The organism is Virgibacillus indicus, assembly GCF_002266285.1.
Classification (GTDB): Bacteria; Bacillota; Bacilli; order Bacillales; family Amphibacillaceae; genus Virgibacillus_K; species Virgibacillus_K indicus.
Genome location: NZ_NPMS01000013.1, coordinates 1 through 55,065 on the forward strand (window position 1 = coordinate 1; position 55,065 = coordinate 55,065).

General features: G+C 37.3%; 51 protein-coding genes and 1 pseudogene. 45 read left to right on the top strand and 7 right to left on the bottom strand.

Going from position 1 to position 55,065, the window contains the following annotated elements:
• The 12 genes from CIL03_RS17925 to CIL03_RS17980 form a co-directional block, all read left to right on the top strand.
• Positions 1-426, top strand: a 426-nt coding sequence (locus CIL03_RS17925) for a PfkB family carbohydrate kinase (RefSeq protein WP_240508145.1), incomplete at its 5' end; no start/stop codon positions are given.
• Positions 427-1,101: 675 nt separating this feature from the next.
• Entirely contained in the window at positions 1,102-2,256 is a 1,155-nt protein-coding gene (locus CIL03_RS17930) for an ROK family transcriptional regulator (protein ID WP_094887254.1), read from the top strand.
• Between the two features lie 13 nt (positions 2,257-2,269).
• The gene (locus CIL03_RS17935) at positions 2,270-3,262 is read left to right on the top strand and encodes an asparaginase (protein ID WP_094887255.1); all 993 of its coding nucleotides are present in this window, start codon (positions 2,270-2,272) and stop codon (positions 3,260-3,262) included.
• A 31-nt stretch (positions 3,263-3,293) separates the two neighbouring features.
• Positions 3,294-4,871 (top strand): glutathione ABC transporter substrate-binding protein, encoded by a 1,578-nt coding sequence (locus tag CIL03_RS17940; RefSeq protein WP_240508147.1) that lies wholly within the window; start codon positions 3,294-3,296, stop codon positions 4,869-4,871.
• Between the two features lie 51 nt (positions 4,872-4,922).
• The gene (locus CIL03_RS17945) at positions 4,923-5,846 is read left to right on the top strand and encodes an ABC transporter permease (protein WP_094887257.1); all 924 of its coding nucleotides are present in this window, start codon (positions 4,923-4,925) and stop codon (positions 5,844-5,846) included.
• A 51-nt stretch (positions 5,847-5,897) separates the two neighbouring features.
• Complete coding sequence (locus tag CIL03_RS17950) at positions 5,898-6,773, top strand: ABC transporter permease (RefSeq protein WP_094887301.1); 876 nt, start codon at positions 5,898-5,900, stop codon at positions 6,771-6,773.
• Positions 6,774-6,788: 15 nt separating this feature from the next.
• The gene (locus CIL03_RS17955; RefSeq protein WP_094887258.1) at positions 6,789-7,796 is read left to right on the top strand and encodes an ABC transporter ATP-binding protein; all 1,008 of its coding nucleotides are present in this window, start codon (positions 6,789-6,791) and stop codon (positions 7,794-7,796) included.
• A complete protein-coding gene (locus CIL03_RS17960) occupies positions 7,768-8,736 on the top strand; it encodes an ABC transporter ATP-binding protein (protein WP_094887259.1) in 969 nt (322 codons plus the stop codon). The genes CIL03_RS17955 and CIL03_RS17960 overlap by 29 nt, the downstream gene beginning before the upstream one ends.
• A gap of 12 nt (positions 8,737-8,748) precedes the next feature.
• On the top strand, positions 8,749-10,101 hold the full coding sequence (locus CIL03_RS17965; RefSeq protein ID WP_094887260.1) for a M17 family metallopeptidase: 1,353 nt from the start codon (positions 8,749-8,751) through the stop codon (positions 10,099-10,101).
• Entirely contained in the window at positions 10,094-10,783 is a 690-nt protein-coding gene (locus CIL03_RS17970) for a copper homeostasis protein CutC (protein ID WP_094887261.1), read from the top strand. The genes CIL03_RS17965 and CIL03_RS17970 overlap by 8 nt, the downstream gene beginning before the upstream one ends.
• Positions 10,784-10,811: 28 nt before the next feature.
• Positions 10,812-11,678, top strand: a complete 867-nt coding sequence (locus tag CIL03_RS17975; protein WP_094887262.1) for an ROK family protein — start codon at positions 10,812-10,814, stop codon at positions 11,676-11,678.
• A 100-nt stretch (positions 11,679-11,778) separates the two neighbouring features.
• A complete protein-coding gene (locus CIL03_RS17980) occupies positions 11,779-12,711 on the top strand; it encodes an aldo/keto reductase (RefSeq protein ID WP_094887263.1) in 933 nt (310 codons plus the stop codon).
• Between the two features lie 106 nt (positions 12,712-12,817).
• On the opposite strand, the gene CIL03_RS17985 is transcribed toward CIL03_RS17980, so the two are convergent.
• Genes CIL03_RS17985 through CIL03_RS17995 form a run of 3 tightly spaced genes read right to left on the bottom strand, consistent with a single transcriptional unit; the run spans position 12,818 to position 15,721 of the window.
• Positions 12,818-13,186, bottom strand: coding sequence for a cupin domain-containing protein (locus CIL03_RS17985; protein ID WP_094887264.1), 369 nt, complete (start codon positions 13,184-13,186; stop codon positions 12,818-12,820).
• A gap of 22 nt (positions 13,187-13,208) precedes the next feature.
• The gene (lsrK, locus tag CIL03_RS17990) at positions 13,209-14,777 is read right to left on the bottom strand and encodes an autoinducer-2 kinase (protein ID WP_094887265.1); all 1,569 of its coding nucleotides are present in this window, start codon (positions 14,775-14,777) and stop codon (positions 13,209-13,211) included.
• A 14-nt stretch (positions 14,778-14,791) separates the two neighbouring features.
• Entirely contained in the window at positions 14,792-15,721 is a 930-nt protein-coding gene (locus CIL03_RS17995) for a sugar-binding transcriptional regulator (protein WP_094887266.1), read from the bottom strand.
• 393 nt (positions 15,722-16,114) lie between these two features.
• Between CIL03_RS17995 and CIL03_RS18000 the strand changes: the two genes are divergently transcribed.
• The 9 genes from CIL03_RS18000 (at position 16,115) to CIL03_RS18040 (ending at position 24,646) form a co-directional block, all read left to right on the top strand.
• Complete coding sequence (locus CIL03_RS18000; protein ID WP_094887267.1) at positions 16,115-17,626, top strand: sugar ABC transporter ATP-binding protein; 1,512 nt, start codon at positions 16,115-16,117, stop codon at positions 17,624-17,626.
• A complete protein-coding gene (locus tag CIL03_RS18005) occupies positions 17,613-18,629 on the top strand; it encodes an ABC transporter permease (protein WP_165768000.1) in 1,017 nt (338 codons plus the stop codon). Before CIL03_RS18000 ends, CIL03_RS18005 begins: the two co-directional genes overlap by 14 nt.
• On the top strand, positions 18,619-19,623 hold the full coding sequence (locus CIL03_RS18010) for an ABC transporter permease (RefSeq protein ID WP_094887269.1): 1,005 nt from the start codon (positions 18,619-18,621) through the stop codon (positions 19,621-19,623). Before CIL03_RS18005 ends, CIL03_RS18010 begins: the two co-directional genes overlap by 11 nt.
• Positions 19,623-20,711, top strand: coding sequence for an autoinducer 2 ABC transporter substrate-binding protein LsrB (gene lsrB / locus CIL03_RS18015; RefSeq protein WP_094887270.1), 1,089 nt, complete (start codon positions 19,623-19,625; stop codon positions 20,709-20,711). Before CIL03_RS18010 ends, lsrB begins: the two co-directional genes overlap by 1 nt.
• Before the next feature lie 54 nt (positions 20,712-20,765).
• Positions 20,766-21,659 carry a 3-hydroxy-5-phosphonooxypentane-2,4-dione thiolase gene (gene lsrF, locus CIL03_RS18020; protein WP_094887271.1) on the top strand — a complete coding sequence of 298 codons (894 nt, stop codon included), beginning with the start codon at positions 20,766-20,768 and terminating at the stop codon, positions 21,657-21,659.
• 87 nt (positions 21,660-21,746) lie between these two features.
• Positions 21,747-22,256: a type 1 glutamine amidotransferase domain-containing protein gene (locus CIL03_RS18025; protein WP_094887272.1), complete on the top strand. Its 510-nt coding sequence runs from the start codon at positions 21,747-21,749 to the stop codon at positions 22,254-22,256.
• A 46-nt stretch (positions 22,257-22,302) separates the two neighbouring features.
• On the top strand, positions 22,303-23,163 hold the full coding sequence (fba, locus tag CIL03_RS18030; RefSeq protein WP_094887273.1) for a class II fructose-1,6-bisphosphate aldolase: 861 nt from the start codon (positions 22,303-22,305) through the stop codon (positions 23,161-23,163).
• Between the two features lie 259 nt (positions 23,164-23,422).
• Complete coding sequence (locus CIL03_RS18035) at positions 23,423-24,349, top strand: NAD(P)-dependent oxidoreductase (RefSeq protein ID WP_094887302.1); 927 nt, start codon at positions 23,423-23,425, stop codon at positions 24,347-24,349.
• Positions 24,350-24,370: 21 nt separating this feature from the next.
• A complete protein-coding gene (locus CIL03_RS18040) occupies positions 24,371-24,646 on the top strand; it encodes an aspartate/glutamate racemase family protein (RefSeq protein ID WP_094887274.1) in 276 nt (91 codons plus the stop codon).
• Positions 24,647-24,874: 228 nt separating this feature from the next.
• On the opposite strand, the gene CIL03_RS18045 is transcribed toward CIL03_RS18040, so the two are convergent.
• A complete protein-coding gene (locus CIL03_RS18045; RefSeq protein ID WP_094887275.1) occupies positions 24,875-26,914 on the bottom strand; it encodes a methyl-accepting chemotaxis protein in 2,040 nt (679 codons plus the stop codon).
• 64 nt (positions 26,915-26,978) lie between these two features.
• A complete protein-coding gene (locus tag CIL03_RS18050; RefSeq protein ID WP_094887276.1) occupies positions 26,979-27,440 on the bottom strand; it encodes a chemotaxis protein CheX in 462 nt (153 codons plus the stop codon).
• 641 nt (positions 27,441-28,081) lie between these two features.
• On the opposite strand from CIL03_RS18050, the gene CIL03_RS18055 reads away from it, so the two are divergent.
• From CIL03_RS18055 to CIL03_RS18065, 3 genes are read left to right on the top strand one after another with little or no spacing between them, the layout of a single operon-like run.
• Positions 28,082-28,771 (top strand): FadR/GntR family transcriptional regulator, encoded by a 690-nt coding sequence (locus CIL03_RS18055; RefSeq protein WP_094887277.1) that lies wholly within the window; start codon positions 28,082-28,084, stop codon positions 28,769-28,771.
• Positions 28,772-28,787: 16 nt separating this feature from the next.
• The gene (locus tag CIL03_RS18060) at positions 28,788-30,188 is read left to right on the top strand and encodes an aminotransferase family protein (RefSeq protein ID WP_094887278.1); all 1,401 of its coding nucleotides are present in this window, start codon (positions 28,788-28,790) and stop codon (positions 30,186-30,188) included.
• Positions 30,189-30,235: 47 nt separating this feature from the next.
• Positions 30,236-31,663: an NAD-dependent succinate-semialdehyde dehydrogenase gene (locus tag CIL03_RS18065; protein WP_094887279.1), complete on the top strand. Its 1,428-nt coding sequence runs from the start codon at positions 30,236-30,238 to the stop codon at positions 31,661-31,663.
• A gap of 128 nt (positions 31,664-31,791) precedes the next feature.
• On the opposite strand, the gene CIL03_RS18070 is transcribed toward CIL03_RS18065, so the two are convergent.
• Entirely contained in the window at positions 31,792-32,523 is a 732-nt protein-coding gene (locus CIL03_RS18070; RefSeq protein WP_094887280.1) for a UTRA domain-containing protein, read from the bottom strand.
• Positions 32,524-32,779: 256 nt separating this feature from the next.
• Between CIL03_RS18070 and CIL03_RS18075 the strand changes: the two genes are divergently transcribed.
• From CIL03_RS18075 to CIL03_RS18165, 21 genes and pseudogenes are all read left to right on the top strand, one after another.
• Positions 32,780-33,757 (top strand): SIS domain-containing protein, encoded by a 978-nt coding sequence (locus tag CIL03_RS18075; protein WP_094887281.1) that lies wholly within the window; start codon positions 32,780-32,782, stop codon positions 33,755-33,757.
• A gap of 209 nt (positions 33,758-33,966) precedes the next feature.
• A complete protein-coding gene (locus CIL03_RS18080) occupies positions 33,967-34,920 on the top strand; it encodes a D-2-hydroxyacid dehydrogenase (RefSeq protein WP_094887282.1) in 954 nt (317 codons plus the stop codon).
• A 23-nt stretch (positions 34,921-34,943) separates the two neighbouring features.
• On the top strand, positions 34,944-35,759 hold the full coding sequence (locus CIL03_RS18085; RefSeq protein ID WP_094887283.1) for a PfkB family carbohydrate kinase: 816 nt from the start codon (positions 34,944-34,946) through the stop codon (positions 35,757-35,759).
• A gap of 104 nt (positions 35,760-35,863) precedes the next feature.
• A complete protein-coding gene (locus CIL03_RS18090; protein WP_094887284.1) occupies positions 35,864-37,135 on the top strand; it encodes an ABC transporter substrate-binding protein in 1,272 nt (423 codons plus the stop codon).
• A gap of 36 nt (positions 37,136-37,171) precedes the next feature.
• Positions 37,172-38,158, top strand: a complete 987-nt coding sequence (locus CIL03_RS18095) for an SIS domain-containing protein (RefSeq protein ID WP_094887285.1) — start codon at positions 37,172-37,174, stop codon at positions 38,156-38,158.
• A 608-nt stretch (positions 38,159-38,766) separates the two neighbouring features.
• Entirely contained in the window at positions 38,767-39,639 is an 873-nt protein-coding gene (locus CIL03_RS18100) for a carbohydrate ABC transporter permease (protein ID WP_094887286.1), read from the top strand.
• A gap of 2 nt (positions 39,640-39,641) precedes the next feature.
• Positions 39,642-40,502 (top strand): carbohydrate ABC transporter permease, encoded by an 861-nt coding sequence (locus CIL03_RS18105; RefSeq protein WP_094887287.1) that lies wholly within the window; start codon positions 39,642-39,644, stop codon positions 40,500-40,502.
• A gap of 56 nt (positions 40,503-40,558) precedes the next feature.
• A pseudogene (locus CIL03_RS20305) lies at positions 40,559-40,663 on the top strand (fructoselysine 6-kinase); the annotation flags it as partial.
• A 124-nt stretch (positions 40,664-40,787) separates the two neighbouring features.
• A complete protein-coding gene (locus CIL03_RS18110) occupies positions 40,788-41,006 on the top strand; it encodes a hypothetical protein (RefSeq protein WP_094887288.1) in 219 nt (72 codons plus the stop codon).
• Complete coding sequence (frlD, locus tag CIL03_RS18115) at positions 40,981-41,763, top strand: fructoselysine 6-kinase (protein WP_094887289.1); 783 nt, start codon at positions 40,981-40,983, stop codon at positions 41,761-41,763. The genes CIL03_RS18110 and frlD overlap by 26 nt, the downstream gene beginning before the upstream one ends.
• 539 nt (positions 41,764-42,302) lie before the next feature.
• Positions 42,303-42,842, top strand: a complete 540-nt coding sequence (locus tag CIL03_RS18120; RefSeq protein WP_094887290.1) for an REP-associated tyrosine transposase — start codon at positions 42,303-42,305, stop codon at positions 42,840-42,842.
• Between the two features lie 108 nt (positions 42,843-42,950).
• Positions 42,951-43,355: a hypothetical protein gene (locus CIL03_RS18125; protein ID WP_094887291.1), complete on the top strand. Its 405-nt coding sequence runs from the start codon at positions 42,951-42,953 to the stop codon at positions 43,353-43,355.
• Positions 43,356-43,412: 57 nt separating this feature from the next.
• On the top strand, positions 43,413-44,003 hold the full coding sequence (locus tag CIL03_RS18130; RefSeq protein ID WP_165768002.1) for a hypothetical protein: 591 nt from the start codon (positions 43,413-43,415) through the stop codon (positions 44,001-44,003).
• Between the two features lie 484 nt (positions 44,004-44,487).
• Positions 44,488-44,664 carry a hypothetical protein gene (locus tag CIL03_RS19945; RefSeq protein WP_165768003.1) on the top strand — a complete coding sequence of 59 codons (177 nt, stop codon included), beginning with the start codon at positions 44,488-44,490 and terminating at the stop codon, positions 44,662-44,664.
• Positions 44,665-46,096: 1,432 nt separating this feature from the next.
• Entirely contained in the window at positions 46,097-47,095 is a 999-nt protein-coding gene (locus CIL03_RS18135) for a TAXI family TRAP transporter solute-binding subunit (protein ID WP_094887293.1), read from the top strand.
• A gap of 41 nt (positions 47,096-47,136) precedes the next feature.
• Positions 47,137-49,119 carry a TRAP transporter permease gene (locus tag CIL03_RS18140; protein WP_094887294.1) on the top strand — a complete coding sequence of 661 codons (1,983 nt, stop codon included), beginning with the start codon at positions 47,137-47,139 and terminating at the stop codon, positions 49,117-49,119.
• A 140-nt stretch (positions 49,120-49,259) separates the two neighbouring features.
• The gene (locus tag CIL03_RS18145; protein WP_094887295.1) at positions 49,260-49,673 is read left to right on the top strand and encodes a PaaI family thioesterase; all 414 of its coding nucleotides are present in this window, start codon (positions 49,260-49,262) and stop codon (positions 49,671-49,673) included.
• 238 nt (positions 49,674-49,911) lie between these two features.
• Entirely contained in the window at positions 49,912-51,246 is a 1,335-nt protein-coding gene (locus CIL03_RS18150; protein ID WP_094887296.1) for a hypothetical protein, read from the top strand.
• Positions 51,247-51,312: 66 nt separating this feature from the next.
• A complete protein-coding gene (locus CIL03_RS18155; RefSeq protein WP_094887297.1) occupies positions 51,313-52,074 on the top strand; it encodes an IclR family transcriptional regulator in 762 nt (253 codons plus the stop codon).
• 115 nt (positions 52,075-52,189) lie between these two features.
• Positions 52,190-52,951 (top strand): beta-ketoacyl-ACP reductase, encoded by a 762-nt coding sequence (locus tag CIL03_RS18160; RefSeq protein ID WP_094887298.1) that lies wholly within the window; start codon positions 52,190-52,192, stop codon positions 52,949-52,951.
• Positions 52,945-53,178, top strand: a complete 234-nt coding sequence (locus CIL03_RS18165) for a hypothetical protein (protein ID WP_094887299.1) — start codon at positions 52,945-52,947, stop codon at positions 53,176-53,178. The genes CIL03_RS18160 and CIL03_RS18165 overlap by 7 nt, the downstream gene beginning before the upstream one ends.
• A 226-nt stretch (positions 53,179-53,404) precedes the next feature.
• On the opposite strand, the gene CIL03_RS18170 is transcribed toward CIL03_RS18165, so the two are convergent.
• Complete coding sequence (locus tag CIL03_RS18170) at positions 53,405-54,886, bottom strand: multicopper oxidase family protein (RefSeq protein WP_094887300.1); 1,482 nt, start codon at positions 54,884-54,886, stop codon at positions 53,405-53,407.
• Positions 54,887-55,065: the final 179 nt, after the last annotated feature.

Here is a 55,065-nt window from a genome sequence, read left to right on the forward strand (position 1 = left end):
GCTATTTCAGGACATTGCGAAGATTACTTCAAAGAATTTCAAAAAAGTGGACTAATTACCTCGTTTGACTTCTCTAATGAGGTTGAAAGCCCTTTGATAAATAAACTAGCCAGCTATGTGGATTATCCATTTCTTTCATATTCTGAAGATGATGCATTCATACGTGAATTACTAATTGAAATTAAAAATCGAGGTAGTAAAGTCCCTATAGCAACGCTAGGTGAAAATGGTAGTTTAGCATATGATGGCAGTAATTTTTATGAAATAAAAACCAAGGACGTCAATGTAAAAGATACGATGGGTGCTGGTGATTCTTTTATAGCAGGTTTTTTATATGGGATATTTAAAAAATATCCGACAGAAGAGTGCTTAAAGATTGCCACTGATAATGCTGCTAAAACAATTACTTATCATGGAGCTTGGTAAGGGGCCGCTTTTAGTTGGGTGCCTGTCACTTCCCGGTTTTTGACGAATAGAAATGTCGTTATTAATTATTTTTAAATGGTTACTAGTTTTGTTAAGCATGTTAGTGCAGGCAAAGCTAGTAATCTTTTATTTTTAAATAAATAACTTTAAATGGAATTTTAATCTTCAAATACCTATTTAAAATTGAAATATGTTCTAGGGAAAATGTGATTTTATTAGTCAATGTACTTATCAAAATGCGTTTTACACTTTTGATAACGTGATTTAAATACCTTATCTTAAAAGAAGGTAGGGTTTCGGTGTCTGTCCCTTTGGCCTTGCATCAGTGGTTGAAAATCCATAAGAGTAAAAGTTTAACAGTTTGCTTTTCCTTTAAAATTTTAAAAAGGGAACGGGCCATAACCAGACCTTGTTCCCTTTTTTATATAAAATTGTCAAAAAAATATGCAAGAAAGAGTGCAATGAAAAAATAGAATTTACTATGGTGAAGAAAAAACATAAAAAAAGTATTACTAATTGTGAAAAGAGTTTGACAAACAAATTACATTGATTTAATATACTTAATAACATCACTGGAGAAAATAATGAAAATATAATGTGCAAACTATTATAAATTAGTTGTTTTCTATCTTTTTACTACTTAATTAATACCATCATGTGAATAAGGTGGATGCTGTGAAAATAAAAAACCAAGACTTTTTAAAAAAAGAAAATTTAATATTAGTGCTTAAATTGATATCTGATTACGGACCCATATCCCGAGCGGAAATTTCCAAGCAAACGAAAATGAGTCCAACTTCTGCTTCACGTATTGTGGCATTGTTAAGCGAGAAAAATCTAATAGAAGAAGTAGCGATGAACCATCAGAATGTTGGTCGAAAAGCAAGCTATTTTGATTTAAATAAAAATGGAATCTACTTTATTGGAGTTGAGTTGGATAATTCCTATTTTAGAATAGGGCTGATGAACTTTAATGAAGAACTCATCTTTAAGAAAACGGTAGCGTTGCAAAAATCGTTTCCGGATATGGTTGTAAAACAACTTGCTAATGAAATATATAAACTTAAGAAAAGATTCGATTTAACAGATAATCAAATCTTAGGATTATGTGTAGGAATGCCGGGGATTATTGAACATAAGCAAGGGATTGTTGATTTTTCTGTTCAATTACAATGGAAAAATTACCCCTTAGCGGATCGCCTTTATGAACAACTCAAAATACCAATCAAGGTTGATAATGAACTGAAAATGAAAGCGTTATCCGAATATAAATTCTGTGATGACAGTGTAAAACATTTAATTATATTGGGATTCGGTAGTGGGGTTGGTTCTGCGTTAATTAGTAATGGTGAGATCAGCAGGGGAAAGTCGAATTTCGCAGGTGAAATAGGGCACACCATTGTAGATCCAAACGGTGCATATTGTCCTTGCGGGAATTTTGGATGTATGCAAACCTATATTGCTGAGCCTTTCTTGTTGAATGAAGCTTCGAAAATCAAGCAGGTTGATAGCTTGGAAGAATTGCTCCAAGAAGTGGAAGATGGAAAAGTCTGGGCCAAGAACCTTATTTCAAGAGCAATTCAATATGCTTCGATTGCAATCAACAATACAGTCTGTTCTTTTAACCCGGATCTTGTAATATTGTCAGGATCACTGATAGAAAATCACCCTTATATTCAAGAAGAACTGCTTAAAGAGTATTCAGCTACGATTTGGAGTCCAGCAGCTAATTCCTTTGATGTGGAAATAACGAAAACAAAGGACGAAGGGGTGGTTTTAGGAGCTGCCATCCAAATGAAGAATCACTTTATAAAAAATATCAATCTATAGAAGGTGAAAAATAATGACTACAATTATTGCAGAAGAGTACCGAGGTGGAAATCTGGAAAATAAGCATGAAGGTGCTATTTGTGTTTTGGATAAGAATAAAGAGGTCATTTATTCAAAAGGAGAGATTGAAAATACTCCTATTTTCTACCGGTCAGCCATGAAGCCTATTCAAGCAATACCTGCATTTGATATAAATATTGAAGAAAAGTATAGTCTCAGCAGTGATGAAATGGCTTTATTTTGTGCATCACAACGTGGGGAAAACTATCATCAGAGAAGCTTAAGTTCATTAATAAAGAAGTTAGGGTTGAAAGAGGAATCCCTTATATGCGGAGAAAGTTATCCATTAAATGAACAACCTAAAATTGAATATATCTGTAGAGGTAAAAAGAAACGAAAATTACTACATAATTGTTCTGGTAAACACCTTGGTTTTCTGGCTTATTCAAGAGAAGTGGGTCTAAATACGAAAGATTACGGGGAAGTCAATCACCCGCTTCAAGAACGTATCAAGGAAGAAGTTGAGCTATTAAGTGAATATCCAAAAGAAAAGATGGCCGTAGGTAAGGATGGCTGTGGTGTTCCTGTATTTGGTGTTCCGTTAAGAAACATGGCACTCTCCTATCTGAAGTTTGTAAATCCAGACTTGGTTTCAGATAAGAATAAAAGGGACACCTTAAACCAAATTTCTAATACAATGCAGGCTAACCCGGAAATAGTGGCATCACATGACTTCATATGCACTGTATTGTTAAAAGATAAAAATATTATTGCGAAAGGGGGTGCACAGGGGGTATATTGTTTGGCTTTAAAGGACGAGAAAATCAGTATTGCATTGAAAGTATTGAGTGGCACAGAATTGCTTTGGCCTTTACTTGTCGCTGAAATCCTAGAAGAAATCAATTATCGAAACAAAAGAACAATAGAAAACCTGTATCAATTACGATCTTCAAAAATACTTAGTGATGCGAGAGAAGTTGTTGGGGAAACAAAAATTATTCTATAGGAGGCTGGACATTTTGAAAAAATCTTTATGGATGTTAGTAATGCTGCTAATGACATTAGCTTTGGTATTGGCTGCATGTAATTCGAATGAAGGTAACGGAGAAACTGAAGAAAATAGTAATGAAGGAAATAATGTTGAATCAGACGCAGACGGTGAATCAAGTGATAGTATCACTGTGGCAATTGAACAGGACTTCATCTCGCTAGATCCACATGATGTTGGTGACACAGTATCAATTTTCGGCACTAGATCCATGTATGAGGGATTGGTAGGATTTGATAAGAACATGGAAATTCAACCTGTTCTTGCTGAGGATTATGAGGTGAATGAAAATTCTACAGAGTTTACTTTTAAATTACGTGAAAATGTGACGTTCCATGACGGAGAACCTTTCAATGCTGAAGCAGTCAAGGCCAACTTTGAAAGAATCATGAATGAAGAACTGAGATCGAATAGGAACCTTCAATACCTTGAAAATATTGAAATCCTCGGTGATTATGAAATTAAATTTACGTTATCACAACCTTTTAGTGCAATGCTGAATAAATTTGCGATGATTCTGATGGCAAGCCCTGAAGCATTTAGTAATAACCCTGATGATTTTGCATTAAACCCTGTTGGAACTGGTGCATTTAAATTCCAGGAGTGGAAACAAGGTGATTCCATGGTAGTTGCCAAGAATGAAGACTATTGGGGTGATCTGGGGACGAATGTACAGCAAGTGACTTTCCGACCAGTACCAGAGAATGGTTCACGTGTAGCAATGCTTCAGACTGGCGAAGCAGACTTCATCTATCCAGTTCCTCATAATAATGTCGAAGAGCTGGAAAGTGACGAGAACATTGTTATTGAAGAGACACCTTCAACAATTGCCAGATATGTATCTATCAACACGAAAAAGGAACCATTTGATGATGTAAAGGTTCGTCAAGCAATGAACCATGCAGTTGATCAGGAAGCTTTCCTTGCTGTTGTCAAAAGTGGATATGGAGAACCTTTAAGTTCAACAATGTCATCAAAGACGCAGCACTATGCTGAACAAGAACTATATGAAGCTAATATAGAAAAAGCAAAAGAATTAATGGCAGAAGCAGGGTATGAAGATGGTTTCTCTGCAGAAATCTGGGGTAATACAGCTTCAGAGACGAACACTGGTATGCAGTTTGTACAGCAGCAATTAGCGCAGATTGGAATAGATCTGGAAGTTCGTTCTATGGAAGAAGCAACATTATCTGATTCCATCTATACACCTGAAACAGCAGAAGAGACAGACTTACAGATGTGGTACGTAAGCTGGTCTCCTTCTTCAGGGGATGCAGATGGAGCAACTCGTTCATTGTTCCATAATGAATTCTCGCCTCCAGAAGGTGCAAACACAGCATATTATGATAATCAGCAAGTATCTGATTGGATTGATGAAGCAAACCAGACTGGAGATGTAGAAGAACAGAAAGAAATCTATGCTCAAATTCAGGAAACAGTCTATAGCGAAGCTCCATGGATTTTCCTAGGATCTGACACTATCCTATCAGGATATTCCTCATCACTTGAAGGGGTATATGTTTTACCTGATGGATCTGTAAGTATTCGAAATGCAAATCTGAAATAAACATTAGTGAGGCTGGAAACAGCCTCACCCTTTTATAGGTAGGTGCTAATTATGTTACAGTTTACAATTAAACGATTACTGTCATTATTACCTTTACTGCTAGTTGTTTCCTTTGTTGTTTTCATGTTTATTCATTTTATTCCAGGGGATCCAGCAAGGTTGATGGCTGGTCAGGATGCGAGTCTTGAAGAGATTGAAGATGCACGGAATGCACTAGGCTTAAATGATCCAATTCTTGTTCAATATACTACATATTTATCATCCTTATTACAATTGGAGCTAGGTGAATCATATCGGTCTGGCATTCCAGTTATCGATTTAATATCGGATAGAATTGGCCCGTCGTTGATTCTCACTTTTTTGAGTATATTATGGGCTTTGGTTATTGGAATATTGATTGGCATTATATCTGCTGTATTCAGGGATAAGCTGCCTGATCGTCTTGGGATGCTGACAGCAGTTTCTGGAATCTCTTTGCCAAATTTCTGGTTAGGGCTCGTATGTATTCAAATTTTCTCCGTTCAGTTAGGCTGGTTGCCTACAGGTGGAGTAAACGATGGTCTGAAAAGCTATATTTTGCCATCTTTTGCTTTAGGTGCTGGAATCATGGCAATGATTGCCAGATTCACTCGTTCATCTCTTGTTCAGACTTTGAAACAAGATTATATCAGAACAGGCCGTTCGAAAGGTCTAAGCAGCCAGAGTATTATCTATGGTCACGCTCTTAAAAACTCACTTATTCCTGTCATAACAGTAGCAGGTCTGCAGTTTGGATTTCTGCTCGGAGGCTCAGTGGTGGTGGAAACGGTATTCAGCTTTCCTGGTCTTGGCCAGCTATTAATAGATTCCATCAGCTATAGGGATTACCCTGTGGTCCAGGCGCTAATTTTATTTTTCTCAGTTCAATTTATATTAGTTAATTTATTTGTAGACATTTTATATAGCCTGTTTAATCCAAAAATTCGATATGACTGATTTAGTCAGTGCATGGAGGAGGTGCCCTAGATGGAAAATAAGTATGTTGAAATGGATCTGAATGAAGAAATTAATTCAGATAAAACTGAAAATCGCTTTTTGGAATTTTGGAAGTTATTTAGAAGGAAGAAGCCTGCTCTTTATTCCTTATATTTTATTCTTTTATTGCTTGTACTTGTTGTGGCAGGTCAGTACATCACACCATTTGACCACTCAGAGCCAAATTATAGCAATATTCTAAGTTCACCGTCCTGGCCACATGTATTTGGTACAGATGAATATGGAAGGGATGTATTATCAAGAGTCATTGCCGGTACTAAGATTGCTTTAACAGTAAGTATCTCGGCGGTGCTAATTGGGGCAATCGCCGGTACTATCCTGGGACTTGTTAGTGGTTTTTTTGGAAAATGGATAGATAAAGCAATTATGAGGTTCTGCGACATTTTGTTTGCATTTCCAGATTTAATTTTAGCGATTGGAATTGTAGCAATCCTGGGTCCTGGCCTTCAGAACGTAATTATTGCAATTGCATTTTTTAGTGTTCCCTCTTTCGCCAGAATTGTTAGAAGTTCAACACTTGAAGTAAAGGAATTGTTATTTGTCGAATCTGCCAAATCAATGGGGGCTAGTAAAAGAAGAATTGTCTTTAAACATATTTTTCCTGAAACAATCCCTGTGATTATTGTCTATTTCACAATGAATGTTGGAACAGCCATTCTCTCTGCCGCTAGCTTGAGTTTCCTTGGTTTGGGTGCAGAGTTATCTTCACCAGATTGGGGTGCGATGCTCAGTATGGGAAGAGACTATATCGGCACTTCTTTTCATATTGTTTTCTTCCCGGGACTGATGATATTCCTGACTGTCCTTGCCTTCAATATTCTTGGAGATGGATTAAGGGATGTGTTGGACCCTAAAACAAGAGATTAGAAAGAAGGTATCTGTATGGAACAACTATTAAAGGTTTCTAATTTACAAACAGGTTTTAAAAATGATAGAGAGATTCAGAAGGTACTCCATGGAATTGATCTGGAAGTCAATAAAGGAGAGATTGTCGGATTAGTAGGAGAATCTGGAAGTGGAAAGAGTGTAACATCTCTATCAATTATGCAACTCTTGCATGGTACCCCAGGTAAAGTGCTTGCAGGGGAAATCAATTATAAGGGTGTAGATCTTCTTTCCCTGAAAGAATCAGAAATGCGGAAATATCGCGGTAAAGAATTATCGATGATATTCCAGGAACCGATGACTTCTCTCAACCCAGTAGTCAAAATTGGAAAGCAGCTGACTGAAATCATTATGCTTCATTTAAAATATTCGAAAAAGAAAGCACAAGGGCATGCCATCTCTATGCTGGAGTCTGTAGGAATACCGCGTGCCAAGGATATCATGGAAAGCTATCCGCATGAACTATCAGGTGGAATGCTTCAGCGGGTCATGATCGCAATGCAAATTTCCTGTTATCCTTCTCTGCTAATTGCTGATGAGCCAACGACGGCACTGGATGTTACGATTCAAGCCCAAATCCTGAACCTGCTGAAGGAAATTCAGGAGACTTCGAATATGGGAGTACTATTCATTACCCACGATCTTGGAGTGGTGTCTGAAATTTGTGATCGAGTGATTGTCATGTATGCTGGCAGGATTGTGGAGGAACTTTCGGTAGACAGACTTTTTGAGGACGCATCTCATCCATACACGAAAGGATTGATTAAGTCCATTCCGATAATAGGTCAAAACAAGAAGAAACTATTCTCCATTCCAGGCACTGTTCCAAGCCCGCGTAATATGCCGAAAGGATGTAAGTTCGCTCCAAGGTGCGAGTTCGCTATGGATATATGCTGGCAAAAAGAGCCGGCTCTCCTTGATTCCAACTATGGAAAGTCAAGGTGTTGGCTGGAAGCGGAAGATAAGGAGGAAGCTTATGACTCAAAGTACTCTTATAGAAGTTAAAGGTTTAACAAAAAAATTCCCATTAGGGAAAAAATGGTTTAAACCCAATGGATATGTCCGTGCGGTGGATGGTCTGGACTTCACTATTAAAAAAGGAGAAACTTTCGGTCTGGTTGGTGAATCTGGATGTGGAAAGTCGACGACAGGAAGATTGATCAATGGATTGATTGAAGCCAATGAGGGGGAAATCCTTTTTGATGGTCAAAACCTGGTTGGATTGCCGGATTCGCAGTGGAATAGCTATCGAAAACGGATGCAGATGATTTTTCAGGACCCATTTGCCTCCCTGAGTCCAAGAATGAAAATAAAGGATATTGTGATAGAGCCATTAGATGTGCATTACCCTAAGATGCCTAAAAGTGAGAAGCTGGAAAAAGCTGAGAAACTCTTGGAGATATGTGGTATAAGTAAGTTTCACTGGAATAAATACCCTCATGAATTCAGTGGTGGACAGCGTCAACGTATAAGCATTGCACGCTCCCTGATTCTGAACCCGGAACTTATCATTGCCGATGAAGCGGTATCTGCACTGGATGTTTCCATTCAGTCGCAAGTCCTTAATCTGCTCGTTGACCTGCAGGTAGAATTTGACTTGACCTATTTATTTATTTCCCATGACCTAAGTGTTGTTGAACATATAAGCAATCGGATTGGTGTCATGTATCTAGGCGATTTAGTGGAAGTGGCAAGTAAGGAGCAATTGTTTAAAAACCCTAAACACCCATATACACAATCGCTGCTTTCCTCGATCCCTCAACCAGGTAAACAGGATAGAGAAAAGATTATCCTGAAAGGGGAAATACCAAGCGCATCAAATCCGCCAAAGGGATGTAAATTCCACACACGATGTCCATTCGCCATGGACATCTGCAGGAAAGAAATACCGGAAAATATCCATGTTGATGATGATCATGTTGTTGCTTGTCATCTATATAGCTAATAGGAGGATTCAATGAAAGCCAAAGTAATATTCTATAAGGATAAAAATAATCTGCCAGATAAACTTCAGAAACGATGTGCGTTAACGTTTGGTGAGATGTTTCATTGCTATGATGTATTCATGGACGAAATATACGTTTATTACTCACAATCCCAGGATATCGAGAATCAAGACTGGGTAGAGCTAGGGGAGGCATGTTATACATTCATTGAAAAAAAGGGTATAACAAACCTCGAATTAGATAAAAAAGACTGTGAACAAATAAATCTAGCGAGTTTTCTGGAGGGTTTCTATAAATCTGATTATAGATTTGATCGGTATCACTCAAATAAACATAGAGAATCTATCTCTGTAAAAATTCCAAAGGACTTCAGGGAGATTTCCTCTAAGGCAAAAACAATTGCAGGAGCTGTTCATATAACCCGCGACATCTGTAACGAACCGGCTAATGTATTATATCCAAGAACCTATGCCTCCTATTTAAAGAGTATATTTGAAGAAACAAATGTAGAAGTAAAAATAATAAACCGTGATGATCTGAAAGATGAAGGGTTTTATGCTGTTGAAACAGTTGGGAGCGGGAGTAAGTATGAACCTTATGTTGCTGTGCTCACGCTGAAAACCAATGACGAGGACCCTCTTGCACTTGTCGGCAAAGGAGTTACTTTTGATGCTGGTGGCATAAATGTAAAGACTGGATCTGCTATTGCGGAGATGAAAATGGATCTTGGTGGAGCAGCAGCTGTAACGGGAGCAATGAAACTACTGGCAGACATGGATATAGCATGTCATGTTATAGCAATTCTGCCACTCGTAGTAAATGTTGGGGGGGCGCATGCCTATCTTCCTTCTGATGTTATTAAATTTAGAAATGGTACAACTGTAGAGGTTGGTAATACAGATGCAGAAGGAAGATTGATCATCGCTGATGCGATTCTTTATGCCCAACGTATTGGAGTCAACCGAATTATAGATATAGCTACGTTGACTGGAAACGTAGGGCAGGCACTAGGGCTTAAGATGGCGGCTGTTTTCAGTAATCGTATGAATATATCAAATAAAGTATATGAGTATGGGCGAAAGAGCGGCGATGATGTATGGCCAATGCCATTGGAAAAAGACTATAAACGTTACTTGAAGAGTCAAGTAGCGGATATTTCCAATATGAGCAGCTCCAGTTTTGCGGGATCGATTACTGCAGCATTATTCATCGAGCATTTTGTGGAAGAAAAGACAAAATGGATTCACATTGATATGGCGAACACCTCTAAATTTTTCCCTGATGCTAATGCGGGAGCATCGGGATTCGGTACCAAAATCCTGTTTGAACTGGTAACAGCCAGAGAGGAACTTTGGAATGATTGAATGTATCGTAGAAAATGAAAAAGATGCAATTGCTGCTGAAAAACTTGGAGCATCGAGACTCGAGCTAGTATCGGCAATTCAATTAGGTGGGTTGACTCCGTCCTTTGGAACAATTAAAAGAACGGTGGAAGCTGTACAGATACCTGTTCAGATCATGGTCAGACCTCACAACTATGGTTTTATTTATAACACACATGATAAGGAAGCTATGAAGGAAGATATCGCTTTGTTATACGACATGGGTCATTACCGGATCGTGATAGGTGTGCTTGATCAGAATAAAAAAATAGAAACCAATTTTCTTGATGATATATTTAAGGAATTCCCTGATCTGGATGTCACATTTCATCGTGCATTTGATGAAGTGGAAGACCAAATCGAGGCATATCGAACTTTAGTATCTTATCGTAACAATATTAAGAGAGTGTTGACTTCCGGTGGTGCAAATAGCTGTATGGCAGGTATCGAATCCCTTCGCAAACTGGTTCAACTGCAGCGTAAATTAAATGGCCCAGGCATCTTGCCGGGCAGTGGTGTGAAACTAGAGAATATAAAAGAATTACATGAGGCAGTACAAGCTGATGAATATCATTTTGGAAGTGGTGTAAGGAAGTATCAATCTTATGAAGAAGGATTCGATAAAGAGGTTGTTGGGGTGATTAAGCATTTACTATCCGATTGATAATTATGTCCTGTTATGAGGTGAAAAAGTGAAGGTATTGGGAGTTGACCTGGGTGGTACAAAAATTAAGATTGGTGTTTTAGATGAAATAGGAAATATAGAAAAAATATACTTATACCCAACAAAGGAACCAATCTATGAAAGTCTTGAAAAGGCAATTGATGAAGTGGTGGCAATTCATTCGAATATTGCGGCGATAGGAATAGGGACTCCCGGATTTGTCGATAGAGAAAAAGGGAAGGTTATATTTTCCAGTGAAAACCTTCCAGGATGGAGTGGAACTGAAGTAAAGAAAAAGCTGGAAAGTAAATTTCATATTCCAGTAATCGTTGAAAACGATGCGAATGTTGCTGCATTGGCAGAAGTTAAATTTGGAGCGGCCAAGGGATATGATAATGCTCTGATGTTAACTCTTGGAACGGGCGTTGGTGGAGGAGTAATAGTAGATGGAAAGATATTATATGGACCCAATGGTGCGGTCGGTGAGTTTGGGCATATGATATTATATCCGGGAGGACATCTCTGTAATTGTGGAAGGAGAGGGTGCCAGGAACAATATGTCTCAGGTCGTTCGCTGGAAAGAAGAATGCGCGAAGCAAATGTTGATATGACCCCTTCAGCACTTATGCAGGCCAAGAAACATAATCAAATAGCTGGAGCGATTATTGATGATTTTACATATGATTTGGCTTTAAGCATAAGCTCCTTACAAGCGGCTTTTGATATGGATATTCTTATTCTTGGTGGAGGTGTCTCCCATTCTGCGGAATATTGGTTGGGAGACCTAAATAAGCACTTAAAGAATTTGTTGTTCCATCCATTAAAAGTCGAAGTAGCCAAATTAAAAAATGATGCTGGAATGATAGGTGCAGCACAATTAATGTTTATGGCATAGATGGGTTAGAGATGGAGAGGTGCCTGTCACTTCCCGGATTAATTACTGGAAATGTTTGCAATTTTAAAATAAAATGTAATAAAGAAAGGTGGAATTCGTCATGAATGAGAAAGTTGAATTAGGAAAAACAGGGCTTTATATCCATTCTATTGGACTAGGTGCAAATAAAATCGCTGAAGAAAATAAGGAAACCAATACTGAATACGGAGGAAAAGTTCTTTCCGCAGCAATAGAAAATGGATTAAATTTTATTGACACAGCTTATTATTATGGCGAGGGTGATTCAGAAGAAATTATTGGAAAAACATTGAAGGAAAACAAAAGCAGAGATGGTATTGTGATTGCTACGAAGGGAGCACATAAATTTACAAACGATGGTGTCGTTCTGGACAACTCGCCAGCGTTCCTTACGAATGCTGTGGATGAAAGCCTTAAACGCTTGCAGACCGATGTAATTGATTTATTTTACATCCATTTCCCCGATAAAAACACGCCGAAATATGAGGCTGTCGGTGCATTGCAGCGATTGAAAGAAGCAGGAAAGATTCGGTCAATTGGTGTTTCAAATTTCTCAAAGGATCAATTAAAAGAAGCGAATCAAAACGGGTATCTCGATGTAGTTCAAGCGAACTATAATTTGATTGACCGATCAGCAGAGAAAACAATTTTTCCATTCATGCTAGAGAATGATATCTCTTTTGTTCCTTATTATCCTTTGGCATCAGGACTTTTGACAGGAAAATATACAAAAGACACCGTCATTTCTGAGAAAAATAAAGTTCGCCCACAATTTCAGGATGACGTGTACAAGAAGCATGTTGAAAAAGTGGGAAAACTTCGAGGGATTGCCGAAAAACATGATGTGAATATTCATCATATCGTCTTAGCCTTTTATTTAACCCGGGCGCCAATCGATGCTGTTATTCCAGGTGCAAGGAACACCGGGCAAGTATTAAGTAATTTAGAAACTGCTGCTGTTCAATTGACACCAGAAGACATACAAATCATCGAGAACATATTTCCTTTAGATTGAGAGACTTTAACGGCTTGAGGACTTAACAGCTACATTTTAATGAAGCGGCTGAAAAGTCCCCTTAACTATTTTCATTTATTTTTTGTGGAAACTCTAATGAGTGAATTTACCCATTAAGTTGCTTTTTGTGAGGTTTATAGTCTACCTCGACTTTATCTTTTTCCTGAAATGGTGAGAGCATGAATGCTGCTTTGAAATCAGTATCTCCAGAATTAATCAGATAGTGGACTTTTTTCGGCTCCACATGGATGAAATCACCTTTTTTACAGTGGAAAATTTCATCATCGATATGGATTTCCAGTTCGCCTTCCAGCACGAAGAAGTTTTCTTCCATGATATTATGATAATGTGCATTGAAATCCTCTCCAGGTTTCAATACAACAACTCCAAAATTCATTCTCGGGCCTTTTTGTAAATACTTTGGTCCGCTGTCTCCAAATCGGTATTCTTTTTCATTTTCATTAATAACTGCCATTTTCAACACTCCTCATATTTTATTATAATCCAGGTGCAATCCACATGTGTTCAGTGATGCCATCATCTGCCAAACTTAGTTGGTTACTGTATACTTTTTCCCATTTTTTGTACAAGTCATCATAAACTGAACTGTTTTCTGCATTTGGATGATATGTTTTTTCAAACTTTACGACCTTTGAAATAGCGTCATCAAAGTTGTTATAAACTTTCGTTCCCACTCCTGCACAAATTGCTGCACCAAGTGCGGTTGATTCTCTGACTACTGGTACTTTCACTGTTTTGTTAAGTACATCAGAAAGAATTTGGCACCATAAATCGCTCTTTGATGCACCGCCTCCAAAGATAACAGAATCAGGGGAAGTACTAGTAATGCTGTTTACTGACTCAATGTTTCCTCTGGTGACAAAGGCTGCATTTTCCATGATGGCTCTGTAAAATGTTGCTTTGTTGAATTTATCTGAATCAAGCTTGAAATTAAGGAATCCCGGAGCTGCATGTTTCCAGGAAATATAATTCATCTTGTCGGAAAACGTGCTGAGCATGCCATAACTTCCAGCAGGTACGTCGCTTGCCCGTTTCTCCATCTGTGAATAAATACTTTCTCCGGTTTCGTTTTGGATATGTTTCTCTAGCTCGCAGAAAGTGTCTCTGAACCATCTCATTACAAGACCAGGGAAGAATGCGATAGCTTCATACTGCCAGGTGTCTGGGACCGCATGGCAATTTATCCTAACTTTGCATTCATTATCCATTTGCACATTTCTTGTCGTATATTCATATTGCCAGAAGCTGCCGCCCAGTACAGCTGCATCTCCCTCGTCGATGACACCCATGCCTATACAGCCTAATTGAGCATCTCCGCCGCCTGCAACGATTTGCGTCTGAGTATTTAGACCTGTAAGCATTGCCATTTTTTCTGTAACATTGCCGATGACAGTGCCACTTTCATGTATGATAGGGTATATATCAGTTCTGAGTCCTGCTTTATCGGCAATTTCGGGCTCCCAAACACGTTTCTTTATGTCAAAAATCCCTGAGGTGCAGCCATTTGATGGTTCCGCGGAAATAATACCTGTTAAGCGGTAGGTTATCCAGTCATTAAGCATGGTTACGTATTTAACTTTTTCGTAAGTATCAGGCATATTATTTTTCACCCAGAGAATTCTCGGGATAGCTCCTAATGAAAACGTCTGACCGGATAATTGGTAAATCTCAGCTTCCAGACTCTCGCTGATTTTATGGAGGTTGTTTACTTCCATGTCGGAACGCGAGTCTACATTTGCGCATGCCCATAATTCTTTGCCATTCTCATCGTATAAGACGATTGCCTCACGCATGCTTGTCGTAGAGATAGAAATAATTTCTTTTGGATTGACATTGCTTTTAGCGAGGGTTTCCTTGATTAACCGGGTTATGATTTTGAAGTTCGTATCTACATCAAAATCCATGGAACCCGGGTATCTTGGATCTTCTTTATGTATCCATTCTGATTGAGAAACATGCTGTTCATTGCCGTGGATATCAAACAATATTACTCTGACACTCCCAGTGCCTGCATCAATTGCCATTAAATATTTTTCCACTGTCATCTTCCTCTCCCAAATTATTCTTTTTTGATCAGGCTTCGGGCAACTTCCTCATCGGTAATCAAGACATCAATATACCCCCCTTTAAGTGCTCCAATGATAGCTTCTTTTTTATCATGCCCTCCAGCTACTGCTACAACATGATTCAGTGATTTCAGTAAATCTATCCCTGTACTTATCAGCTGTTCATGCAAGTGCAAATCCAGAATATTGCCATTAATATCATAAAATTGACTTAAAATATCTCCAACGGCGCCCCTCGATTTCAAAACTTCAACTTCTCCCATGCTTAAATGCCCTTCTTTCACAATCGTCGCGCGTTCATTTAAAGCTCCGACGCCAACTACAGTAATATTGGAGTGTGGGATAATTTCTAAGATGTTTTTAATAGGCTTTTCCTGCCTCAATTGTTCAGCAAGTTCTTTTGTTGAGACCATCAATGGTGAAGGAATAATGAAATGATTATAATTTGGATTCGTGTAATAATCAGAAGTCTTATCTATTGCTGTCGGCATAAAAAATTTCACTCCACCAGATAATGAAACGAATGTGACTTTGTACTTCGTGGAGATATTCAAGTGTCCAAGCGTCTTTGAAACAGATTCACCATATCCAACGTTGATTATTGTATCTTTGGTGATTCTGTCTTCAATGTACTGTGCTGCAGCAATCGTGAGGCTATCGGGAATATTCTGGTCTGATGCAGGGACGATGCAAATGTCATCTAAGTTGTATTCTTCTATTATTTTATTTTGCAGATCAAGTTGATCCATTTTGCTTAAGTCAACTTTGAATTGAATAATGTTATTGGTTTTAGCTTTTTCTAGATATTTAATGACTTTCATTCTGGAAAGATTCATAACTTCTGCAATCTCATTTTGTGTAAGTCCTTCTTGATAATATTTCCATGCAATCTTTACGATTAAGTTATCTTCATATGTTGTCATAATAATCACTCTCTGTTCTTGGATTTTTAGCTCTACTAAAATTGTAACAAAATATTATTGATAAAACAATTGTTTGGATATGAAATAAATATATCAGTAAACAGTTCGGCAGTCAATATTATGTTTTATTGATATTCCCAAAAAAACAAAAAAACAAAAAAAGCAATTAAATGCTTATTTATAGGTGTCATATGATAAATATAATTATACTTATTTTTTATATTATCTATATAGTTCACAAATAATTATTATTTTCGGATAAAACAAAAAATAATAAAGTTATGCTTGATAAATAAAATGTTTTAAATTATAATGAACATAATCATTTCAGGAAAACGGTTTCATTTTGATGGTGAATGAATAAATCTATATATATTTGTTAGGGGGGAAAAAATGAAAAGTGGAGAAAAACTGGTTGAACTTGAAAACATCCATAAAAGTTTTGACCAAAACAAAGTGTTGAAAGGTGTTTCTCTGGATCTAAATGAATATGAAGTAATTTCAATCATTGGCGGTAATGGTGCTGGAAAAAGCACCCTGATGAAAATACTGACTGGTGTCCATAAAGTGGATGATGGAACTATAAAGATAAATGGAGAAAAGATAAGAAGCTTCAATCCGTCTCAAGCTCATGAAAAAGGAATTTATTTAGTGCCGCAGGAGCCTTTGTTGTTCCCGAATATGACAGTTGAACAAAATATTTCGATTGGGTTCGATTCTGGCAAACTCAATATTAAGGAAGAAACAGAAAAAATAGTTGAAGATCTTGGGTGGCAACTGGATCTGAAGCGTTTGGCAGCTTCTCTGACTATAGCAGAACAGCAGCAGCTTGAAATCATTAAGGGGCTTCTCAGAAAAGCAAAAATATTAATCCTGGATGAGCCCACAAGTGCTTTGACATTTTCCGAAACTAAATCGCTGTTCAAAGTGATACACAAACTGAAAGCTGATGGTGTAGGTATATTTTACATAACACACCGGCTGGATGAGGTGTTTGAGATTTCCACACATGCAGTGATTCTAAGAGATGGAAAGGTGACCCTTAAAGGGGATATCAAAGATTTCACAAAAGATATACTGATCCAGGGTCTCCTTCCGGAAGACAGCGATAGTAATTATGAGGATAAGTTTGAAAAGGAAAACATAGATCGTTCCAAGGATACGCCGATTTTAAAAGTCGACAACATTAGTGGTGATGGTTTCAGGAATATCAATTTTAATGTTTATAAGGGAGAGGTAGTCGGACTTGCAGGCCTTGTTGGTGCAGGGAGGACAGAAATTGCTGAGGCGATCTATGGGATAACTGAAGTCCACAGTGGTGAAGTATATCTGAATGGTAAGAACATTACAAAGTTGGGAATTAATGAAACGGTCCGCAGCGGATTAGCATATATACCGGAAGACAGGTTTCTGCACGGCATTTTCCCGATAACCTCCGTTAGAAATAATATCACTGCACAGGTAATAAAACGAGAAGGGGCTTTTCTCAACAGCAAATTTGAAAAGGAAGTAACAAGCAAATATGTCGAACGATTAAGTATAAAGATCAGTGATCAGAATCAGGAAATTAAGTCACTGTCCGGGGGGAATCAGCAGAAAGCGGTCATTGCCAGAATTTTATCTACGAACCCGCAGCTGATCATCATGGATGAGCCTACAAGGGGAATTGACGCGACTGCAAGAAACGACATTTATTCAATTATCACTGAATTGAAGGAACAGGGTTTTTCGATTCTGCTCATATCTTCAGATCTTGAAGAACTGGAAAGGATCAGTGACCGAATTTACGCAATTTATCGCGGGAACTGCAATGCTTATCTCGGATTCAATGAAATCAACGCAGCTAATCTGATGAAGGCTGCTTTTGGAACATATGAAGGAAGTGAAGCATATGCAAAAGTTTAAAAATATAACTGAAAAACGGGAATTCAGGACTTTTGTATTTCTGGTCGCGATATTCGTCGTAGTAGGTCTAGTCAACTCGGAGTTCCTGTCATTGGGAAATATACATGACTCCCTGAAAAGTAGTTTGCTTTACATTGTACTTGCAGTTGGACTGACATTCGTTCTACTGACAGGAAATATCGATATTTCTGTAGGCGGTATATTGGGCTTGAGTGCAGCAGTCAGCGGAATGATTCTCCGGGATGGCGGAAGTATTCTATTAGCAATAGTTGTTGCTATTGGAATTGGCGGCTTGGTAGGATTAATCAATGGTTTAGGTGTAACAAAACTCAAAATCTCTTCCTTTATCATGACATTGGGGATGCTTGAAATAACTAGGGTGGTCCAGGTTATTTATACCGATGGACAATGGGTAGAAAATTTACCGGTAGCATTTAAACAGTTAGCACAAATAAATGTGCTGGGAATTAATCTTTTATCCATTTTGGTTGTTACCGGATTGATATTGGTCCACTTGTACCTAATTAAGAATAAAAAGGGAAGGTATTTTTCTGCAATTGGAGATAATCAGGAAGGTGCTATATTGCTGGGGATTCCTGTACAGCGTTACGTTACATATTCATTTGTTATTTCTGGTGTGTGTTCGGCTTTGGCTGGATTGATATTCGCCAGTCAAATCGGGTTTATTTCCACAACTGCAGGTCTTGGAATAGAAATGACCGTAATCGCTGCAGCAGTTCTTGGAGGAGTTTCCCTTAGCGGTGGGGTGGGATCAGTAATCGGTGCAGGAATTGGTGCAATTATCATGATTTCGATAAATTCCGCTTTAGTTTATATGAAGGTACCTGCTTTTTGGAATGATGCAATTTCCGGTACGTTATTAATTGTCATTGTTGTCACTGATGCACTGCTGGCCAGAAAAGCAAATAAACAGGCTAAAAAGGAAAGATTGAGAGCAAGAGTCCTTCATGAAGAGGAGGTATCTGTAGATTATGCTAAGTAAAATACCCAAATGGAATATGGCATTGCTGATCATTCTTTTGTCAGAAATTTTAATCTTTGGTCTGATCAATCCTAGATTCTGGAATATATCCATTTTGTTAAACAGTTTTAATGACTTTATTGGAATTGCGATCATCGGATTCTTTGTAACATTGGTGATGATTACTGGCGGTATCGATATATCCGGTGGTTCCATTATAGGTTTGACATCTGTGGTAGTTGGAATTTTGTCCCAGGTAGTCGGACTTAATATTTGGGTTGCGTTAGTACTGGCTATTTTAGCCGGGGGTTTATGCGGATTGCTTAATGGGGTCCTGATTGCATACGGACGTGTGCAAGCGATGGTCATTACACTTGGAGGAATGCTTTTATACAGTGGTATCGCCATTGTGCTCGTAGGTCTATCAGGCGTGAGTGCTTATGAAGGGATATCGGGCTTCTCGCAGGGTTTCAGCAATATCGCATATGGTACCGTTTTCGGTATACCTAATTCAGTTGTGTTGTTTGTTGTCATGTTTGTCATTGCATATATCCTTTTGCACCGAACCAAATATGGCAGATATATATTTTTAACAGGGATCAACCAGAATGCAGCAGAATATTCTGGGATCAACACCAAAAAGGTGATTGCCAGTACCTACGTTTTATCAGGTATAAGTGCTGGTGTTGCAGGTGTGATGCTGACTTCGTATTTAGGAAGTGCCAGAGCTGATTTTGGCGGAGAATATCTAATGCCTATTTTAACCGTGGTAGTTCTGGGAGGTACTTTGATAACTGGAGGTAAAGGAGGTGTTGTCGGTACTGCGCTGGCAAGTATAATAGTCGGTTTCATGCAAATAGGTTTGCAAATGGGAGGAGTTTCAACCCAGTATATCGGATTGGCGACAGGGTCGCTTCTTATCATATCTGTAGCAATACTGGGAATTTCTCCAGAGTTCAAGAACAATGTCAGGAAGTTAGTAAGTCCCAAAAAAATATCAGGGGGTAAAGTATAATGAAAAAATTCAAGTTGAGTTTGTTGGCATTTGGCATGATGCTACTGATAGCAGTATTAGCTGCCTGCAGTTCGGACGATGACGATGCATCTGCTAATGAGGAGTCAGTAAGTTCAGATTCGGATGCAAGTGATATCGAAGTAGTGTTCATTCCAAAAATGACTGGGAATGCCTTCTTTGAATCTGGAAATGATGGGGCGCAGGCGATGGCAGAAGAGATTGGTTTCAATGTTAAATATGATGGTGCTCCTGAAGGAACAGTTGCAAATCAGGTTCAAATCATTAATAGTGCAGTGAGCAGTGGTGCAGATGCAATTGCTATTTCTTCTGTATCATCTGATGGGTTGAACCAAGCGCTTCAAAAAGCTTTGGATGCTGGAGTAGAGGTCGTCACTTGGGACTCTGACGTCGATCCGGAATACAGATCGGTTTACGTCAACCAGGGTACTCCAGAAATTCTCGGAGCCATGCTTGTAGATATGGCAGCAGAACAAATGGATGATCCAGATGGAGAACAACAGGTTGCATGGTTCTACTCAAGTCCGACAGTTCCCGACCAGAACTCCTGGGTTGATTATGCTGAACAATACATTGCTGATAAATATCCTAACAGGGAAGTTGTAACAAAACAATTTGGTGAAGGTGATGAACAGAAATCACTGCAAATTGGCGAGTCTATTATTGAATCCTATCCTGATTTAGATGCTGTAATCGCACCAGATTCAACTGCACTGCCGGCAATGGCACAAGCAGCGGCGAACAAAGGACTTAGTGCTGAAGACCTGATCATCACTGGTTTTGCATCACCTAACTCAATGAGACAATTCATTGAAAATGGAACGATTGTAAACCACGGCCTTTGGGATGTAACAGATCAGGGTGCACTTGCGGTGTATATTGCCTATCATCTTGCCAGTGGAAATGAATTGAAAGTCGGCGATGCAATTGAAGTGCCTGGCATGGGTGAAGTAGAAGTGGAGCCAAACTCTGTCCAAGGTTATGATTATGAAGCAGAAGATTCAGGAATCATTGTATTGCCAGAAAGAATCGTATTCACAAAAGATAATACAAATGATTACGATTTTTAAAAGATAATCAAATAGATTATTAATAGCTTAAAAGATTGAGAGGAGAATTATTAAATGGCTGACGTAATAGGTAACAAAGATGCAAAAAACTTCGGAGAGAATGTAGCTTTTGCAAATAATGGGGATTTCCACGTGAAAGGTGCTGCTAATTTAGATTGGGGAATGAAAGACAGGTTATCGAGGATTTTTAATCCGAAAACTGGAAAAACAGTAATGCTGGCTTTTGACCATGGCTATTTCATGGGACCGACTTCCGGACTGGAAAGATTAGACCTGCTAATTCCTGAATTAGCAGAACATGCGGACTGTCTGATGGGTACGAGAGGGGCAATCAGGACAAGTGTGCCTGCAAATTACAATAAAGCAATTGCACTAAGGGCTTCTTCTGGCTCAAGTGTTCTCCAGGATGACTTAAGTCATGAATCAATGGTAGTTGATATTGATGATGCAATCAAAATGAATGCAAGTGCGATAGCGATTCAAACATTCATCGGTGCAGATGGACAAAAAGAAACGATTGAAGAATTGAATAAAGCAATCAATCTTGGTTCAAAATATTCTATTCCGACGATGGGTGTGGTAGCAGTCGGAAAGCAAATGGAGCGCACGAACAAATTTTTCCTTCTGGCAACAAGGATGCTGGCAGAATTCGGAGCTCAGATTGTTAAAACATATTACTGTGATGACTTTGAAAAAGTTGCAGCTGCCTGCCCGGTGCCATTAGTAGTAGCTGGAGGTAAAAAGATTCCTGAGCAAGATGCACTGACTTTGGCATATAACTCCATTCAGGGAGGAGCAGCAGGAGTGGATATGGGGAGAAATATTTTCCAGTCTAAGCACCCTAAAGAAATGATCCAGGCTGTCAACAAAGTAGTTCACGATGGTTTTACTGATAAAGAAGCTTACGAATATTTCCTTGACTTATCCCAGATTAAAGCAGAAGTTTGATTGATTTCAAATAGGGGTTAAGGAAAGTTTTCCTTAACCCGGTTTTTGTGTGATTTTGACAAAATCAATATAATAGGAGGCAGGACGATGGCAAAAGTAGCATTTCTGTTAGCTTCGGATTTTGAGGATTCGGAGATGAAAAATCCATATGAAGCAATTAAAGAAGCTGGCCATGAGGTTGTAATTATTGGAAACGAAAAAGGAATTACTTGTACCGGCAAGCAAAACACAGTTTCCTATGTGACTGAAATATCTAGTGAAGAAGCTGATGCTAAAGATTATGATGCTGTAATCATTCCTGGCGGCGGCGCCCCGGAAACACTGCGTATCAATCAGGCTACCGTAGATTTCGTGAAGGACCTGAATCAGGATTCTAAATTAGTCGGAAGCATCTGCCACGGGGCACAGGTCATGATCAGTGCAGATATTCTGAGAAATAAAGAAGCCACTTGTTTTATAGGAATCCGTGATGACGTCAAAAACAGTGGCGCGACATACCTGGATCAGGAAGTTGTTGTGAGCCAGAACATAATTACTTCAAGAACGCCTAAAGACGAACCAGCTTTTATTAGGGAAATTTTAGCTAAACTTGATTAGAATGATAATAGTTATTTTCTAAAGTATTAAGTTTGGAGGCAATAAAGTGGAATTAGTTTCTGTTAGGGATATGTTAAAAAAAGCCTTAGATGGAGGATATGCGATCGGGCATTTTGATGTTCACAATCTGGAGTGGATCCAAGCAGTGTTAGAGGCTGCAAAGGAAGAAAAATCCCCTGTTATCTTAGGTGTTACAGAAGAAGCAGTCAGATATTTAGGAGGTTATTCTGTAGCAGGTGCGATTGTAAAATCGTTAATGAAAGAGATGAATATAACTGTTCCAGTTGCACTTCATCTCGATCATGGTTCAAGTGTGGAAAGTTGTAAATCTGCTATTGATAATGGATTTACTTCGGTAATGATAGACGGTTCTCATTTTCCATTTCAACAAAATTTGAAAATGACAAAAGAAGTTGTTGATTATGCCCACCCTCAAGGCGTTACTGTAGAGGCGGAACTGGGAAGCATTGGCGGGCAAGAAGGTAATTTGAAATCTGAAGGCCCGGTCTATGCAGATTTAAATGAATGTATAGAATTAGTAAAACATACTAAGATTGATAGTTTGACACCAGCATTGGGGACTGCGCATGGACCATATAAAGGTGAACCTGTAATAGGTTTTGATGAAATGGAAGAGATAAGTAATGCTGTAAAAATACCTTTAGTTATGCATGGTGGTTCGGGCCTTCCTCCTGAACAAATCAAAAAGTCAATAGCATTAGGGACAGCAAAAATTAATGTGAATGCTGACAATCATCTTGCTTTTTCTAAGACTGTTCGCGAGGAATTAAACCAAAACACAGAACTATATGTCACAAGTGATTATTTAGCAAAAGGGCGTTCATCCGTTAAAAAAACTGTCATTGGAAAGTTAAGATTATTTGGCTCATCTGGAAAAGCGATTTAGAGGGGTGCCTGTCACTTCCCAGTTTTTGCCAAATGTTAATAGATAGATGAATACGATAATATTAAGGCCACTATCAATAAGGTAGTGGCACTTCTTTTGGCAATATGGCACTTAGAGGACTACCTGTCACTCCCCGAAATTTATGATTTAATTTATTCACCCTGAAAAACAATATGGTAAGATAATAAAATAGTGGGATTTTTTAAGGAAATCAGCGAGCTTAATTTATGCAATTTCTAACTAAAAAAAGAAAGGATTGATAAAAATAACAAAAGAAAAGAGTATTATCATAGGTTTTATTGGTACAGGTGTTATGGGGAAAGCGATGGCAAAAAATCTTATGCAAGATAATCACAATGTAAATGTCTACACAAGGACGAAAGAAAGGGCCATGGACTTAATTGATCTGGGAGCGATCTGGAAAAATTCTGTTCAGGAGCTTGTTATTGATTCAGATGTAATCATATCAATGGTAGGTTCACCCAAAGATGTAAAAAAAATTTATTTCAATGAAACTGGTATTTTGAAAAACGCAAAAAAGAATACATTACTGATAGATATGACAACATCTAAACCGTCCTTGGCAAAACGAATTTCTGAGACAGCATCTGCTAAAAATTTGCTTGCTCTCGATGCACCAGTTTCAGGGGGAGAAAATGCTGCTAAGCAAGCTACTCTTTCAATAATGGCAGGTGGTACCAAGTCAGCGTATGAGCGGGCAATTCCCCTTCTAAAAGCTATGGGGAAAAAAGTAGTTTATATGGGTTCGGCTGGGTCTGGCCAGTTTACAAAAATGTGCAATCAAATGGCTATGGCAAACAACGTGGTGGGGGTATGTGAAGCAATAATTCTTGCGAAAAAATCTGGAATGGATCCTAAATGTGTAATTGATACTATGTATGCAGGAACATCCAATAGCTGGGTAATGGAAAATTTAGCGTATAAAATGATTGAGGGTGATTTCAGGCCTGGATTCTATGTGAAACATCTCGTTAAGGATCTGACAATTGCTTTAGAATCTGCAAAGGAATTAAATGCATCAGCACCTGGACTTGAATTATGCTTAAGCCTGTTCAGAGAATTGGAGGGAATGGGTGAAGGGAGTAATGGAACACGTGTATTGGTGAAACTTTATGAAAACAAATCAGAGCAAATGCAATCGGTTTATAAAGGGATTTCAGATTAATAGATAAATTAAAATCAGGATATTTTTAAAAAGTATGATATAGAGGTTTTGACACCATCCATTACCCATCAAAATGAAATTGATTCTATTATTTTTGATGAGTTAGTTTTAGATGTTATTAAAGACAAAACAAAAGAAAGAATGATTAATATTATTAAAGATTATCAATGTGATGGAGTTATTCTTGGGTGTACTGAATTACCATTGTTGATTTCACATAACACTTCTCCTTTACCAGTCATAGACACTGCAGCACTTCATGCAGAAGCAGCACTAAATTTTTCTCTGCAAAATTAGGGTAGGTTAAAGTTGTGCGATAACCACTCAATGTCGCGCAGCATCATTGGAAAGTCGCGCGAGAACACGAGTTAAGTCGCGCGACTTGACTTGTCAATCGCACGAGTTTTGCAACAGCGAGTGACTTCACATGACAACCTCCCCCGCCAAAACCCACACTCGAGTTTCGACAGACGAGGATATATAAATGCTAATAAATCCATACAAATAAGATTTGCCATCCCAACATTACAACTTAAACCGTCCAACCAGTTCATTCAATTCTTCAGCCAACCTAGCTAGCTGCTCGGAACTTCCAGATACCTCTTCCATGGAGCCACTAACTTGCTGTGCAGATGCTGCTGTTTGTTCTACTCCTGCTGCGGCTTCCTCGGAAACAGAGGCTATTTCTTCAATCGACCCATTCATTTCCTGACTGCCTGCTGCAATTTCAGATAAGTTTTCAGAAACCATTTTAATATTTTGAACCATTTCTGTAATAGCTGTACTTATTTCATTAAAGGTTTTACCTGTGGTTTCGATTTGTGCTGTTCCTTGTTCAACTTGCTCGTAACCTTCTTTTAGAGACTCAGCTACTACGCCGGATTCAGTCTGTATATTTGTTACAAAACCAGTTATATCATTAACAGAATGAGCAACTTGTTCGGCAAGCTTTCTTACTTCGTCTGCTACCACCGCAAATCCTTTTCCATGCTCTCCGGCTCTGGCAGCTTCAATCGCAGCATTCAAAGCTAATAGATTTGTCTGTTCGGCAACATCTTTTATAACGGAGACAAGTTTTGTAATTTCCTGTGACTGGTTATCCAAGTGTTGCATTTTCTGCACTGCATCTTTAACAATATGATTTATCTTAATCATTTGATCAGTTGAGGATTGCATCATTTGACTGCCTTCACTGGTCATTTCGATCACTTTGTTCGAATTCACTTGAATATGTTCTCCATTTTCATTTGCTTCCTCGACTCTGACAGTGAACGTTCCCATAACGGAAGCAAGGTCGCTTGCACTATTTGCTTGAGTTTCAGATCCTGAAGCAAGTTCTCCCATTGTTGTCGCGATTTGTTCTGTTCCAGTTGTCACTTCGCCTGTTGCCTGTGTTAACTCCTCACTGTGACTTGAAACTGTTCCAGATACAGTATTAATTTGATTTAACAGCTCTCGCATATTTTTACTCATTTCATTTGTCGCAATACCGAGTTGTCCTATTTCATCCCCCGACTTCACTTCAATTGGCTTTTGGCTTAAATCACCACTCGCAATTTTTTTCATTCTTTCCATGACAACCTTGATTCTGGCAGTTATTCTTTTTGTAACTGCAAACGATACTATTATTGCTAGAACCAGTGCTACACCCAATGTGATGGCATTAGGAAGTATGATAGCTTGTGCTTTTTTCTGAAACTCTTCCACATAAACGGTACCGCCAAGAACCCATCCGGTAGTTGGATTTTCGGTGAAGGCCATTATTTTATCTTCACCTTCGAATTGATATTCAACAATTCCTTGTTCACCTGCTTTTTCTATTTCTTTATAAAACTCACTCTGAGACTGATCTTCTCCAATATACTGTTCTTCAGGATGTGTTATGTATTTGCCGGTATTATCCAATACTACTGCATAGCCAGAATCACCTATCTTTGTCTCGTTGACCATTTGGAGGAGTGTGCCAACAGATACATCCAGGGCAAACACTCCGATAAGATTATTGGCATCATAATAAGCACGAGCTGCAGTAACTACAGTCTCTCCAGTTCCTTCGTCCTGATAAGGTTCAGTCCAGATTGTTTTACCTTCTGCTTGTGCAGCTTCCTGATACCATTCTTGTTCGGTTGGATTATAACTGGCATCTAAATCACCAGCAGGATCTATCATCTCCTCTGTTTCTTCAATACCGGTATAAACAAAGGCTATGGTTTCATCAGACGCTTTCATTGCGGCCAGGTTTTTTAAAATCTCATCTTTATTTTCAGGATCATAATTTGAAAGAAGCTCGCTTGAAGTAAAGCGATCAATTGTATTATTTATATTTTTAAAGAAAACTTCAAACGTACCATTCATTCCCGCCATTTGGCTTTCCACGTTTTTAGTTAGTTCTCCAGTTGTAGTTTTCACACTGGATTGATAGCTTACAAAAGCCACAGCACCTACAGCTAAAATAAGCAGAATTAAAAAGGGAATTAAAATTTGACTTTGGATTGATTTTGTGAAAAATCCACTTTTGCTGCGAGCTTTTTTGGTTTTTCCATTTTTAGTTTTATTATTTTTCATCTCTTGCTATGTCTCCTTCTATTTGAAATTGATCCGTATCCATCCGATCTTTGCTCTCCAATGGTCAATTGAGCAATAAATAAATATCCATTCCACCAACATGATCGAATTCAGCAGTTAATTGAATTGCTTTTTCATAGCCTGATAATGTCGTATTCCCCTCCATAATAGTTGGAGCAGTAATATCTGTTTTAATGTCACTCTCTACGATGGCGGTGGCTATTCTGCCTGCAAGCATATTGCCTAACTCACCACTAAAGGATGACAGCATTTCCCCCTCTAATGGCATTCCAAACATTGATTCTCCAATCGAGCTAAAGACTGCTGGATTTCCAGCTAAAATTAATCTGCCCTTAATATCTCCCGTAACTCCGATCAATACGCCAAATTGAAGGTTTAGGGTTTTGCCTAATAATTGAGGCTTACTCATTTGATAATTTATTGGCACGATAGACTTTAAGGATGTATATGTTGCATTCAGTAAATCTGTGATCGTTCGGTTTCTTTCGGTGACAGTTGGTGTCATTTTGTATGTGCTCCTTTATAATTACAATCATTTTTATATTGTATTTAGTTAATATAGTGTTGCTTTTTATGAATCTAATTTTTTTAAAACAACTTTTGCAAGAGTAAATTGAGTTAAAAGAACTAGTTTTTATTAACTAAACTTTATATCGGGTATTTATATGGTTATTCAAGAAGACTTAGAGAAGAAGTAATATTAAGATTATTGAATGCGTATACAGCTGTTTTTGGTTTGAGGACTTTACATCCAGATGAATATTTTAAATTTAAAAATGGGGGGATATACGAAGTCAGATTTGTTATGGAGGAAGGTATTATATAGAAGGGAATAATGCATACATGAATCCAGCTTATTCTTTAGAATCGTTGTACATGTTCTCTTTTACTGAAAAGCATTATAACAAGCTACCACTGGACATGAACAGTGCAATGTTATTCATCACTCTTTTTTAGTTAAATCATTTAATACAGAATAAATAAAAAAATAAAAAATTATAGATTTTTCTAAACCTTCATGTTAATATTGGTAGTACCAGTCATACCAGTTTATATAAAATAATTTTTAACCAAACTAGGAATTTAATACGTTTAAAAAAAGTGGAATGCGATCAAAAAAATTTATTTCATTATAAGGAGGAACAAATGGATTTATTATATACCGAGATATTGACAGATTTAAGAGAAAAAATCACTAGCAATATTTTGAAAGAAGGTCAAAAACTACCTTCTGAACGAGAGCTTACCAGGCAATATGATGTTAGCAGGAATGTTGTACGAGAAGCTATCAGTGCCCTGCGTTTTGAAGGTCTAATTAATGTTTACACGGGAAAAGGAGCCTACGTTACAAAACCGAATCCAATAATGATAACGGATACATTAGAAAGAATAATGAAGTATTATAACACTACGATAGAAGAAATATTGGAGGTTAGAGAGGAATTAGAAAAGTCAATTATTAAAAAGGTTGTAAAAACAGCAACAACAGAAGATATTAAAAATTTAATAAGAATTTATCAAGAAATGGAAAAAAGTAAATTAAATCTTGGAAAATTTACAGAGTTGGATGTAGAATTCCATAAATATTTAGCTGAAAGTACAAAAAACTCAATTTTCAATTTGCTGTCTAATTCATTTATCGATATGACCCAGCACGTCTTGTTTATATTTACCAGAATGTTTCCTGATAGTGTTAAGACAGCTCAAAGTCAGCATCTTGATCTTATAAAGGCAATTGAAAATAGAAATGAGCAATTAGCAGAAGACTTAATCATTTCACATATGCAAGTTCTCCGAGATGAGATAAAGATTCTAAGAGAAAATAAATTAATATAGAAAGAGGGTATTACAAATGGAAGAAACATTAAGTTTAAAGACAGAACTGGCAGAACTAGACAAAAGGCATTTTATGCATCCCACTTCATCTATTCAAATGCAGCAGAAGAATGGCCCCGAGTTTATATTCACAAATGGAGAAGGAATTTATTTAAATGAAATCTCAGGACGAAAGTTTATTGATGGTATGTCCTCCCTTTGGAATGTCAATATTGGTCACGGGCGCCAGGAATTAGGACGTGTAGCAAGTGAGCAAATGTCTACTTTAGCATTTAGTTCAGCGTTCTCTACTTACTCGCATGAGCCAGCGATTCGCTTATCAAAAAAGTTATCTGATATGGCTCCTGGTGATTTAAATGTTAGCTTCTTTACCTCAGGGGGTTCTGAAGCAAACGATTCTGCAATAAAAATAGTTCGCCATTATTGGAAATTGTTAAATAAACCTGAACGAAAAAAAATAATGTCCCGCAAGCTTGCTTATCATGGTGTCTCAATGGGATCAACTAGTGCGACTGGTATTAAAGAATTTCATGAAATGACAACCTCTTTAGCTCCAGACTTTATATATGCTCCTGCACCAAAACCAGGTATGTCAGAGTCGGGTAATGAGACAGTAAACCTAATATGTATAAAAGAAACGCGAGAATTAATAGAAAGGGAGGGACCAGAAACGATTGCTGCTTTCATTGCAGAGCCTATTCAAGGTGCGGGAGGTATGATTATTCCACCCAAGGGTTACTTACAAGAAATGCGGAAAATATGTGATGAGTACGGTATTCTTTTTATTGCCGATGAAATAATAACAGGATTTGGAAGAACAGGGAAACTATTTGGAATAGAAAATTGGGATATCGTCCCAGATATGATGACGGTTGCCAAGGGGATTACAAGTGGCTACATGCCATTAGGTGCTGTGCTAATAAGTGACCGTATACATGGTGAACTTATAAAGTCTTCGAAAGGTACACTTTTTCATGGGTTTACCTATAGCGGGCATCCAACAGCCTGTGCTGTTGCACTGAAAAACCTGGAAATTATTGAAGAAGAAGGCCTTGTCGAAAACTCGAAGATAATGGGTAAAGAGTTTGCAAAAGAATTAAAGCAGTTGGAAGAAGAACATTGGACAGTTGCTGATGGGCGTAATTTAGGGTTATTAGCTGCATTCGAATTGTATGAGGATCCCCAAAACAGAAAAAGGTTTGATTCTTCATTGGCAGTATCGAAGAGGGTTCTTCAAAAATGTTTGGAACATGGACTGATTCTACGTTCAATCACATACGAAGGTTCAGATACCATTGCTATTGCACCTCCATTAATAATCACAAAAGAAGAGGTTGGAAAGATGTTTTCAATTATCTCGAATGCAGTTGGTGCAGTGGAAAAGGAACTTGAGAACGAAGGATTTTTAAAAAAGTAACAATTACTTTTTAAATTTTAAAAAACTCAAGTATAAGGGGAGATTTCATGTATATTAATGGAAGTTTTATTACAACAAATCAAAAGCTTTCTGTCACAAACCCTTTTTCTAATGAGAAAGTCTATGAAGTAGAATTTGGCAGTGAAAAGCATGTGAAAGAAGCCATCTATGCTGCAACAGCGGCTTTTCAATCATGGTCCAAAAAAAATGCTCATGAACGTTGCAATTATTTATCTGAAATTGCAAAAGCAATGAAAAGTAAAAAGGAATATTTGGCGGAAGTCATTACAAAAGAAATGGGAAAAACAATCAATGATTCCCGTGGTGAAGTCCAATCTGCGATAGATTATTTTCAATGGTTCAGTGAAGAAGGGAAAAGAACCTATGGGGACACTATACCTTCTAGTAATGATACAAAAAGGATAATGGTTATTAAGAAGCCGGTTGGTGTAGTAGGCGCTATTACTCCTTGGAACTTTCCTTTGTCCATGATTGCCAGAAAAGTAGCACCAGCATTAGCTGCCGGCTGTACAGTTGTTCTAAAACCAGCGTCAAAAGCACCACAATCTGCTATTGAATTATGCAAAATTTTCGATTCAATTAAAGTTCCAAAGGGAGTATTGAATATAGTAATAGCCAATTCATCAGTCGTCTCCGAATTGTTTATGGAGAGTGAAGATATCCGTAAGATAACTTTTACTGGATCAACAAGTGTTGGTAAAAAATTGCTGGGAGACGCAGCGAAAACAGTGAAGCAAGTTTCAATGGAACTTGGTGGGCATGCCCCATTCATTGTATTTGATGACGCAGATATAGATGAAGCAGTGGAGGGATTGATACAAACGAAATTCCGCTGTTCAGGACAAATGTGCACAGCTACAAATCGTGTTTTTGTACAGTCATCGATTATTGAGATGTTTTCAGAAAAGCTAGTATCCTCTGTAGAAAAACTGATAATTGGAGATGGCTTAAATGAAGAAACAAAAGTTGGTCCATTGGTTGATCAGCAGGCTTTAGAAAAAGTAGAACAACAAGTCAGAGATGCAGTTGATAAAGGTGCAGCAGTCCTTACAGGGGGAGGAAAACTTGCTGATGCTGAATATTCTAAAGGGAATTTCTTTGCTCCAACAGTGCTCAAGGATATTAACGAAGATATGCGTATTTATGAAGAGGAAACCTTTGGACCTATAGCCCCGATTATATCATTTGAAAATGAAGAGGAATTGCTTTCTCGAGTTAATAATACAAGGTATGGACTCGCGTCTTATTTGTATACGAATGACTTGTCCCGTACATTGCGCCTGATGGAAGGAATGGACTACGGCATGGTTGGTGTAAATGACTCATTGCCATTCACAGTACAAGCCCCGTTTGGTGGAGTAAAAGAGAGTGGCATGGGTAAAGAGGGCGGATACCAGGGAATAAATGAATATTTAGAAGAAACGATGGTGTCCATTAGAATGAAAGTAAATTAACGAATGCAAATAGGAGATAAAAACAGTTATATCTACAAATATATGCTTATTAACAAGAAGAAGTGTAAGAAACTGTAATTCATGATTATTATCTTACACTTCTCTCCCAAGTTAATAACAGTAAAAAATCAATCCCCTCCGGAAGAAATTGTAAATGTCACTTTATTGGCAGGATATAGTGAAATGGTATTATGTATTGGTGTTTTTTTCATATCATAAGCTGTAGTTTCAAGTTCAAATAGACACTCATGTTTTTCACATTTCAGTATATCAGCATATTCACTTGATGCAAGATTCACATTTAAGTGTCTCTTTATAGTACTTAATGAAACATTATAATTTTCCTTCAATATTTGATAGGTGGAAACAGAATCGTCTACTAATTTTTCTAAATCTGGAAAGCGCTTCAGCGGGAAATAGATTGACTGGATAATGCAAGGCTCATTATTAATGAACAAGAGCCTAACTAATTCCAGCACATCGTCCTTTTCGGGTACATCTAAAACATTAGAAAGTCTTATGTCTGCTGAGATTGTAGTGTTGGATATGATTTGTGAAACAGGTGTCTGACCCGATTCCATCATATAATCCGAAAAGCCACTCATGGAAATTAGTTCTCTTTTTATTTTTGGAGAATTAACAAAGGTACCTTTTCCTTGTTGTTTGGAAAGAATTCCTTCTTCAACAAGTTCTTTGATAGTTCTACGGGTGGTAATACGGCTCACGCCATATTCTTCACTCAGTTCAATTTCAGATGGAAGCTGATCTCCTCTTTTGTAGTATTCCGAATTTATTTTCTCTTTGATAACTTGTTTTAATTGATAATAAAGTGGATGTCTACTGTTCTTTTCCAATTTCACTATGTATTCAACTCCTAATTATTATATAACATCTTATCACATTATATTACGTTGTTATATATATATTTGCAAATCATGAAAAAAATAGCCTCATCAGTTTTTGATAAATACAATTAGGTATTTTCAGTGGTAAAAAACTCAATAAATTTAACGTTTTTAAAATAATTTAAAAATTCTATTGAATCATAATGTTATATGATGTATTATGATGTTATACATTTCAATTGAAATACTAAATAATCAGGAGGTTTGGTTAATGGTAACGAATCAAGTAAGAGCGGTATTAGAGAAGATAAAAGGCCGAGACTTCAACCGAATTTATTTCATAGCCTGTGGGGGATCATCGGCTTTAATGTACCCTAGTAAATATTTAGTGGATCGTGAAGCGGAAAAAATGGCAGGGGAAGTTTATAATTCTAATGAGTTTATTCATAGAAATCCCGCAGCACTAGGCAAAAGATCTGTTGTTATTCTTTGCTCACAAGAAGGCAAAACTCCGGAAACAGTGGCTGCTGCTAAGTTCGCCAGTGAAAATGGAGCTACAACGATTGCAATTGCTATGACAGATAATACTCCATTAGAAAATGAATCAGAGTTTTTCGTTAAGTATGGTTATTATGAAACTGCTGCGCCGATAAATACAAGTTATGGAGCGATGTATCAACTAACAGCAGGAATCTTGCAGCAGCAAGAAGAGGCAGCTTATCATGATTTATTTGAAGGAATGATAAGAAATCTTGATAATCTTGATACAGTCGTTGATAAAGCAATGATTCAATTCGAAAGTATGGCAAACTTCTTTGCATCAGATTGCAAAGATGACAAAGTTATTTATTCTTTAGCTAGTGGATCCAATTACTCGCAGGCATATGTATTTTCAAATTGCTATCTTATGGAAATGCAGTGGATTAACTCAATTTCTATTCATGCTGGGGAATTTTTCCACGGCCCCTTTGAAATCATTGAGAAAGATAAACCAGTAGTTATTTTATTAGGTTTAGATTCTACACGCCCAATGGAGGAACGTGCACTAGATTTTGTAAACAGATACAGTGATAGAGTATTTGCGCTGGATGCTGAAACAGTTGACTTTTCAGGTGTTGATGAACCTTTTAGAAGGATCTTCTCACCGTTGGTATTCAATCCAGTTCTTCGTATGTTTTCAAAAGCAATCGCTAAGGAAAGAGATCATTCACTAGATATTAGAAGATATATGCATATTGTTGAATATTAAATCAATTACTTTAAAGCTATTTGAAACTACCTAAGAGTTCCATAAGAACTGGATCAATTCAATATAATAAGGAAATAACTTCCTTGTTGATTTCTAAAGGCAATTTTCAGTTCTTATGGGATATTTTTCTCTTAATTGTCTTTATATCGAAATTCATTTTTAGAATAAAAAAATTAAAGCGCTATCATAATCTATAAGGGGATATAAACATGAAAATAATTTCCAATGTCCGATTAGGAGAGGAACTTTTTTCGGAAATGAAAAGTCTATTTTCTGATTACCAATATTTTAGGAAATTAGGAGAAGTAGATAAGAATGAACTAGCAGAAGTGGAAGTACTTGTCACATATGGAGAAGGTGTTACTTCAGAGAAAATTACTGAGATGAAAAATTTGAAATGGATACATGTCATGCAATCAGGACTAAATAGTTTACCTTTTAAATCTTTAATTGAAAGAGATATTTTATTAACAAATTCTAAGGGGATAAACTCGATTACTATTGCAGAATACTCAATCAGTATGATGCTCAGTCTTGTTCGAAACAGTTTTGTTTTCTATGATGCTCAAAAAAGGAAAGAATGGGATTTAAATACAAAGATAGATGAATTAGCCGGAAAAACTATTGGCATTCTTGGGTATGGGGCAGTTGGAAAAGAATTGGCTAAACGTGCAAAAGCTTTTGATATGAAAGTACTTGCATTTAAAAGAACGCCTATTGAAAATCCTGATAATGTTGATGAGATAATTCCAATTGACGATAAACTGCGAATTTTTGAGGAATCTGATTTCCTGATCAGTTTGTTGCCTTTAACTCCCCAAACAAAAGAATTTATCGGATTGGAAGATTTAGAGAGAATGAAAAAAACATCCTATGTTATCAATGTTAGCAGAGGTGAAATCATTGACCGGCAGGCATTAATTAAGGTAATTGAAAATAAACAAATTGCTGGAGCTGTACTAGATGTCTTTGAAGAAGAGCCACTGTCTGGTGAAAATGAATTATGGGAAACAGAAAATATATATATTACACCTCATATTGCTGGAGATCGGCATCCAACATACAAGAAACGCGCATATGATATTTTAATTAATAATTTGCAAAAATATCATGTGCAGCCGGATAAAATGATAAACATCGTAAATAAAAACCAAGGTTATTAATCTGGGCATGGGGGGTGAATTCCATGAAGGTAATTTCTATAGGCAATAGTGTAATGGATTATTATCAAGATAGAAAAATAATGTATCCGGGAGGGAACGCATTAAACGTTGCTGTATTATCAAAAAGATATGGGGCAAAAAAAAGCTCTTATGTCGGGATACTTGGAAATGATCACGAGGGTAGTCATATTGAGAAAGCGCTAGAGAAGGAAGGTGTTGATACGTCAAGAATTAGAAAAGTAGAAGGAGCGACCGGAAAGGTGAAGATTAAATTAGATGAGGGCGGTGATAGAGAGTTTGTAGAGTGGAAAAAAGGGGTCCAAGAACTAGTGAAAATGCAGTTCACATCCGAAGACTTGAAATATATTCTATCACATTCACATCTCCATACTAGTGTTTATAGCTATCTGGACAATGAAATACCTGAATTGTCTAATGACATTTCCATATCATTTGATTTTTCTACTTATAGGAAGAAAGAGTATTTAAGGTCAATTTGTCCTTATATAGACTTTGCCTTTTTTTCTGGAAGTGATCTATCACTGGCAGCTTGTGAAAATCTAATAGAGTATGTTCATAAATTAAAAACAAAATATGTTGTTGTAACTAGAGGGGAGCATGCAGCTATTTTATCAGATTCCTATAAAATCTACAAACAGCCTGTAACAAAAGGCGAGGTCGTTGATACGTTGGGGGCTGGAGATTCTTTTATCTCTATGCTTTTAGTACAGTTTTATAAAACACGGGACCTTAAGCTTGCAATGAAAATGGCGACTGAAGCAGCAACTAAGACGTGTGCAAATAATGGAACTTTTGGTTATGGGTTTTCCGTAAGTTAGATAGAAGTGTTCCCATTTGTTTTCTTTGATACTCAAACAAAAAGTATTAATTATTGTTAAGTAAAAGGGTTTTAATATATCACAAAAAAAAAGGGAGGATTCACATGAAAAAATTCAAATTGGTTGGTATTCTGTTTTTTTTAATAGTTTCTTTAATAGGATGTTCCTCCAATTCAGAGGGGAAAACAGACCAAACCGAGTTGTCTTTCTTCCACCGATTTACGGATGGGCCAAACAAAGAATATTTTGATAAGGTTGCAAAGGATTTTGAAAAGCAAAATCCCGATGTAAAAATAAAAGTTTCTAGTGCTATAAATGAGGATTATAAACAGAAAATAAATGTATTGTTAGGTAACGATAATCCTCCAGATATATTCTTTTCTTGGAGTGGTGAATATACGAACAAATTTGCTCGCGGAGGACTAGCTTTAGATTTAACAGAGTATACAAAAGAAGGGACCAAGTTAGCTGAACAGATTATTCCGTCTCAATTGGGTCCATATACGTATGAAGATAAAGTGTATGGAATTCCTATAATTATGGATGGAAAGGCCTTCTTTTACAATAAAGATATTTTTGATGAACTTGGTATAGAAGAGCCAAAAACTTGGAATGAGTTCATTGAAATAATGGGTGTAATAAAAGACGAAGGTTATACACCACTTTCCTTTGGTAACCAGGATAACTGGGCAGTAGGCCATTATCTAACTACATTAAATCAAAGAGTCCTAGATCCGGATGTTATGAAAAAGGATTATGATGTATCAACTGGCGAATTCACAGATCCGGGATATGTAAAGGCATTAGATAAAATCTTGGAGTTAGAACCTTATTTTACAGAACAACCAAATGCGGTGACAGATGATTCCGCAATTAATGCTTTTGTTAATGGAAATGCAGCAATCTACTATAATCAGTTTAATCAGCTTCAATATATAAAACCTGGGGAATTTGAGTTAGGCTGGTTTAACTTTCCGAAAATTGAAGGCGGGAAAGGTGATCCAAATGCATTAACGGGTTCTCCACAAGGGTTTATGGTTTCATCTAAAACGGAACATCCAGAGTTAGCGGTCGAATTCCTGGAATTTATCACTTCAAAAGAAAAAGCAGAAGAGATGGTTAAAGAAACAGGGATGATCAGTTCCTCAGTTGGTGCGGTAAATAAAGATTCTGCAGATGAAGATATGATTGCCCTTGTGGAAACTATCAATGAAGCTAGTGAAATGAATGTATGGTTAGACACAGTACTGAATGCCAGAATAGTAGAGGTGTATTTAAATGGCGCACAAGAGATGTTAAATGGACAAAAAACATCTGAACAAGTAATGGAAGATGTTCAGCAGGCTGCTAAAGAAGCACAAAGTGAAGCGGAATAAAATTATGAAAAAATATAATAAAGGTGGAAGATTTTGATGTCTACAGAAGTTATTATGAACTTAAAGGAACAAGTCAAAGAGGCTTTGACAGTTATAGAAAAAAGAACTGTTAAAAACGTATTTTTTGTTTCCTGCGGAGGTTCATTTGCATTGATGTATATGAGTAAGTATGTGGTAGACCGAGAAGCAAAAATTATTGATGCACATATCTATAGTTCTAATGAATTTCTGCACCGTAACCATTCAAAGTTAGGTAATGATTCTATAGTTATTCTCTGTTCTCATTCTGGTAAAACACCAGAAACAGTGGAGGCTGCGAAACTGGCACAAGCAAAAGGTGCACTGACAATTTCCTTAACTAATATTATTGAATCCCCATTAGCGGAAACTGCAGAAATTGCATTAAAATATGAATTTGGAAAGGAAGCAGGCTTCACCTCAAGTCATTCGATTTTATATCAAATCACTTTTGCGATTCTTAAGGCTGTGGAGAATAACGATAAGTTCGAAGCGATTATAAAGAGTCTTGAACAATTACAATCTGTATATGACAAAGCATTAAAGTATAGTGAGCCAAAAGCTAAGTTATTTGCTGAACTGCATAAAGACGAAAAAGTCATTTACTCGATGGCTAGTGGTTCTAACTATGGAGCTGCATATTCATTCGCAATATGTTCATTAATGGAGCAACAGTGGATCCATTCTAATGCCATTCATGCAGGAGAATACTTCCATGGGCCATTTGAAATCCTGGATGAAAGCGTTCCATTCGTTATTTTATTGGGATTAGATGAAACTCGGCCATTAGAAGAAAGAGCGTTAGCTTTCACAAAGCAGTACGGCAGAAAAATAACTGTCCTTGATGCTAAAGAATACGACCTGGCAGGTATTAATGAAGAGGTGAAAGGATATATCACACCATTGGTATTAAACCATGTTGTCAGATACTATGCCGAGAAATTGAGTATTGAGCGCAACCATCCATTGCATACAAGGCGTTATATGGGAATTGTAAAATACTAAAAATGAGAAGAGGAAACCATAGTTTCCTCTTCTGTATATTATTGATTACTTAAAGGATTGGTTTCCAATGTAGTGTTTATTAACTAATATATTTTGACAATATTTCAAAAGGCATTTTGAAGCATTTATGAATTTAGTTTGTTTGAGTTAGGATCAATATCTTGACTGAAAAAGGACCTTCCAAACTAAATATTACAGTTAGTTTTGTTTACTAATTAACAGGAAAGGTTTTTTTAAAAATAAGTTGGATGAGACTTTAATCTATTAAAATTTCTTTTTCTACAATTATATTAAATATTTATTTAATAATTAGAAAAATATTGACATTGATTATTGACAATAGTGAGAAAATATTTTATGCTAAGAGCAATATTTTTGGTATAACCGGTTTTACCGGTTGAACAATTAAAAATATATTCAAGCGATCAAAAAATTAAACGAAACTCAACTCATAATAAACAAATATGTAAACGCTTTTAAATGCACAAAGCGTATTAAAAACCAAACTATGAATAAATTTTTTGAACAATAGGTAAACATTTAATTGTATAAATTTTACAAGTTATTCTTTATATTATTTTACATATTTAAAATGGAGGTCCTACCTTATGAGAAAGAAAAAAATCACTCCATATCTTTTTCTGTTGCCAAGTCTAATCATAATAATTTTATTTGTTTACTACCCTCTCATAAGAAATATTGAATATAGTCTTTTTGATTGGAATATATTTTCAATTGCTAGAGAGTTCATTGGTTTTCAGAATTACCAGCATTTATTTCAGGATCCGGTGTTTTTCACAGCATTAAAGAATAATATTTTGTATGCCATCTTTTCTGTGGTCTTTCAAGTGGGGGGTGGGCTGATTGTTGCAGCTATCCTAGAAGATAAAATTTTCAGTAGATTTTCGAAGATATTTAGAACCGTTTACTTTATCCCGGTTTTAATATCTACTACAATAATTGGACTCTTATTTACTTTCATTTATGAACCACAAGGGATGCTTAATCAACTGCTTACTTCAATTGGGTTAGAAGAGTTTGCAATTGGTTGGCTTGGAAATAGCACTACTGCAATCTATGCTGTAATAGGGGTTTCACAATGGCAAAATATAGGTTATATTATGATGCTCTTTTTAGTAGCAATACAAAGAATCCCACCAACTTTATATGAAGCTGCATCACTTGATGGAGCCTCTAAGATTCAAATGTTTTTAAGGATTACTGTTCCTGCAGTAAAAGAAACGATGATAGTTTGTTTAGTTATTACATTATCTGGTGCATTTTTAGTCTTTAATGAAATTTTCATTTTAACAAGTGGTGGACCTGGGAATGCTTCTGCAGTGTTAGGAATGCATTTATATAATGAAGCTTTTATACATGGCAATATGGGGTATGCCTCCACTATTGCAAACGTAATTTTTGTTTTAACGCTGTTTTTAGCTCTTATACAAATGAAAGTATTTAAAACAGGAAAGGAATGAAAATGATGAAAGAAAGAACACGGAATATAAAAACTCAGCGTGTTTTTTCAAGATTACAAATTGGATTGGTATTTGGATTCTTACTAATCTACTTTGTAGTGATAGCATACCCGCTAATATGGATGGTAATAAGTTCATTTAAGGACACAGCGACTATCTTTGGAGACACTTGGGGACTGCCACAGGAGTGGAAAATTGGAAATTACGCGACCGCATGGGACCTAGGTATTTCAAGCTATTTTCTTAATAGTGTCTTAGTAACAACCTTAACATGCTTTATTACTGTTTTAATCAGCGCATTTGCTGCCTATGCATTATCCAGATTTGAATTTAAAGGAAAAATGTTTTTCTTCCTGTTAATTTCAGCTGGATTAATGTTCTCACCACAAGTCAGCTTAGTGCCATTATATCAGTTAACTCAGGATCTAGGAATATATAACACATATTGGGCCCTCATTCTTCCATATGTTGCTTTTCAGATCCCGCTTACGGTTCTTCTGTTCCGGGCACATTTTTTAGGAATAGATAAAGAACTCGAAGAATCTGCTTTTTTAGACGGTTGCACAAGCATGGGAGTTCTATTTAGAATCATTTTGCCATTAAGTACTCCAATTGTTTTAACTGCAACGGTGTTAATATCTTTCTTTGCCTGGAATGAATTTATGTTCTCTCTTGTATTTCTTGATGATGATTCTCTAAAAACTATTCCAACGGGATTACTTGCATTCAGGGGAGCTGTCAGCACTAACTGGGGTGTTATGCTAGCAGGTTTAACCATATCAGCATTACCAATTGTCATACTATTTTTGCTAACGCAAAAGTATTTTATTTCTGGCTTAGCAGAAGGTGGCGTAAAAGGGTAAAAGCAGAAACAGTATATTGAGTAATTAGCTCTGTTTTAATCGAGGAAGGTGATTTTTTGAAACTAATAGCAGTTGGAGATAATGTGGTGGATTCATATTTGGATAAAAAAACGATATACCCGGGTGGTAATGCATTAAACGTAAGTGTGCTCTGCAAACAGAAAAAGAAAGTTATTTAAAATCTATTTGTCTATATCTTAAGTTTGCTTTTTTTCTGGAAATTATTTAAATCGAAGAGAATGTCTGGAATTGATTGATTTAGCTAAAGAATAAGGTGTTGATCAGGTGGTTGTGACAAGAGGGGCGGAAGAATTGATTTTTTCCGACTCCAAAACTATATATGAACAATCTAGTGTTGAAACGGAAGCAATTGATACATTAGGATTAGGGGCTGGAGATTCGTTTATCTCTATGTTTTTAACGCATTATTATCAGTTGAAGGATAATGCAAAAAGCCGCGAAAGAAGGAGTGAAATTCATGGATATAGTTACAGTGGGGGATAATTGTATAGATGATTATTCATACGAAAGGAAAAGTTTCCCTGGTGGAAATGCTGTAAATGTAGCTGTTTATTTAAAGAGATATGAAGTTAATGCATCATATATAGGTGTAGTTGGTTCAGATGGTAATGGAAAAAGGATGATTGAATCAGTTAACAATCAAGGCGTGGATGTTTCGCATGTACTAATTAAAGAAGGTAAAACTGCAGTTACTACTGTTGTGCTTAACGGTGGTGAACGAAAATTTACTGGTTACGATGAAGGAGTTTTACGTGATTTTATACTAAGCAAAAAGGATATCCAATTTGTAAAAAAACACAAAATAGTACATTCAGCTATTTCAGGACATTGCGAAGATTACTTCAAAGAATTTCAAAAAAGTGGACTAATTACCTCGTTTGACTTCTCTAATGAGGTTGAAAGCCCTTTGATAAATAAACTAGCCAGCTATGTGGATTATCCATTTCTTTCATATTCTGAAGATGATGCATTCATACGTGAATTACTAATCGAAATTAAAAATCGAGGTAGTAAAGTCCCTATAGCAACGCTAGGTGAAAATGGTAGTTTAGCATATGATGGCAGTAATTTTTATGAAATAAAAACCAAGGACGTCAATGTAAAAGACACGATGGGTGCTGGTGATTCTTTTATAGCAGGTTTTTTATATGGGATATTTAAAAATTATCCGCCAGAAGAGTGCTTAAAGATTGCCACTGATAATGCTGCTAAAACAATAACTTATCATGGAGCTTGGTGAGGGGCCGCTTTTAGTTGGGTGCACTGTCACTCCCCGAATTTAGTCGAATTGGATATAGTGGAAAGAGTGCCGGAAAGAGTGCCTGTCACTCCCCGCTTCTTGTCGAATTGGATACAGTTATAAAAGGCTACTAGTTTTGATAAGCATGTTAATGCAGTCAAACTTGTAGTTTTTTTTTGTTAAAAAATGCAGACAAAACAGTGAAAAATTGAAATTTAACCTTCAAATATTCATTTAATATTGAAATTCACCTTAGCAAAAAAGTAAAATTCATAATCAATCACCCGGTTAAAATATATTTTTACGCTTTTGATATTGTGATTAAACTACCTTATCTTATATATAAAAGAAAGGTGTGAGAACATGAGCAATCAGATCGAGCATTACCGTGTTTTACAGGGTGTACAACTGCACCCCAAGCAGAGAAAATTTCTGATTTTAGCGCAGACGATGATATCCCAAAAGAAGTTATTTAGGAGGCTGTTACAATGCAATGTTTGCAAGTTAGCAGGGATAGCAAAGGAATGGTGAATTAATTCATGGCTAGAAAAAAACGAATCTGGGTGCCGGGTTCCTTTTACCATATTGTCTGCCGCGGCAATCGCCGTGATGCTCTTTTCAACGATGATGGTGATTTTAAAACATTTCTTCACATACTCCAGCAGGTCCACAAGAAAACCCCGTTTGAACTCGCTTCTTACTGCTTAATGACGAACCATTTTCACTTGCTAATGTGCTCTAAAGAACAACCCATTTCTAAAATCATGTCATTGATCAACAAACGCTATGCAGATTATTATAATACGAAGAACAGACTCACTGGTCATGTTTTTGAGAAACGATTTTTTGATAAAATTATCGGCTCCGGGCATGGAATGCTGGAAGTTAGCCGATATATTCACTTAAATCCTATAGAGGCCGGGATGGTGGGGAAGGCTGAGAATTATCGGTGGAGCAGTTATCGGTATTATCTTCATACGACCAGTGGCCCTGTGTTAAATATGGAGGTTATTTTAGATTGTTTTTCAGGAAGTGAGTCAGAGAAACGGAGGAAGTATTGGGAGTTTGTTACTTCCTGACTTATTTCCCCTATTCTATCGACAAAATATGACTAAATTCGGGAAGTGACAGGCACCTCAAAAAAAACAGGCACTCAAAAAAAAGTAACTAATAGGATGGTGATTAATATGAATTCTAAGATTATACCTATAAACCGAAGTATGGCTATGAAAGAAAAGCATCATGGTAAAGAAGAATGGAAAATGTTTGCTAGAAAAATTCAAAAAAATCCTTTTGTAAAAAATTTCTTGCTGAATAGAGAAAATCATAAATGTGCATGGTGTGGCTGGAATATTGACAATAAATTTGTTGCTCACCATATTGATTATGATCACGTATGCGAATTTAAAGTAATGAGAGAATATCCGAACCCCACAGTTAAACGTCCAAAGAGGGTGGTAAGAGTCCCCGACTGCGAAAGATGCTGTATCGCTAATCCTAATTTGTTTTCTGATTGCATGAGTAAGCTAACCCCAGTTCACCAATTATGCAATTTTAATATAGCAAAGCATGTAATAGAAAAAACACGGTAATTTTTTTCATACAATGTGGTGTGAATGAGATGATATATAAATTGGGGAGTGGAAATGGTGTTTGAAGAAGTGGAATGGAAAGATATCTATATCTTTTGGAAACTACTATCAGATCAAATTGAGCCGGAATTAATTGAGCCAGTTAGTTTCAAACATATCAAGTTTCGATATGCGAATACAGATTATCGGATTTATGGCTATGATTGGTTACGTAAAAACGAATATGATGGACGCATTCATCATGTCACAAATGATTCTTTTCATTTTATTTATTATGGGAAAAGCCTGAATAAAGGAACCTTGCAAACCGCTAAATATCTAGTTGAGGCCAAAGATGACCCAGAATTGTCAGCGGCAATTTGGTTATATAGCTTTGTCAAAGATATACTAAATGATCTGCCAGTTAATTTACGCGGTAAAGGTTATCGATGTTTAACAGGTATTCTAGTTGGAATCTTATCCAAATTGAAAGAGAATAATATGTTTAGGAATTATTCCATGCGGAGATTATTGCCTGAACAATATTTTTCATATGCAATTGATGATCTGGATGTAAAGGGATATGAATCTATCGTTGAATTAGCTGTAATCAATGCGAAACTGATAAAAAGTAATTATATAATAGTTTTATATGATTCTTACAATTAAAAGGGTGTCTGTCCGAAAGGGTTACAGCAGAAAAGCCTATCAAACTAATAGTTGTAGATGTGGGTTGATACGTATCGCTGAATCAACTTCCGGTCAAGTGTAATAAATATTGAAATGTCCGTATCTCAGCAGAGAAAATATTATCTTATTTTTCATCCGCTGAAAGGGAAATTATAGAATATTTATGTAGGGTAGTATGGAGATTGTATTAATGTGTTTGTTTTATGGTGATTATTTACTATTGGAGAAGGAGTTATAGCAAAAGACAATAATAAGGTAGACGAGGGCTTCGGCAATATTGGTACTGGTGTATCCAATACGGGAAAAGCCGTGTATGGAACTGTAAAAAGTGTAGCGAAAAGCGCAAGCGATGTTGGCACCGGATTACTTGATGATGATCCAAAACGTTGGAAACGAGGAGCTAGGGAACTTGGAAAGAATGTTGCTATAGGTGCATTGGGTGTAAGTCTCAGATGTAGCAAATGTGGTAGATGTGAATGGAAATGAAGGGAACGTAAATAGCGAACTGACAACAAAAGAGTATGCTACGATAGAAAATCTAAATAGCCATCATGTCGAACCTCACTATGTTGAAGGACATTATCGTGACGGTCAATGGATTGAAGGTTACTGGCTGATGGTGATGGAAATAGTCACATAGATTCATATGAGGGATATGAAGCAAGTAACCCAGATTACCAAATACCGATGGAGGATATTGATAAGGCTTAAGAAGATAGCATGGGGACTGTAACTATGTGTTTAGATAAGAACCTGTTAAATGTTAGTGTGATGGCAGTAATTTTTAGTTGTGGGCTAAGTATCTTACTGGTTTATGTCGAAACTTAACTTGTTGGGAGTCAGATCCCATCAGGTTAAGTTTTTTAATATATTTTAGTGGCCCTGTGTTAAATATGGAGGTTATTTTAGATTGTTTTTCAGGAAGTGAGTTAGAGAAACGGAGGAAGTATTGGGAGTTTGTTGAGGAGGTGCCTATTACTTCCTGAATTATTACTCCTATTCTATCGACAAAATATGACTAAATTCGGGAAGTGACAGGCACCTCAATTTAATTCGGGAAGTGACAGGCACCTCAATTTAATTTCAATTTAAATTTGTCAATATATTGACTTTTTACAATTTAAAGATTATAATATGATCTAACATAAATCAGAATAACTATTCCGCAAAACGGAATAACATCTTGTATTAACGCTTGCAATTTTAGAATTCACTCAAAGAAAGTTCCTATTTAAGCTTGATTTTTATTCCATTCGTCACGGGATTTCCAGGTTGCTGCCGCCCTTGACATTCATATTATTAGAAGTTATGCGTCAGAAATTGATGCATCAGCAGCTTTTAATACTTTGTATGCGTTTACAACTTGGAGATACATAGTTAATTTCTGCTGTATGGAATACAAAGGAAGGAAACTATTAAGTAAAGTAATGAAAAGTCGGTCTCCTCTGAATATATAAACAATGGGGATACTTAGAATAAGGTCATGGAAATTTAGCGAAAACTTTGAAAGCGTATACAAAGAAGGGCTGATTTACGACCAAAAAGAGGAAACTTCAACGCCGCAATATCCGAAACTGGGAAGACAATAATTGCTGAAGCGGATGAACTTGTTGATGTTGCTGAACGGTATCCGCGATTACGATACCGCATGTCTATGTTGATTATCTTGTTATGAATGACTATGAAAAGTTAGTGGGTAAATACAGTGTCATCAACAAGAGGGAATAAAAATTGTCAAGCTAGTTGTACAGGAATTATCCGAGGGATGACCCGGGAAAAGTCATATTAAGAGCGGGAGGTGTTAAGAGTTTAGTTGTCGAAGCGAAGAATAATATTGCCTTCAGACATTAGAGAAAAGCTGGCAGTCAGAAGATTTTAATAGAATTTACTTACCTGACCAGTGTGAATTCGAAAGAGGCCATGCTGGTTACTGAGAGCACAATGTATAAGATTTCTGAAAATGGAACCTAACTTGTCTAGGAACTGTCTGATCTAAGTTTGGAAGAATTAAAGAAATAACATGTATAGAATTTCTGAATGAAATAGTTTGATAAATTCAAGGAGGGATCAATATGAAAAAGTTTTTACTATTAATACTGGCAGCGTTGATAATGACAGTTATTGCGGCATGTGGATCTGAGGAAGAAGTGGATGGTACCGGCGATGGAGAAGGAGAAGCAACAGAGACGCCTTCTGAACTCACGTTTGGAGCAGCTACGCAAGGTGGAGTCTGGTATACACTTGGAGGTGCAATGAGTGACAAAATGAATGAGGTGTTTCCTGATTCATCTGTAGCCATTGTTGAGGGTGGTTCTACAGCCAATCTTTTAGGACTTGGTGATGGAACATTTGATATCGCTTTCACAAATGGAGAAGCAATTTCTGAAGCAAATAACGGTGAGGGTGAATTTGATGAGCCAATTGATAACTTCAGTACTATTGCAACGCTATATCCGAATCCGGTGCAAATTGTCGTAAGAGCAGACTCGGACATTCATTCAGTTGAAGATCTTGCAGGAAAACGAGTAAGTCCGGGTATCCGTGGTTATAGTGGAGAGCTTTCATTTCTGAGAATACTGGAAATTTTAGATATGAGCTATGATGACTTGGATAGCATTGAATACACTGGAACAGAAGATGCTGCCAACCTGCTTCGTGACAATCACATTGATGCATGGATCGGAAACCTGGCTGCTCCTGCAGCAACTTGGCAGGAAATGGATACAACCGTTGGTATTCGTTTGATCTCACTTGATGAAAATACTATAAATCAAATGTATGAAGATAACCCTGGATATGTGCCATATACCATTGAGGCAGGGACGTATCCAAACCAGGATGAAGCTGTAGAAACAGTGGCACCATACACTGTATTGCTTGTTAATAACGATACGATGCCTGAAGGGGCTGTGTATGATTTGACCAAAATGGTAGTGGAAAATAACGAAACATGGAGCACTATTTCTGCCACACTGAAGGATTTTAATGCAGAATACTCAGTAGAGAATAGTGTTGGTGAAATGCATCCAGGTGCAGAAAGATACTATCAGGAAGCAGGAGCGATGGATTAAAGCAGACCTGGTATTAGCCCGGTTGAAAGGAGAGTGAACTCATGCAGGAAAAGCCAACTAATGAAAATAATGAAAAAGCAGGACAATATGATGATGATGGCAATATAGCAGATAGGCTGCGCACTTTAAAGGGCGCAGTCAGCGCCATTATTTCCGTTGTTGCTATCGGAATGTCTATTTTTCATTTATACACTGCTATGTTTGGTGTTTTTATATCTATAATGCAGCGTTCTGCTCATTTAGGTTTTGCACTGATCCTTGTCTTTGCCATATATAAGCCAGCAAGGAAAGCTGCCAAGTCGGATACTATTCCATGGTATGACTGGTTGATGATTGTAGTTTCAGCCGGAGTGTATACCTATTTTTCCCTTAATGCTCAGGATATCTCTGCTAGAATGACCTATATTGAGGATCTGTCTGGATTACAGATAGCAATCGGAATTGTTGGTGCACTCGTCTTAATTGAAGCAACAAGAAGGGTAGTTGGGAACGCGCTCGTATTTATCATCCTTATATTTGTGGGGTATGGATTGTGGGGGCAATTACTGCCTGGGGAGATCTCCCATAGCGGTTTTGATATAATGTGGATCATTGATCACTTATATTATACAACCTCGGGAGTATTCAGCACTCCATTAGGGGTATCTGCCACCTTTATATTTTTGTTTATTTTATTTGGTAAATTTTTAGAGGTTTCAGGTGCAGGTAAATTTTTCATAGATTTGGCTGTTGCTGGTATGGGTAAATACCGGGGTGGTCCAGCTAAGACAGCGATTGCCGCGAGTGGCATCATGGGGATGATTTCCGGGAGTGCGGTTGCTAATACGGTTACTACCGGAGCCTTTACCATTCCCCTGATGAAGAAAACAGGCTATAGAAGTCACTTTGCGGGAGCTGTTGAGTCAGTTGCTTCCTCTGGCGGACAAATTACTCCGCCTATTATGGGTGCGGCCGCTTTCATCATTGCTACATACCTGGGAGTGCCTTATATTGAAATTGCTTATGCTGCTATAATCCCTGCTTTGTTATTTTATGTAAGTTTATTTTTCCAAGTTGATTTACGCGCCAGACGGATTGGGTTAGTAGGGCTGAAAAAGGAAGAGCTGCCAAGGCCGTGGGATGTATTTAAGAAAGGGTTTATTTTCTTTGCTCCGCTTATTTTAATTATTGTTATGCTCGTCTCTGGAGCATCTCCGATGAGAGCCGGTCTATTCGCGATTGCTGCAACGATTCTGGTAGCTTTAATTAATAGAATCGCAAAGCTTAATTTCAGAACAATAGTTAAGGCAATGGACCTTGGAGCAAGAGCCTCACTTGAAACAGCAATTGCTTGTGCTGCAGCAGGATTGATTATTGGCGTAATCGGTTTTACCGGGATCGGATTGAAATTCAGCAGCCTGATTATCAGCATGTCTGGTGGCATTCTTATTGTGGCTTTAATATTCACGATGATAACGAGTATTATTCTTGGCATGGGGCTGCCAACAGTTGCTGCTTATATCGTACAGGTTCCATTGACCATTCCTGCTTTAATTGAGCTGGGAGTAGCACCGATGGCTGCTCATTTGTTTGTGTTTTATTTTGCAGCTATGTCAGCAATCACCCCGCCTGTGGCACTTGCTGCATTTGCAGCATCGGGAATTGCCGGATCAAATCCAATGCAGACTGGTTTGACAGCTGTACGGCTGGGAATTGCTGCGTTTATTGTACCCTATATATTTGTATATGGAGAAGCTCTGTTATTAATTGGCAGTGTACCGGAAATCATACTTGCTATCATTACAGCAATTATTGGAATCATGGGGATTGCCAGTGCGGCAGAAGGCTGGCTGCTCCGTCATGCTTTCTGGTATGAACGTCTCATCTTAATAATTGGATCTCTTTTAATGATTGTCCCAGGTGTTTGGACGGATTTATTCGGGATCATTATTTTAGCAGGAATTTATTTTTTACAGCGCTTATTCAGAAAAGACTTATTGACAGGCAAGTATAATTACAATGAAGAGAAAATTTTAAATGAATAGAGTAACTGCAACAGGTCAGGTGTGATGGGAAAAGAAATTGCAGATATTTTTGGTATCGACGGATATGAAGTGCATTTTAATAAAGTACCGGCGACTGCCAAATGGAATGATCCTTCTTAAGCGAAAGGACGGAATGATAAATGGAGAAAATGGTGGAAGATTTTGAGGGCAGCAATTTTTGGAAGTTTATCGGACTGGAACTGGATGGGGTCGAAAAAGGAAGTGTTAAATTAAAGCTTCCAATCATTCCCCCGTTCCTTAATGTAAAAGATTCTGTTCATGGTGGGATCTATGCTTCCATTTTGGACACCACGATGGGATTTTCTGCCCGCTCTCTCGGCTTTGATGAAGTAACTACATTGGAAATGGATGTGCATTTTCTAAGAGCTGTGAGGGATGGAACGGTTTATTCTGCAGGTAATGTTATTCACCAAAATCGTTCGACAGCATTAGTAGAGGCAGATTTATTTGATGAAGAAGGGAACAGGCTTGCTCACTCCACGGGTACATTCCGGGTTGTGAAAGTGGATAATAGGGAAGGAAACGAGCATTGAATAAAAAGTTAAACTTGTTGCTGCCATAATAAAGGCACCTTTATATCCGGTTTGGCTAATGCCTGATTCAAATGTACAAGCAAAGTAATATTCATGAAATTGCATAAATTAAAAGTTATAGTTGTTTAATGGATTGGAAGTTGGGAGTTCGGATTTTGAAAAAATTTCGTCCCCAGTTTTGAGAAAAATGAACAAAGTATCAGTATTCACCATTTGAATTCTGGAAAGCTGGTTGACCATGTTTCGTTTTATTATATTTACAGCTATGTGTCTGCTGTTTATTATACAGAGCCTTATAATGAATGATGCAGTAGATGCGGTATTTATTATTGTATGTATTTTAGCGTTTGGGATGGCATTCTGGATGCTCAACAAAAAAAACAGGCTGTTTACCGGGTTTTTGTTTCTTGCCGGAATGTTCGTTCACTTTTTATACGGCAATCAAGGGCTGCATTTATTCGAAGGGATTACTCAAAACCTGGCATTACTAACCATTATTTTACTTGCACCGCTTATCTCGCTTCCTCTTAAAGGGGAGGGGATCCTTGATTCGGTCATTTCCAAGTTGAATGAGTATAAATCTGATCAGCGAAAAATATTTTACGCTGTAAGTTTTCTTATGATGATGCTTGCACCGATATTAAACATGGGAGCATTAAGGATCGTACATGGTTTTGTAGATAAACTGAAAATTGAGCCCAAACTATTATCTCATGCTTATTATGGCGGATTTACGCAAGCAATCATATGGTCCCCCTTTTTTGCTTCTGTCGGTGTTGTCATAACTATAGCGGAAATGCCTTACATGACTTACATGCCGGTTGGAGTAACATTTGCTTTCATCCAGTTTTTAGCGGCAATTTTTTTGCTGAGACCGGCAAAAAGCAGGACAATGGCATTAACATTGACAGAGACCAATGATAGAGCAGAGATAAAAAGGGATTTTGGTTTGCTTATTTCATACATACTGTTTTTAATCCTATTTCTCATCCTGTTGGAATATGTCACTAAGTTTCCCATTCTTCTTTTGGTAAGTATAAATTGCCTGATTATTCCTTTTCTCTGGACATTGCTCAGGAATAAATGGGGGTGGATGAAAGATCAAATTAAGCTGTATAAGAAACAGATGACAACAAGCTCCAATATGGAAATTTGCCTTTTCCTGAGTGCCGGTCTTTTTGGAAATGCTTTATTGCACACACCAATAACTTCCGGTTTGAGAAATGCTATCACATGGGCATCAGAAGGCTCCGTTTTGCTGGTTTTCCTGTTTGTTGTCAGTTTTATTACATTGATGGCTTATTTCGGAATCCACCAAATTATTGCTGTACCACTTGTGTTCCCTTTACTATTAGTACCTGAAGTAGAGGTCAGTTTATTTTCAGCTGCTTTCATGTGCATATTTTCATGGATGTTCTCGGCATCCTTGAGCCCATTAAATGCACTTAACATTATAATCAGTCAATGCGTCCGTGACAATGGGATCCGTGTAGCATTTAGCTGGAATGGAAAATACTTTTTGATACTTTTTATACTGTCTTGTATTTATGTTTTACTGCTGAATCAATTTTAAGACATTTGATCAAAAATTAAGCGACATACTATATTAAAATATTCAATTTCACTGAGGTGATTTACCTTGAGTAAAAGTTTAGTAAAAGCAATAAAGGTGCTGGATTGCTTTATCCTAAAACCAGAGATGACCATTAATGAATTGGCCGAGACAGCTAACATGCCGAAAACCACTGTCTTCCGTCTTGCTGCCTCACTGGAAGAGGCAGGGCTGCTGGTAAAAAAAAGAAAGTCCAGCCATGATGTAACATACAGAATGTCGCTTAAGATGCTGACATATAGTAAACATGTCAGTGAGCAGCTTAAGTATAATGAAATTGCCTTGCCTCACATTAAAAGATTAAATGAAGAAATAGACGAGCTTGTCCATGTATCTATTATGGAAGGTGATGAAGCAGTTTATGTGGAAACAATTGACAGTTCGAAACCGGTACGTCTGGTTGTTAAGGTAGGTAAAAGGGCGCCACTATATGCGGGATCAGCACCAAAACTGTTACTATCAAGCAAAAGTGATGAGGAGTTGGATGCATATCTCGAAAATACAGAGTTAAAAAAACTTACAAAAAACACTTTGGATAATAAAGAAAGAGTAAAAGAGGAAGTAAAAAAAATAAGAAAGAAAGGATATTCCATCAGCTATTCCGAAAATTTTAAGGGCACGGTAGGACTTTCTTACCCCATATATGATCATGAGGGGAATTCAGTCGCAGCGCTAGGAGTGTCTATACCGGTTATTGATCATACGAAGGAGCGGGAGGAGTTTTTGCTAAACAAGCTGGAGAAGACAGTGAAGGATATATGGAAAGAACTTGGATATACACAGACATAACTTAGCGTGCCATTTTGAAAAATGTTTTCGGTTTAAAGGTTACTGTCTTTAAGCCTGGCAGATCATTTTTTTTCATTGAAGATATTAAATTGTGAAACTTTGGGAGGTGTGAGGGTTGTTAAATTTTTCCGGAAGGGTTGCGTTGGTTACTGGAGGAAGCCGTGGTATCGGAAAAGCGATTGTCAAAGTACTTGGAGAAGAAGGAGCTAAGGTTGCGGTCTTGGATATCGATGAAAAAACTCTGAAAAAGACGGAGAAAGAATTTAAAGACAAAGGTTATGAAATTTTAGCAATGAAAGTTAATGTTGTAAATAATGATGAAGTGGAAAGTGCCGTTGAAAGCATTGTTCATCGATGGAGGTCCCTTGATATTTTAGTAAATAATGCTGGTGTCATTCGTGATAATTTGTTATTTAAAATGACGGATGATGATTGGCAGCAGGTAATGGATGTCCATCTGACCGGTTCATTTAATATGACACGATCTGTGCAAAGATATATGGTCAAACAAAAATATGGCCGGATTATAAATATTTCATCTACATCAGCTCTTGGTAACCGTGGACAAGCAAATTACGCTGCAGCAAAAGCCGGTTTGCAGGGTTTCACTAAAACGCTTGCAATTGAACTTGGGAAATTTGGTATTACTGCAAACTCCATCGCACCCGGTTTTATAGAGACTGACATGACGAAGGCAACAGCTGAAAGAGTAGGAGTTCCTTTTGATGAATTTATGAAAGAAAAAATTAGTAATATACCTGTGGCCAGGAGCGGAAAACCAGAAGACATTGCGAATGCTGCAGCATTCTTTGCTGATGAGAAATCCTCTTTTGTAAATGGTCAGGTTATTTATGTAGCTGGTGGACCGAAATGTTAGTGATTATATATGGGAATTCCATATACTATTTTATCAGTCAAATGGAAATCATCTGCTTTAGTATTATTCGGGAAAAGGCACTGCATTTCAAGGACGGATCTTTCATTCTGGAAATAGACTTTTTTCGGGAGATTATGAGTGGCTATGCTGTACTCGCACTTTGCCAGAAAGGGTATGGCTTCAGAGAAAATGAGGTTCTAGGGTCTGACCCCAGAACGTTAAGCTGATATATACATGGAACATAATGGATGTGTAGAAAGATAAAGAAGAAAAATGGCTACAACAATATTAAACGTAATCTACTAGCTGCTCAGCTTAATTTTGGTTCTAAGCAGCTAGTTTTTAGTTTTGTTTCGTGCCTATATTGGAAGATTAAACGTATCCTTTTTGACTGAAAGAGCATTCCTTTAATGAACGTTTGAATAAAAACCCCCTACTGATTGCAGTGTCACTTTAGTTAACCTCATACTGCCCCATCATACCAGCATCCTCATGTTCAAGAATATGGCAGTGATACATGAAGACCCCTTTATTCTTAAAAGTAGCAATGAGTCGAACTGTTTCTTTTGGCTGAATCAATACCGTATCTTTCCAGCCGGATTCATTTGCAGGCGGCGGGTTGCCGTCTCGGTCGAGCACCTGAAATTGGACACCATGTATATGGAATGGATGTGCCATGCCGCCATTTTTTCCAGCACCCTGATTGGATACTTCCCATATTTCTGTAGCATTGAAATCTACTTCTTCATCGATACGGGTCATATCCATTTGTTTATCATTGATGGTAAGCGTCGTTCCCATTCCCATCATAACAAATTCTCTCGTCTTTACTGCACTTTTAGGTTCAATCGGTTCAATTTCAGTTAATTGTTCCGGAATCTCATTCACACCTGATTCTTTATTAGTAACTGCAAACTCCATTAATTCCTCTTTATCCATCTCATCATTTGAAGCAGAAGCAGCATAAACATTGGAATCAGTATTGATTAGCGATATTTTTTCACCAGTCTCATACTGGGAGAAATCAACCAAAATTTCTGCCCGTTCCCCTGGACTAAGCCGAACCGCAGACTTTTCTATTGGTTTTTCCAAAAATCCACCATCACTTGCAATCTGGTTAAATGCTTGGCTATTATCTAAAGAAAAATCATATGTCCTGCCATTTGACCCATTTAAAATGCGCAGCCGAACAAGACCTTTAGGCACTTCTAGGTAAGGCGCAATGGCTCCATTTACAAGAAATGCATTTCCGTAAAGCCCCATCATCATATCCTTCATGTTAGGACTATATTCCATATTATCGCTGGCATCCATTTTCCGGTCCTGGATAATCAAAGGAAAGTCATTCACACCATATTCTTTGGGTATAGCCAGACTATCGGATACTTCATCTTCAATGTAAAATAAGCCAGCAAGTCCTTCATACACTTGTTTTGCTGTCTTTTCCATCATGTGCGGGTGATACCAAAGTGTAGCGGCTGGCTGATCAATTGTAAATTCAGGTTCCCACGTTTCTCCAGGCATAATACCTGAATGTGGTCCACCATCATTCTCACCATCTACACGAAGTCCGTGCCAATGGAGTGTGGTCCCTTCATCTAGGTTGTTTTTCATTTTCACTTTCACCTTTTCACCCTTATGAACCCGAATAACTGGACCAAGTATATTTCCGTTATAACCCAATGTCTCCGATTCGACTCCATTTAAAATTTCACTTGTCCCTTGTTGTGCAGTCAAATGAAATTCTGACTTGTTTGGATCCGGATCTAAGTCCTCTAATAAAGGAGGAATTGGCAAAGGCTTTGATTCTTCCAGTTCTGATAAATCACTAGATGCGGATGGTGATTCATTATCTGGAAATACATATTTTATTAGAATAAATGCGGAAACCATTACGATTGCAATTATCGTTAAGTACATGTAACGTTTTTTCATAAATAGGATTCTCCTCGTTGGAAGGCGATTGGGGCGATCGCGGTGGGCGGCGGTGCCTGTAGTCAAGCCCCCTAAAAATGGACAGAAAAAAATCGACAACTAAGCACCCTTTTTGTATTGTAAATAATATACTTGTGGAGAAATGAATCCAAGCCTTTTTTGGATTCGTTTCTCATTAA

Coding starts and splice junctions, on each gene's coding strand:
- CIL03_RS17935 (WP_094887255.1), top strand. CDS start 2,270: ATGACTACAATTATTGCAGAAGAGTACCGAGGTGGAAATCTGGAAAAT.
- CIL03_RS17940 (WP_240508147.1), top strand. CDS start 3,294: ATGTTAGTAATGCTGCTAATGACATTAGCTTTGGTATTGGCTGCATGT.
- CIL03_RS17945 (WP_094887257.1), top strand. CDS start 4,923: ATGTTACAGTTTACAATTAAACGATTACTGTCATTATTACCTTTACTG.
- CIL03_RS17950 (WP_094887301.1), top strand. CDS start 5,898: ATGGATCTGAATGAAGAAATTAATTCAGATAAAACTGAAAATCGCTTT.
- CIL03_RS17955 (WP_094887258.1), top strand. CDS start 6,789: ATGGAACAACTATTAAAGGTTTCTAATTTACAAACAGGTTTTAAAAAT.
- CIL03_RS17960 (WP_094887259.1), top strand. CDS start 7,768: ATGACTCAAAGTACTCTTATAGAAGTTAAAGGTTTAACAAAAAAATTC.
- CIL03_RS17965 (WP_094887260.1), top strand. CDS start 8,749: ATGAAAGCCAAAGTAATATTCTATAAGGATAAAAATAATCTGCCAGAT.
- CIL03_RS17970 (WP_094887261.1), top strand. CDS start 10,094: ATGATTGAATGTATCGTAGAAAATGAAAAAGATGCAATTGCTGCTGAA.
- CIL03_RS17980 (WP_094887263.1), top strand. CDS start 11,779: ATGAATGAGAAAGTTGAATTAGGAAAAACAGGGCTTTATATCCATTCT.
- CIL03_RS17985 (WP_094887264.1), bottom strand. CDS start 13,186: ATGGCAGTTATTAATGAAAATGAAAAAGAATACCGATTTGGAGACAGC.
- lsrK (WP_094887265.1), bottom strand. CDS start 14,777: ATGACAGTGGAAAAATATTTAATGGCAATTGATGCAGGCACTGGGAGT.
- CIL03_RS17995 (WP_094887266.1), bottom strand. CDS start 15,721: ATGACAACATATGAAGATAACTTAATCGTAAAGATTGCATGGAAATAT.
- CIL03_RS18000 (WP_094887267.1), top strand. CDS start 16,115: ATGAAAAGTGGAGAAAAACTGGTTGAACTTGAAAACATCCATAAAAGT.
- CIL03_RS18005 (WP_165768000.1), top strand. CDS start 17,613: ATGCAAAAGTTTAAAAATATAACTGAAAAACGGGAATTCAGGACTTTT.
- CIL03_RS18010 (WP_094887269.1), top strand. CDS start 18,619: ATGCTAAGTAAAATACCCAAATGGAATATGGCATTGCTGATCATTCTT.
- lsrB (WP_094887270.1), top strand. CDS start 19,623: ATGAAAAAATTCAAGTTGAGTTTGTTGGCATTTGGCATGATGCTACTG.
- lsrF (WP_094887271.1), top strand. CDS start 20,766: ATGGCTGACGTAATAGGTAACAAAGATGCAAAAAACTTCGGAGAGAAT.
- CIL03_RS18025 (WP_094887272.1), top strand. CDS start 21,747: ATGGCAAAAGTAGCATTTCTGTTAGCTTCGGATTTTGAGGATTCGGAG.
- CIL03_RS18045 (WP_094887275.1), bottom strand. CDS start 26,914: ATGAAAAATAATAAAACTAAAAATGGAAAAACCAAAAAAGCTCGCAGC.
- CIL03_RS18050 (WP_094887276.1), bottom strand. CDS start 27,440: ATGACACCAACTGTCACCGAAAGAAACCGAACGATCACAGATTTACTG.
- CIL03_RS18055 (WP_094887277.1), top strand. CDS start 28,082: ATGGATTTATTATATACCGAGATATTGACAGATTTAAGAGAAAAAATC.
- CIL03_RS18060 (WP_094887278.1), top strand. CDS start 28,788: ATGGAAGAAACATTAAGTTTAAAGACAGAACTGGCAGAACTAGACAAA.
- CIL03_RS18065 (WP_094887279.1), top strand. CDS start 30,236: ATGTATATTAATGGAAGTTTTATTACAACAAATCAAAAGCTTTCTGTC.
- CIL03_RS18075 (WP_094887281.1), top strand. CDS start 32,780: ATGGTAACGAATCAAGTAAGAGCGGTATTAGAGAAGATAAAAGGCCGA.
- CIL03_RS18080 (WP_094887282.1), top strand. CDS start 33,967: ATGAAAATAATTTCCAATGTCCGATTAGGAGAGGAACTTTTTTCGGAA.
- CIL03_RS18085 (WP_094887283.1), top strand. CDS start 34,944: ATGAAGGTAATTTCTATAGGCAATAGTGTAATGGATTATTATCAAGAT.
- CIL03_RS18090 (WP_094887284.1), top strand. CDS start 35,864: ATGAAAAAATTCAAATTGGTTGGTATTCTGTTTTTTTTAATAGTTTCT.
- CIL03_RS18095 (WP_094887285.1), top strand. CDS start 37,172: ATGTCTACAGAAGTTATTATGAACTTAAAGGAACAAGTCAAAGAGGCT.
- CIL03_RS18100 (WP_094887286.1), top strand. CDS start 38,767: ATGAGAAAGAAAAAAATCACTCCATATCTTTTTCTGTTGCCAAGTCTA.
- CIL03_RS18105 (WP_094887287.1), top strand. CDS start 39,642: ATGATGAAAGAAAGAACACGGAATATAAAAACTCAGCGTGTTTTTTCA.
- frlD (WP_094887289.1), top strand. CDS start 40,981: ATGGATATAGTTACAGTGGGGGATAATTGTATAGATGATTATTCATAC.
- CIL03_RS18120 (WP_094887290.1), top strand. CDS start 42,303: ATGGCTAGAAAAAAACGAATCTGGGTGCCGGGTTCCTTTTACCATATT.
- CIL03_RS18125 (WP_094887291.1), top strand. CDS start 42,951: ATGAATTCTAAGATTATACCTATAAACCGAAGTATGGCTATGAAAGAA.
- CIL03_RS18135 (WP_094887293.1), top strand. CDS start 46,097: ATGAAAAAGTTTTTACTATTAATACTGGCAGCGTTGATAATGACAGTT.
- CIL03_RS18140 (WP_094887294.1), top strand. CDS start 47,137: ATGCAGGAAAAGCCAACTAATGAAAATAATGAAAAAGCAGGACAATAT.
- CIL03_RS18145 (WP_094887295.1), top strand. CDS start 49,260: ATGGAGAAAATGGTGGAAGATTTTGAGGGCAGCAATTTTTGGAAGTTT.
- CIL03_RS18150 (WP_094887296.1), top strand. CDS start 49,912: ATGTTTCGTTTTATTATATTTACAGCTATGTGTCTGCTGTTTATTATA.
- CIL03_RS18165 (WP_094887299.1), top strand. CDS start 52,945: ATGTTAGTGATTATATATGGGAATTCCATATACTATTTTATCAGTCAA.
- CIL03_RS18170 (WP_094887300.1), bottom strand. CDS start 54,886: ATGAAAAAACGTTACATGTACTTAACGATAATTGCAATCGTAATGGTT.